Source organism: Aliiroseovarius salicola (assembly GCF_027891095.1).
GTDB lineage: Bacteria > Pseudomonadota > Alphaproteobacteria > Rhodobacterales > Rhodobacteraceae > Aliiroseovarius > Aliiroseovarius salicola.
In genome coordinates, this window is the sequence record NZ_JAQIIO010000005.1 from 56,599 (window position 1) to 114,269 (window position 57,671).

Sequence of the window (57,671 nt, forward strand, 5' to 3'; positions counted from 1 at the left end):
CCAAGTTGCGGCGATCTTTCTTACTTGGTCGCCCTTTGCCGTCAAATTTTGGTGCAGAGACTACATCCGGTGGAATTTCTTTCCGCTCTGGGGGCGGTGAAAGATCGTCATAAAGTGCCTGAGCTTCGTGAGCAGGGCCACGCCGGGTGGACAGCGCTATGATCTTGATAACCCGAACCAGTCGACCCTGAGGGAACGTCAGCACATCTCCGGGTGAGATCTGATGAGAGGGTTTCGCAACCTTGTCCCCATTCACCCGCACATGACCCGCAGCGATCTGCTTGGTGGCAAGGCCCCGCGTTTTGAAGAACCGGGCGTGCCAGAGCCATTTGTCGGCGCGCATTCGGGCGATACTACCGCCCGAAGCTGATGTGTCTTTTGGCCCTGCGGCCACTTAGCCCTTGTCCTTGAGCGCAAGAAGAGCGGCGAACGGGTTGTCCGGGTCCACTTTCTTTCCCTTGCTCGACGGGCCGGTGGAATAGGTCTTGGGCTTGTTGTCGCGCTGCGGCTTGCCGCCTTTGCCCCGACGATCGCCCTGACCTTTCCCGCGTGGTTTACCACCATCACGGTTGCCATCGCGGCGCTTGCCACCCTGCCCTTTTCGGTCGCCCTGGCGCTCGCCAGCTTCGCGACGCTGACCTTGACCACGCCCCCCCTGACGACGGTTGAACCCGCCCCAGGCAAAGGTGAAAAAGACTTCCATTTCCGGGGCTTCTGCAGTCGCCTCTGCGGCAACATCCTCAACCGGTGTTTCAACCGGTGTTTCTGAGGGGGCTTCCGCAGGAACTTCTGCCGGGGCCTCTGCCGGTGTCTCAACCGGGGCTTCGACTGGCGCTTCGACTGGAGTTTCAGGCGGGGTTTCTTTCGGAGCCTCTTGCGCGTCGGTGGAAACGGTTTCGGCTTTCACTTTCGCACGCTCACCTTTTTCAGCCTTGTAGCCCAGACCCTGCATAAGGTCGGCAAATTGCTCGAGCGTCATACCGGTGATCGACAGCATATCCGCCTTGGCCTCAAAACCGCCACGGCTGTCTTCCACGCGCAACTGATCCGCGAGACGTTCCAGCATGTCGATACGAATCGCGCGCTGGCCAGCGGGGCGATACCCTGACAGGAGATAAGCAGACGCATCCACGGCCTCGATCACCGGAATGGTCACAAGACCAGGAGGCGGAGCTTCTGGGAATTCCTGCAAATCCTGCCACAGCGAATGCAGCACAAGGCGCAGACGGGTCGGCGCAGGCTTCAGCAGGAGCGGCATGAAGATGGTGAACTGACCAAAACGAATGCCGTGCTTGCGCAGCGCGCCGCGGGCGTCCTGATCAAGATCCTTGACCTCACCGGCGACCTTGTCGCGCGCGATGATGCCCAGCTCTTCGACCATGCGGAAAGCAAAGCCACGCGCCAGCCCAGACAGAGTTTCGTCTTTTTGCATCGCCAGAAGAGGCTCAAACAGCGCCACCACCTTGCGGTCGATGAAATGCTGCAAGCGGCGCGTGACCTTTTCGGCCACGTCCGTCCCAGCTTCTTCGTCTACAAAAGCTTCGACGCGCGGTTTCATCACGTCGTCACCTTTGACCAGCTTGCCTACCGCATGCTCGCCCCACATCAGGCCACCCTGCTCGGTAAAATCAAGCTCGGTATCGGGCGCGTTATAAAAACGGTCCGCCCGCAGGTGGAACTCAGGGGCCATAGCCTGAAGGCTGGCGGCACGCAGGGTTTTTGCCTCTTCCGGGCTTTGCGAGCTGTCCTGGCTAAACCGGAACCCTTCCAGACGACCAACAAACTGGCCTTCCACTGTCACTTCACCCTTGTCATTCACGTCAGCCACGAGGCTCTCCTTCTGCTTCAACCGGCGCAGAAGCACAGACGTGCGCCGGTCAACAAATCTTTGGGTCAGTGCATTGTGCAATGCATCCGACAATCGGTCTTCTACAGCACGGGTGGCCCCGCGCCAATGGGCAACATCACGTAACCAGTCGCGGCGTTGCGCCACATAGGTCCATGTGCGAATAAAGGCCAACCGTTTCGACAATGTGTCGATATCACCATCTGTCCGGTCGATGCGTTTCACCTGTCGTGCAAACCAATCTTCGCGAATCTCTCCGTGCTGGTGCAAGTCCTTGAACAGGCTTGTAACAAGGTTCGCGTGTTCGCCGTGGCTGATCCCCCGGAAATCCGGCAGGCGACAGACCTCCCATAACAGTTGCGTCGAGGCCCCATCGGTAGCCCGCGCCGCCACTTCGTCATCCCGTGTCATCATCTTGAGCGCAATCAGGTCGTCAGCCTCCCGTGCGCGTGTCAGGTGTTCATTGCCACTGGGCGCTTCTAAGGAACGGATCAGAGCTTCGGGATTGCCAAATTGCAAATCCGCGTTGCGCCACATGAGTTTCTTTTGCGGGGTAAAACGGTGGTTGGTGATGGCCTCCACCACCTCTTCGGCAAAGGCGGGTGCCTCACCAGTTACCCCAAAGGACCCGTGGTTCATATGGCGCCCGGCACGCCCTGCAATCTGTGCAAGCTCATGGGGAAACAATGGGCGCATCCGTCGACCGTCAAATTTTTCAACGGCCGAAAACGCCACATGATCGATGTCGAGGTTGAGCCCCATCCCAATCGCATCCGTCGCCACGAGGTAATCCACATCCCCGTTCTGATACATCTCGACCTGAGCGTTTCTTGTGCGCGGAGACAGCGCCCCCATCACCACGGCAACACCACCCTTCTGGCGGCGCATCAGCTCTGCGATGGCATAGAGGTTGTCCACAGAGAACCCGACAATGGCAGATCGGCCCGGCATACGGCTGATTTTTTTTGATCCGCCATAGACCAGTTCGGAAAATCGTTCACGCCGGATGAACTCGACCTTGGGCACCAATGCCGCAATCACGCCCCGCATCGTGTCAGATCCCATTAACAGGGTCTCTTGGGTGCCACGCATATGCAACAGGCGGTCGGTGAAGACATGGCCTCGCTCGGGATCGCAGCTGAGTTGGATTTCATCAATCGCCACAAAATCCGCGCCCATACCAGGGGGCATCGCCTCGACCGTGCAGACCCAGTATTGCGCACGATCCGGCACAATCCGCTCTTCCCCGGTGACCAGCGCAACGACATTGGGACCACGCAAGCCCACCAGCTTGTCATAGACTTCACGCGCCAAAAGACGCAGCGGCAGGCCAATCACACCGGTGCGATAGCCCAGCATTCGCTCAAGCGCATAGTGGGTCTTGCCGGTGTTGGTCGGACCAAGAACCGCAGTGATACGATTGCCGGCGCGGGCCGTGTCGGAAACCATTTGAAAGCCTTTTCGCGGGCAGGTTACGGGTCAGATATTGGTGCCCAGCTGGAGGTTCAACCGCGCCACCGCCTCTTTTACGTCGGCATTTCGAGGATGTATAGCAAGGACTTGGCGGTAAAAACTTAGTGCCATTTCAGGCTCTCCAAGCATTTCCATGACAACAGCCACCCCTTCAAGTGCATCGAAATGGCGTGGTTCAAGCACCAAAACCCGACGTAAATCCTCAAGGGCAAGACCGAACCGCTCGGCCCGGAAAAATGCGGTCGCCCGCATATGCCAACCTTCGGCAAAGTCCGGCGCATGATCCGTCAGTGCCCCAAGGTGATCAAAAGCCGCCTCCAGATCCTCTCTTTCAATTGCCTCCCGACCACGTTGAGCCAAAAGGTCCATGGCATTTGATCCCGACCGCGCCCAACGGGATTGAATTGTTTGTTCCAACGCCAGCCAATTGCTGTCATCTGCTTCTTTCAATTGGGAAAAAAGCACATCCATGCTCACGTCCTGCTGATCCTGCGCGGTCGCTGGGAAAGTGGCACAGAGAGCAAGGCATATGGCGCAGATTATAAGCTTCATACCCAATCTTAGCGCGGCATTCCCGATCTGGGCAATGGCGACCACAACAAGTGAACGTGAATAGCTTCCCAGACGTCACACGCAGAAATAGGCGTTTACGCGGGCGTAAAGCATACGCTAGGCTCTAGGGTGAAAATATTCGCCTGCCCTCTTCGGGCCGGGCAAAACTGGAGGAATATACGTGAGTGACGTGATCACTGCGGCAGTAGCCGCCCTGAGTGAAAAGATTGAAGGCGGGTTTGATGCTGGCACCGCAAAGTTCGTGATCGAGGGCGAAGGCGCCATCATCGTGGATGGTGATGGTGTTCGTGCCAGCGACGACGAAGCAGACGTAACACTGACCGCTGATACAGAGGTGTTCGAAGACATGCTGTCAGGCAACCTGAACCCAACCACGGCATTTATGACCGGCAAATTGTCTGTTGAAGGCAATATGGGGCTGGCCATGCAATTGGGCAGTGTTCTGGGCTAAGCCCTCGCTGACAGATTGCTTCCAATGCTCCATATGCAAAAAGCGCCTCTCTTTGAAGATATAGCAAAGGGGCCCGAACGCGGTCAGGCCTACTGGTTGACCGCGTCTGACGGGGTGCGCATTCGAGTGGGGCATTGGCCTGCGACCGGGACTGAGAACAAGGGCAGTATTCTGCTTTTTCCCGGGCGCACTGAATACGTCGAGAAATATGGTCTCATAGCGTCCGAACTGACTGTCCAGGGCTATGACGTTCTGGCGATTGACTGGCGTGGTCAGGGTCTGGCTGATCGTTCTGATCCTGAGCGCGACCTTGGGCATGTCGGAACGTTTTCCGAGTACCAGATGGATGTGCAGGCCATGCTTGGTCAGGCAGAACTGCTCGAACTGCCCCGCCCTTGGTATTTGATCGGCCACTCAATGGGGGGCTGCATCGGCTTAAGAGCCCTGCAAGAAGGGCTGCCCGTCGACGGTGCGATATTTTCGGCTCCAATGTGGGGTATTGTCATGTCCGCCGCCATGCGCCCGGTCGCATGGGGTCTGAGCTGGGCGCTTCACAAAAGCCGGTTTAAAATGATGCTCACCCCCGGCACAACGCGCGAGACCTATCTTTCACTGGCACCGTTCGAGGACAATCTCCTGACCACAGATCTGGAGATGTTTGACTACATGCGCGATCAGGCATCAGTACATCCCGAACTGACACTTGGAGGTCCGACGACGGGCTGGCTCTATGCAGCGCTGATAGAGACGCGGGCGTTGATGGCATTGCCACCGCCACCGGTCAAAACAGTTACCTTTCTTGGCACGCAAGAGCGGATCGTGATGTCTGAACCGATCATCGCCTACATGGAAAACTGGGAACAAGGGCATCTCGTCATGGTAGACGGCGCTGAACATGAAATCATGATGGAGGCGGCCCCAATCCGCCAACAGGTCTATGACGCGCTCGCGCAGCTTTCCGAAAAACAGGAAGAGCCAGCCTGACACGCAGGCAAGGCTCATATAGAAATGCTTAGGTCAGGTGTTTCACCAGCTGCTGGGTGGACCCGTCCAGCCCATCAACGGACACATCTCCGGCCATAACCGGTTCCAGCGCCACGGCGAGTTCCTTGCCCAGTTCAACGCCCCATTGGTCATATGAATTGATCCCGAGCACCACACCTTCAACAAAAACCCGGTGTTCATAGAGCGCAACAATCTGTCCGAATATGCGCGGGGTGAGTTTGGGGTAGACCAGCGTGGTAGAGGGACGATTTCCGGGGAACACACAATGGGCAGCTTGGCGAGTTCGCTCTTCCCCTTCGAACCCTGCGGCCGCCATCCGCGCTTCGGCTTCTTCCATCGATCGACCCAGCATAAGGGCCTGAGATTGTGCAAGGCAATTGGCCACGAGCAAACGGTGCTGATGCGCAAGATCAGGTTCGTGACCCTCTTTGGCCACCATAAACTCACACGGCACAATCGCGGTGCCCTGATGGATCAGCTGATAAAACGCGTGCTGCCCGTTGGTGCCAGGTTCTCCCCAGACCACAGGACCGGAAACGGTCTCAAGCGCGGCGCCATCCATGCCAACGCGTTTGCCGTTCGATTCCATTTCGAGCTGTTGTAAATACGCAGGTAGTCGCGCCAGACGTTGCTCGTAAGGGAGCACGGCACGGGTCGCATAGCCGCAGATCTGGTGATGCCAGATCCCCACGAGGGCCAGCATCAGGGGCAGGTTCTCGCGCCCTTTGGCCGAGCGGAAATGCGTGTCCATTGCGCGGGCACCGTCCAGCATCTCGTCAAATCGATTTGCCCCGATGGCGATCATCAGCGAAAGCCCGATTGGTCCCCACATGGAATATCGACCACCAACCCAGTCTTCAAAACCGAACACCCGCTCCGGCGAAACTCCCCATTCCGTAGTTTTCTCTTCGTTTGAGGACAGCGCCACCAACTGATGCCCTGCGGCCTCTTCACCGACCTCGCGCGCGATCCAATCCCGTGCGAATTTCGCATTTGTCATCGTCTCGATTGTTGTGAACGTCTTTGAGGCCACAATCACCAGTGTATTCGCTGGATTGAGCCCCTTGAGCGTGTCGTGAATATGCGCCCCATCCACATTCGAAACGAAATGCACTTTGGGGCCATCATGATATGGCGCAAGCGCCTGAACAGCCATTGCCGGTCCAAGGTCCGAGCCCCCGATACCGATATTGACCACATCAGTATAACGCCCACCAGTCGGGGTGCGGATTTGCCCGGACCGCAGACGAGAAGAAAAATCCCTCATACGTTTCAAAGTCTTGTGAACTTCGGGGATCACATCCTCACCATCCACGAAAACTTTCCGGGCGGTCGAAGCTCGCAGGGCGGTGTGCAACACAGCACGCCCTTCGGTCTCATTGATCTTCTCGCCTGAAAACATCGCTTCGCGGCGATCCTCCAATCCAGCGTCTTTTGCCAGAGCCAGCAGGAGGTCCACCGCCTTGTCATCAAGCGCGGTCTTGGACCAGTCAAACAGCATTTCGGCGGCGGAAGTTGAAAATCGATCGGCACGATCCGGGTCTTCAAACAGGTCAGAAATTCGTCGCGCCTGTACCTCAGCCCAATGGCCAGCCAAACTGTTAAAAGTCATCTATTTACCTCTGAAAAGTCAAAGTCACGCGGCCCAGTGGACCGTCATGGCTCCAAGAACGATTTTGACCGGCGCTTCCATCGCATCTTCTGCATTCATCGCGCGCGCCAAGGCGTCGCGTTTAAGCCGTCCAGTGATCACCAGATGTTTGTTCACTGCCGAGTTCAACACACGGGCCGACAGGGTCATTCGCGGTTCCACCGCCCCAGGTGCACGCATCGGCAACAAGGCGGGCGCATGTGGGGCAAGCGCCTCTTCAAGGCGATCTGCCCCCGGAAACAGGCTTGCGGTGTGCATATCTTCGCCCATCCCCAACAAAACAACTGACAAGGGCAAACACCCTTCAATCCTGTCAGCCAGCGCTTCCACGCTTTCTTCAGGGGTTTCTGTGGGGTGATACAGAGGGATCAGGTTGGCCTTGGCGGCGCGGCTTGTCAGCAGACGGTCGCGCAACAAGGCCGTATTTGATCGGGGGTGCGTTTCCGGCACCCAGCGTTCGTCGGTCAGCATCACGTCCACCCGTGACCAATCAAGATCAGCGGCACAAAGGGCGTCAAATATTGGACCAGGTGTGCTCCCACCGGGTACGGCAAGGCTGGCGCGTTCCCCATGCTCCAAAGCCATCACCAGTTCAGAAGCAATCTGATCTGCCAGATCCAGCATCATCATATCTTGGTCAGGATAATCAATCAGGTTCATTCGCGCAGCTCCCTCCAGCGTCGTCCGTCTTTATGCAGCAACATCAACGCCTCTTCTGGACCGGACGAGAAAGCATCGTAGCTATGTGGAACGTCACGCCGTTCTTGCCAGGCTTCGATGATCGGGTCGGTCCAGGCCCAGGCGGCTTCCACTTCATCCCCACGCATGAAGAGCGTCTGGTTGCCGCGGATCACGTCCATGATCAGACGTTCATAGGCGTCTGGCACATCTGCCACCTCTTCCCCAAGTGCTTCGGCAAAGGTCATGTCGAGCGGCACGTCGATCAGGCGCATCCCCCCCGGCCCCGGCTCTTTGATCGTCACTTTCAGATCCATGCCCTCATTCGGTTGCAAACGGATCGAAAGTTCGTTGGCGGACTGACCGGTATCCTCTTCAAAGATCGAATGGGGCGGTTCCTTGAAACGCACCACGATTTCGGACATGCGCGCACGCAAGCGCTTGCCCGTGCGCAGGTAGAACGGAGTGCCGTTCCAGCGCCAGTTCGATACATGCAGTTTCATCGCCACAAAGCTTTCGGTGCGACTGTCTTCTGCTTCGGCATCCTGCGTATAAGGGGCCACATCATCATCACCGAGATATTGCCCACGCACCAGATCTTCGGGTTCAACCGGATCAAGCGCTCGGATTACTTTGAGTTTTTCATCACGCACCGCATCGGGATCAAATTTCGACGGCGGTTCCATTGCGGTCAGGCACAGAAGTTGCATCAGGTGGTTCTGCACCATGTCACGCATTGCACCAGAGCGGTCATAATAGGCCCCTCGCCCTTCGACCCCTACGGTTTCGGCAACGGTGATTTGAATGTGATCGACATATTGCGCGTTCCAAAGAGGCTCAAACAGCATGTTCCCGAACCTGAGCGCCATCAAGTTTTGTACCGTTTCCTTGCCGAGGTAGTGGTCAATACGATAGATCTGCCTTTCCTCGAAATGCTGCGCCATCGTTGCATTGAGCGCCCGAGCGGTCTCAAGATCATGCCCAAACGGTTTCTCGACAACAATGCGGGCGTCGGGACCGGCGATTGCGTGGGATTTCAGGCGTTCGGCAATTGGCTCAAACAGGCGAGGTCCGACAGAGAAATAAAACGCGTGGACCACGTCATCGCGCATTTCTTTTGCGAGTTCCGACCATCCCATGTCCCCCAAAGCATCAACGGTTACATAGGAAAAACAGCCAAGGAATGCTTTCAACACCTCGGGATCACATTTCTTTTTTGAAACGAACTCAAGCACAGCACTTTCGACGAACTGTCGGTACTTAGCAGTGTCGATATCTGATCGCGCAGCGCCAATGATTCGTGCGCCGTCTGGCATCTGCCCATCACGAAAACGCCGATACAGCCCTGGCAAGATCTTGCGGCGAGCCAGATCACCGGTTCCTCCAAAGATCACCAAGTCAAAAGGATCTACGGGGATTACGCGCGAAACCATAGTGTTCTCCGTATTGATGTTAGCGCTAACGAGCTTTCATTCCGCGTACTTAACCCAGTGCGCCAGCAAAGTCTAGCACGACGTTTAATGGGCTCAAACCAACTAACTGGTTCGCCCCCTTATTGCTCTTGCCGGAACATGACACAAAGCAGCTCGAACATGATCGAAGCCCCGAGATAGGCCGTGGCGCCGGTTGGGTCAAACGGGGGTGAAACTTCAACAAGATCAGCGCCAATAATATTCACCACTTCAAGCTCTCTGACAACCTGAATAGCCTGATAGGAGTTTGGTCCGCCCACTTCGGGTGTACCGGTTCCCGGAGCAAAGGCGGGGTCCACAAAATCGATATCGTAACTGACATATGTATCCCGATCCCCCACGATGTCGCGCGCTTCGGCCATCACCTCTTCAACCCCTCGTGCATGGAATTCCTCAATTGGAATAACGCGTATGCCAACACTATCGGCAAAGTCCCGATCTTCGTTGTCATAGGCAGTACCCCGGATACCAATCATCACCACACGTCTCGGATCCAGAAGCTCCTCTTCCACCGCACGACGGAACGGCGTTCCATGGGTGTACATGGTGCCATCGAAATAAGAGTGAAACAGATCCGTATGGCTATCAAAATGTACCATGCCGAGCGGATCATCCCCCGACAATGCCCGCAAGATTGGTAGAGTGCAAAGGTGATCCCCCCCACCAGTCATGGGCCGGATCCCTGCCTTTTTCACGCGCGCGTAAAACGCCTGCATCCGTTCAAGACTGTCAATGATATCCGCTGGGTTTGGGGCCACATCCCCCAGATCTGCGCAATTCATCGCCTCAAATGGGCGTTTGCCAGTGGCCCCGTTCTGCGCCCGTATCATCGTGGACATATCGCGCAACTGGCGCGGGCCATGTCGGGGCCCTGGCCTGTTGGTGGTGCCACCGTCCCACGGTGCACCGATCAACCCAATGTCCACGTCGCCAATACGCGGGTGATCCAGATCCACATGCGGCAGCCGCATAAATGTGGGCACGCCCGCAAATCGGGGCAGATCAAATCCGGATACAGGGGTGAAAAAACTGTCAGACGGTTTGTTGGTCATTTAGGCCTCCCTTTCAAACAGGCTAGCCTGCCCGCCGTTTGAGGTCTTGCCTTTTTTGGCCTCGATTGTTGTAAATCAGGCGTCGAGTTCAGCATCCCAATAAAGAAAATCCATCCAACTGTCGTGCAGGTGATTTGGAGGAAATTTTCGCCCGGCATTGCGCAACTCTTCCGCTGTGGGCTGTCGGGCTGGTTTGCGCAGCGACAGGCCCGAATTCCGCAACGGTTTGCACCCTTTTCTCAGATTGCACCTTTGACAGGCCGCAACCACATTTTCCCAGCTGGTCACGCCACCGGCAGCCCTAGGCACCACATGATCAAAGGTCAAATCACCCCTTGATCCGCAATACTGGCAACAAAACTCATCCCTCAGAAATAAATTAAAGCGCGTGAAGGCCACGCGCTTTTGAGGTTTTACATAGTCTTTGAGGACAACCACCGAAGGTATCCGCATTTCCATACTCGGGGAATGAACCAACTCATCATATTCCGCGAGGATATTGACCCGATCCAGAAATACCGCCTTGATTGCTTCCTGCCAGGGCCACAGCGAAAGCGGATAATAGGATAAAGGCCTGAAATCCGCATTCAGGACCAGCGCCGGATGTTGCTTTATCCGCCCCGGCTCCCGAGTAAACTCTGTTCTGAAATCGCCATCCATTTGGGACTCCCCTACCGCCCGGTGTACAACCTCTTGTGGTTCACGGGGCGGGAGCTCCGCCCCTGCGCTTAATTTAACTATATATAGGATAGAGAACCAAGCAACCCCCAAGATAGAGGGCCACTCAAGTTATAGCAGCAAGGGATGACAGCAATGTGTCGGAATATTTTGACCCGGTGCGTGAGGCTTTATTGTGCCTCTGCCTCACCCATCTGCATTTTCTGGATGCCCAGTTTGTCGAGCATGAATTGCAGCGCCACTGACAATCCTTCCATGGCAATCCCATGCCCGGTACCTTTCATGATGAACCCATAGGTCTCAAACCCATTGACCTCAAGAATGGTTCCGCTTTCACTGAAATGCTGTGGCGGCACCATGTCATCCTGATCCCCATGGACCAAAAGCACCGGAGGTTTGCTCACGATGTGATTTGCAAACTCATCGGGCTCCAGCATCCGACCGGAAAACGCGACAATCCCAGCCACAGGGTCCGCACGTTTTGGCAACACGCGAAGGCTCATCATTGTGCCTTGTGAAAATCCGAAAACAATGAGTTGTGAGGGGGTTATCCCCTCTTCCTCAAGTACACCGTCGAGAAAGGCATTGATGTCTGCTTCGGCCATTTCCGCCCCACGCATCGCATCTTCTTCGGCTGATCCGTCAAGCCATGGGATCGGGAACCACTGATATCCCATAGGGTTACCAGCGCATTTTTCCGGCGCATCCGGTGCGATAAACACGGTGTCGGGCAGGTGTTCCGACAATGGATCCGCCAGCCCCAGAAGGTCCGCCCCATCCGCGCCATAGCCATGCAGAAACACCACCACGGATTTGGTTGTGCCTGATGCCGCGGGGCGGCGTTTTGCATCCAGAATGCGAGTCATCAGCGGATCCCTTCCCTTTGTTTGACCACCCGGTAATAGGCCCAGAGCAGCCGGGCTGCAACGCCCCGCCAGGGGGACCACGCTTCAGCCATCACTTTCAGTTCACGATCTTTTGGTCTTTCCGGGAGATCAAACAGTTCTTTTGCCGCCTCCTGCAGCGCCAGATCCTTGGCAGGAAAGATGTCCGCGCGTCCCAACGAGAACAGTGCGTAAATCTCTGCGGTCCATTCCCCGATACCAATCACCGAAGTCAACTCGGCGATCACATCGTCTGAAGGCGTGGTGCGTAAGGCATTGTAATCTATACCTGCTTGCGCAAGCGCATGGGCATAACGGATTTTGGGGCGGGACAGGCCCAGATTTGCCAGATCATCTTGACTGGCCGCAGCGACGCGCTCTGGCGTCATCATCCCTGCCTCTTCGATCCTCGACCAGATTGCAGCCGCAGACGCGGTAGACACCTGCTGGCTGATGATCGCGGAAAACAGGGCCTTAAACCCATCAGGCCGTAGGCGCAGTGGGATCTCTTCGATCTGGTCGAGCACCAGCGCAAACCGTGGCTCGCGTGTGACCAGCCAATCGGCCCCTTCGCGCAAGCACTCGGGGCCTTGGATAATACGCTCATCCATCGCGGGCGCCTTCATGAGCTCGAACCCACACCAACACCTCTTCGACGCTTTGGACCGTCGGAGCATGTACTGCGGGTGGGCGTGAAATCATAGCAACCGAAATCCCAAGATCCCGCGCGGCCGCGAGCTTTGCCCGCGCCGCACCACCAGCGTTTTTGGCGACAAGCCAAGTCACGCCAAGTTCTTGAAACAACGCGATTTCCTCCTCTTTGGTATACGGAGGGCGTCCGGCAATCCAGCCACCAGACAAAGCAAAGGGTTCCGAGCCCCCATCCACTTTACGGCAAAACAAAACCCGATACGGGAGCGCCTCTGCAATCGCTTCGCTTTGCTTTCCGGTCGCCAGAAAAACCCGCGCAGAAGGCGGAATTACCGTGGCGAGCATTTTGATATCATTCACCTCATGCCAATGCTCCCCGGCCTCAGGTTCCCATGCCGGACGGGAAAAGCGCAGATACGGAATGCTCAGTTCCCGGCAGATATCGGCAGTTCGATCAGAGATCGTGGTCGCGAAGGGATGGGTGGCGTCTATGACAAGGGATATCTTCTCATCTCGCATGACCGAGTTCTGCCCATCACGCCCGCCAAACCCGCCGTGTCGCGTCTGGACGGGCAACCTGCGTGGAGATTTGGTCACCCCTGCCAGCGAGGCCAGAACATCATATCCTTGCTCGGCAAGCCGTGCGGCCAACTCGTGTGCTTCTGTTGTTCCAGCAAGGAGAAGGATACGCCCTATCATTGATCCTTCACCCGGCGCGGGCAATGATGTTGCCGGTGCGATCAATGATCACGATATCGGGAGTACAGGCAGCATCGCGCAATAGAGTGCGCACGTTTGACAGTGCGCGATCTGCGATCATTTCAGACATTTTTCCACGATGCTTTTCAAAGACTTGCAGAGCAGTATTCATGTCCCTCACCTCATCATCACCCAGCCAATCTGCCAATAGGTCGAAATCCACCTGACTGCGTCGCGAATGCAAATCGCGCGCGCCCTGCGCCAGCTTGGTGATCTTTCCGATACCTCCACCGACCGTGACACGGTCTACCGGATTTCGGGCCAGGTATTTCAACATGCCGCCCGCAAAATCACCCATATCGATCATCGCGCCGGTGGAAAGGCCGTAGAGTGATTTCACCGTAGTCTCAGAGGTCGCTCCGGTGCATCCCGCCACATGAGGCAACCCCGTAGCCCGCGCCACATCCACCCCGCGGTGGATCGACGCAATCCATGCCGAACAGGAAAACGGGCGCACAACACCTGTGGTGCCGAGAATCGACAGCCCCCCGACAATGCCAAGACGCGGGTTCCAGGTCTTCTCTGCCAGTGCCGCACCGTTTCGGACTGAGATCGTCACATCGAGATCTGTGGATTTGCCGTATTTGCGCGCGGCGGAATGAATCACGTCCGTTATCATCTGGCGCGGCACGGGGTTGATCGCCGGTTCTCCGGGCGGGATTGGAAGGCCGGGTTTTGTGACCGTGCCCACGCCGTCCCCCGCCAGAAACCGGATCCCCTGCCCTTCGTGACCCATCTGCACGCGCGCCATGATCAGCGCACCATGGGTCACGTCCGGGTCGTCGCCAGCATCCTTGATCACGCCCGCCATGGCCCAATCGGGGCCAGCCTCGGTGATTTCCAACGCAAATTCAGGCATTTCCCCTTTCGGAAGGGTGATTGAGACACGCTCGGGAAAGGCCCCTCCCCACAGCTTTTCGACCGCTGCGCAGGTGGCGGCTGTGGCGCAGGCACCTGTGGTCCATCCACGGCGCAATTGGGGAGTATCTTCATGTGTCATCGGCGCGACCATAGCAGCGACATTCTGCATGGCCAATCGTCGTTTCACCGTTGCAAACCATCGCGATCACAATTTCAATTCGTTCTTCCGCTATTGAATGTCGTAACATGGCTTTCCCACCACCCACACGCAGCCTATAAGGCCCCCATGCAAGAGACAGTTTCCTTCCCTGCTTCCCTTGGCGGAAGTGAATGGCCCGAATTGAAACCCGGTTGGGTTTGGCTCGTGGGCGCAGGTCCGGGCGATCCGGGGCTTCTGACGCTGCACGCATTGAATGCCATCCGTCAGGCCGACGTGATCGTCTATGATGCGTTGGTGCAGAAAGTGATTCTCGACTGGGCACGACCTGATGCCGAAGTGATTTACGCGGGCAAACGCGGCGGGAAACCTTCGGCCAAGCAACGCGATATCTCTCTGCAATTGGTGGACCATGCCCGCGCTGGCAAGCGTGTGTTGCGCCTGAAAGGGGGCGATCCCTTTGTCTTCGGGCGCGGTGGCGAAGAGGGGCAGACGCTGGTTCAGCATGACGTCCCAATCCGCATCATTCCCGGCATCTCGGCCGGAATCGGTGGGTTGGCCTATGCAGGCATTCCGGTAACTCACCGCGACGTGAACCAGTCAGTCACTTTTGTCACCGGTCATGATCAGTCCGGCGACACGCCCAGCTCGCTTGATTGGGAAGCGATCTCTAAAGGGTCGCAGGTGATCGTCATCTACATGGGCATGAAACATCTGGATCGGATTCGCACCGCTCTGATTAACGCCGGTCGCCCTGAAGATGAGCCGGTCGCAATTGTGACCAATGCCACCACACCAGAGCAGCGCGTTCTGGAAACCAATTTGTCGACTTGCGTAGAAGACGCGGATGCACAAGGGTTTGGTGCGCCTGCCATCATTTGCGTGGGCCGCGCGACCCTGATGCGTCAGGCATTGGACTGGCAGGCGATTGCGCAAGGGATTGCGCCACGTAATACCGATCCGATGGGGCGTGGCCGCCCGGCTGAAGACCGGTGATGGCAAAGCGGGACCATAACCGGGATCATCCTCGCGGATTGATCATCGCGGCCCCCTCCTCCGGGTCAGGCAAGACCACGCTGACATTGGGAATTTTGCGCGCCTTGACCCGTCAGGGCCATGCGGTGACCGGGGCAAAATCCGGGCCTGACTATATCGACCCGCGCTTTCATGCGGCGGCTTGTGGACGGGAGTGCATGAACCTCGACGCCTGGGCCATGTCACCTGATCGGATTAAAACATTGGCCGCTGATGGCAGCGAGCTGTTGATCATCGAAGGCGCAATGGGGCTGTTCGACGGAGCCCCGCCTGAAGGCAAAGGTGCCACGGCGGATCTCGCCCGAATTCTGAACCTTCCTGTGGTGCTGGTTGTGGATTGTGCCCGGATGGCACAATCCCTCGCCCCGCTGATCGCGGGCTTTGCAGGCCATGATCCGGATGTACATGTGGCCGGTGTGATCCTCAATCAGGTGGGCAGTGCGCGGCACGAAGCAATGCTACGCACATCAATGGCGCGCGCCGGTCTGCCAGTGCTTGGTGCAGTTTACCGCCAAGACCAAATGGCCCATCCATCGCGCCATCTTGGGCTGGTACAAGCAGGAGAGCATCCGGACCTGCAAGCCTATCTGGACAGGGTTGGCGATGCCGTTGAAGTGGCCGTTGATCTAGAGGCCCTTACGTCGCTGGCAACCGGGCTTCCCTCGGCGCCGAAGGCACCGCGCCTGACCCCGCCGGGGTCTCGCATCGCTGTGGCACATGATCGCGCCTTTGCCTTTGCCTATCCGCATATTCTGGCGGACTGGAGACAGGCTGGCGCAGAAATTCTGCCCTTCTCGCCACTCGCGGATGACATCCCGGACAAGGATGCAGATTTCATCTTTCTGCCCGGCGGCTACCCGGAACTTCACGCAGCCCAACTGGCCGCCGCTTCCACTTTCAAAACGGCCATGCGGTCGGCCACCTGCCCAATCTATGGGGAATGCGGTGGATATATGACTCTCGGCCAAGTGATTGTGGACAAAGAGGGAAACAGCCACGAGATGCTCGGCCTGCTTGGGCTTGAGACGAGTTTTGCCACACGCAAGTTGCATCTGGGTTATCGCCATCTTGTCGCCAGTTCCGGGCCATTCATCGGGCGCTGGAACGCACATGAATTCCACTATGCAACGACGCTGAAAGCGGACGGAGAACCCCTTTTTGACGCGACAGATGCCGAAGGGCAAACGCTTGTGCCTATGGGGCTGACCCACGAAAACGTGTCCGGCAGCTTTGCGCATCTCATCGACAAAGCGGATTGATTTTCATCATGCAATTTGATTGGTGCATAGGGTTAGTACCGGATACATATGCGCCATGACGAATATAAATACCCTACCCTCAGATGACAGTCGTGCCCGGCGCAATGTGACCATCCTTGTATTGGCTCAGGCCATTCTCGGATCACAGATGCCGATGATCTTCACCATGGCAGGGTTGGCCGGACAATCACTGGCCTCGAACCCCTGTTGGGCAACCCTGCCAATCTCACTGATGGTGGGGGGGTCCATGGTCTTTGCCAACCCGGTAAGCTGGGTGATGCAGACCTATGGCCGTAAAGTCGGGTTTTGGCTGGGGACAACCGGTGGCTCAGTGGGCGCGGCGATCAGCGCCTATGCGTTGATGCAGGCGGATTTCACCCTGTTCCTGCTTGGGTCGTTCCTGATGGGGCTTTATCAATCTGCACAGGGTTTCTATCGCTTTGCCGCTGCTGATACCGCGTCACCTGAATTCCGCCCCAAGGCAATTTCATACGTCATGGCCGGGGGGCTCGCAGCTGCGGTGATCGGCCCGCAACTTTTCAACCTGACCAATGACATGATGGTCGTGCCGTTCCTTGGGGCCTATCTGTCAATCATTGCGATCAACCTCATCGGGTCGCTGCTGTTCTTTGGTCTCGACATCCCGAAACCAGAAAAGCCGCATCAAGACGCTCCGAAAGGGCGCTCGCGAAAAGAGTTGTTACAGGATCCCGTCATTGCGGTGGCGATCATCTGTGGCATGGTGTCCTATGCGCTGATGAACCTTGTGATGACCTCGACCCCGCTTGCCGTGGTGGGCTGCGGGTTTGAAACCGACATGGCGGGTAACATTGTGACCGCCCACGTTCTGGCCATGTTCATCCCGAGCTTTTTCACCGGCCACCTGATTGCCCGCTTTGGGGTGCGTTCCGTGATCGCAACCGGGTTGTTCATTCTGGGCATGGCCGGGATCGTGGCGCTTCAGGGAGTCGAGATTGAGAACTTTTTCATCGCGCTTGTGCTGTTGGGATTCGGTTGGAATTTTGGGTTCATTGGCGCGACATCCATGTTGGCCGGTGCCCATACGCCGGAAGAGCGCGGCCGGGTGCAGGGTATGAACGATATGATCGTCTTTGGCTGCGTGACCATCGCCTCGCTGGCCTCAGGCGGTTTGATGAATTGTTCCGGCGGTACAGCGGTTGAGGGCTGGAGCGCGGTGAACCTCGCCATGGTGCCATTTCTTGCGCTGGCTGGAGCATCCCTGATCTGGCTGATGCTGCGCCCGAAGGAAGAGTTCTGAGCTATTAAGGGGCGCTGCCTCTTGCCGCTTTGCGGCTCACCCCGGGATATTTCTGGTCAGAAGAAGTAGGAAGAGCCAAGCCTAGCTGTTCTTTACCCGACCGTTGCGCCCGCCGCGGCGGCCCGAAGCCTGAGCGGGCTTGAGAGCGTCTTGCATAACCGTCGTCATCGGGTGGTCGGGCGCGCTGGAGCCAAAGGCATCGAGCAGCAGCTTGATCCGCTCGGGCTGGGGCATTTCATGTTCGTCAAACAGCGCCCAGTCGAGGAAGATCGAGCGGCATTCCTCCGCTCGGATCCCGTCGATCTTGTAGCTCTCACGGATCAAGCCGCGCTTATCAATGGCTGCGATCAATTCGTTCATGTTGTCCCCCTCAGCCATCACTTACCCCAGTTTGGGGTGGATGGGCCAAAACATCTTCAATGGCCTCAGCGGCACGGGCGGCACGGGTTTGCAACTCGGCCACCAGTTCGGCCTCATTCTCAACCCCCGTTTCGCGCAACAGAAGATCCTGGCCGCCCTGCCCCTGTGTCTCAAGGTCCAGAGGCCCTTCGCTGAGCAGTTTGGATGCCGCCTGCAAGCGCCACATTAGGTCGTGACTGTCCGCCATCGCTTGCCCTTGCGCGTCAGTGAACCATCCAATTGCGACCCCTTGAGCGATCTGGTCGCGTGGCGTGCGGGCGGTATCCGGGGCGATCAGCGCCGCGGCCTGCGCCACCAGCTCTACGTCCTGCAAATGGCCCACCCCAAGTTTGGCCTCAAGCGCCCCTCCGCCATCGCCTTTGGCAGCCGCAATCCGCGCGCGCATGTCGATCACGTCCTGCACCACTTTCGCGTGGTCACGGTCAAACTCAAACACCTCTTGCCGGGCCGCCATGTAAGCGGCGGACAGATCTTCAGGGCCCGTCACCACACGCGCGCGGGTCAGCGCGAGGTGCTCCCATGTCCAGGCCTCGTCCCTTTGATAGGCCCGGAAACTGTCGATTGAGGTCGCCACCGGCCCTTGTCGGCCTGACGGGCGCAGGCGCATGTCGATCTCATAAAGCTTGCCTTCGGCCATTGGCGCGGACACAGCTGTGACAAAGGCCTGCGTGAGCCGCGCATAATAGGGTTTGGTGGCCAGCGGGCGACGCCCCTCGGACCCTTCAGCCCCTTCCGCGTCATAGATCACGATAAGATCAAGGTCGGAGGTTGCGGACAAGGAGCGCGCGCCCAGACTACCCATTCCAACGATCACCGCGCCCTTGCCCGGCGGGGGGCCGTGTTTGACCGAGAAGTTCTCGACCACCACCGGCCAGAGCGCCTGGATCACCGCATCCGCCAGATCCGTGTATTGGTTCCCAGCCTCGCGTGCATGAACAAGCCCGCGCAGGAAATGCACACCAATGCGGAAATGCCATTCCTTCATCCAACGCCGAGTGGTGTCGAGCTTGGTTTCATAGTCGGGCGCTTTGGCAAGACGGTCCGTAAGAGCCGCGGTCAGAGTGTCCCGACCGGGCCAGGGTTCAAAGAACCCACCGCCAATCACGGCATCCAGAACCTGCGCATTGTTCCCCAGATAGGCTGCAAGTGCGGGGGCCGTAGCCGCGATGTCAACGATCAGATCCACCAATGTCGGGTTGGCTTCAAACAGCGAGAAAAGCTGTACACCCGCAGGCAGGCGCTTCAAAAACCCATCGAACTGGATCAACGCATCATGCGGGCGCGGCGCATCCGCGAGCCGTGCCAGAAGGTCAGGTTTCAGGCGTTTGAAAATCTCAACCGCCCGAGAGGAGCGCAAGCAGGAGTAGGTTTCCCAACGGGCCACGATCTCGGCATCGTTCGTATCCAGTTGCGGGGCGGATTTCGATCCATCCTCCGGTGCAAAAAACCCTTCTGTCACCTCATGCACTTCGGTGAGAGCGTCATGGATACGGGTTTTCAACGCCTCAGTATCCCCCTCGCCCATCATCCGGGCCAGACGGTCAAACTCTTCTGGGCTGGTGGGCAACTTGTGGGTTTGCGCATCCCTAAACATCTGGACACGATGCTCTACATCTCGATGGAACCGATAGTGGCGAGACAGCACTTCGGCAGTCTCATCCGGAATCCATCCCGCATTTGCAAGCGAGGCCAATCCCGGTACGGTCTGACGCGAGCGCAGGTTTTCGTCACGACCGCCCGCAATGATCTGTCGGGTCTGGGTGAAAAACTCGATCTCACGAATGCCACCGCGCCCCAGCTTCATGTCATGCCCCGCCAGAGTGATGTCTCCGTGCAGACCTTTATGAGCGCGGATGCGCAGACGCATGTCATGGGCATCCTGAATGGCGGCAAAGTCCAGATGCTTGCGCCAGATGAATGGACTGAGACGTTTGAGATAGGCCTCGCCGGCCGCAATGTCGCCGGCGCATGGGCGCGCCTTGATATGGGCGGCGCGTTCCCAAGTGCGACCAAGGCTTTCGTAATACCGTTCGGCGGCTTCCATCGCCACGCAAACCGGCGTCACCGCGGGATCCGGGCGCAGACGCAGATCGGTGCGGAACACATAACCATCGGCGGTGAGTTCCGACAACATCGCGCTCATTTTTCGCGTGGAACGAATATGGCTCGCACGGGCGTCATGAAAATCCAGACCGTCAAAGCGGCTGTCATCAAACAGCATGATCAGGTCGATATCCGAGGAATAGTTGAGCTCATGCCCACCCATCTTGCCCATCGCCAGCGCCACCATGCCGCCTGAGGTGGCAATGTCATCCTCTGTCATCCCCGGCAATTTCTTGCGTCGGATTTCCTGCCCGACCTGAAACTGCATCGCCAGATCGGTCGCGTGACCCGCAAAGTCAGTCAAGGCCCCGGTCACATCTTCAAGCTGCCACACGCCTGCAAGATCGGCGAGACCGGTCAAAAGTGCGATCCGTTGTTTGGCCACGCGAAGAGAGGTGCGAAGTGCTGCGTCACTGTCCCCGGAAATGTCCTCCATCGCCTGGGCAAACGCGGCCTCGGGGCTTTGCGATAGCGCCTCGCGCAACCAGCTTTCCTGCCGTTCCATCAGGCCACGCAGATAGGGAGAGCACCCTGCCGTTCCAGACAGAACAGCGCGAAGCTCTGGCGCCAAATCAGAAAATCGTTCGGCAATGTCGTTTGCCGGGTCGGCCTCGAAAGCGATTGGGGTTCGGGTGATGCGGGCGGCAAAGGGCTGTGTCGTCATGAGGCAAACCTGCCTTTCACCCGTCGTGGGGTCAACCGCTCTTCGCCCCCTGCGACAATCCGGTTGATGTCCACTGGGCCCCACCGTTAGGGTCCGTTCTTGATGAACGGGCTATAGGGCGCAAACAATGTCAAAATCACTGAAACGCGTGCGCAGGGCATTGGACGAACACGGCATTGATGCTGAAATACTGGAAATGAGCGATGTCACGCGCACGGCTGCGGATGCCGCCCGCGCGGCGGGTTGCGAGATTGACCAGATCATCAAGTCGATCATCTTTCGTGGTGAGGAAAGTGGCGAGGCGCTGTTGTTCCTGACCGCAGGCGGCAATCAGGTGGATGCAGGCAAAGCCGCAGCACTGGCAGGTGAGCCGTTGGGCAAAGCTGATGCGGGCCTTATCCGGGCGCAAACCGGCTTCGCCATCGGTGGGGTCTCTCCTGTGGGTCATGTGAACCCGATCCGCGCCTTTTATGATGCGCGCCTGTTGGAATTTGACCAAGTCTGGGCGGCCGCGGGCACCCCCCGCCATGTCTTTGCCGCCAGTCCGCAAGATCTGATCGCCGCAAGCGGGGCAAAGGCGGGTAATTTCACCGAGTGAGGAACCTCTCGAGTTATTTCCTCGATCTATAAGTTTTTCGGAAACAATTCAGGGCATCCTGTCAGGACAATATGCCCCAATCGTCCAGCACATCTGCCCCAAGGGCGGATAAGCAGGACAGAGTTGCCGTAATCCTCAAAAATCAGGGTTCCGCGTGATGACTAGGTTCAAAAGAACCACGCGTTGGAAAACCAGCTATAACTATACAATGAGTTTTCCCCTGCCTGGACCCAACCCTCGTCAGGGGAGTGTCCGTCGAAAGTACTACGCGCCTTCGATTTGACGTTCAGAACCAGCACGGGCGACTTTACCCGCCAGATCCAATGAGATCATCGCGTCCAACGCAAGACGAAATCTTGGATCTCTGCTAGCCCTCTGCTTCAACTCGGCGACATCCCATTCCAGTACTTCGCTGTCGCGTGATAAATATGTAGAAGCGGACGCGCGATTGCCGGTCAGATAGGCTACTTCACCAATAAAGATTCCGTCAGGAATTGAAAATCTACTGCCAAATTTTTCGACCTCAACGGAGCCATTGATGACATAGTAGATGGTGTGGACCTGACTTCCTTCTTCAGTAAGTTGGTGCCCAGCCTTTCTGATTAAGCGCTTAGACGCACCCATAAGTTTTCGAAAGTCACCCGGCGGCAAAGCGTCAAATTGCGAGTAGATATCCCTAAATTTTTTTGGGATGGCCCATCTAGACCGGCGATAGAACAGACTCAACAGACCAATCAGATTGGCGATCCCTGTTGCGGTGCTGGCCCAAACGGCTGACCAAAGCGGAGTATCTTCAACTATGGCGTAGTACCAAATGTATAAAACCGTCCCCAGCAACAGCATTAATCGAAGGCCAATTTGATTGATGACTAGATACCCAAGTACAAATAGCCCTGCGGCCATGAGTACGAGAACATCAGACCAGACGAATTCTTCATACATGGAAAGAATATAAACAAAGTATCCTCGTCTTTTCCAACTCCGAATTTTGGGGGCAACACATCAGTCGCACTTGGAACGGTGTTCCTACCCATCATTTTCAACGTAGAACTTACAGACGGGTGACGCTCAACACCGTGGAACAAGGCCATTTTGCCGCTTCATGCGTAAAATGGCGGCAGATTACGGATAATGGCCAAAGATAGGTCGATATATTTACCCCCGATTTACTCATTACTTATCAACTAGATAGTCAATTAATGTAAAAAACATTCACATAAACCCTTGCACAGGCGCGCGCGCCACCCCACATGCTTCAATGTGAAAGGCCTTCACATCAACTTGAAACAAGAAACTGGAGACCCACCATGTCCACTGCCGCCCATCCGCATATGACCAACACGCCGCAGGGTTGGTTCTCGCGTGCCGAGAGCTGGCTGGACCAACGTGGCAAAGGCGCTTGGATCGCCGCCATGGTTGTGTCCTTTATCCTGTTCTGGCCGATCGGTCTGGCCCTTCTTGCCTATATGATCTGGAGCAAACGCATGTTTTCGAAATCCTGTTCCCATCGCCGTCACAGCATGACCGGCGACCAGCACTATGCCCGTCGTCACGGGTTCCGCAGCTCGGGCAACACCGCCTTTGACTCGTATAAGGCTGAAACCCTGCGCCGCCTGATGGATGAACAGGAAGCCTTTGAGAACTTCCTTGAGCGCCTGCGTGCCGCCAAAGACAAATCAGAGTTCGACCAGTTTATGGAAGAACGCGCTGACGCCACCCGCGAGGCCGCCGTGAAAGCCGCCGAAGACATGGTGGAAGATGCCGAAACTCTGGATGACCCTGAAAAAGACAAGAAGTAGTCCCTTCCCTTTCCCTTCTTGTCTCCAGCGCCCCGTTCCCTGACTTGACGGGGCGCTTTCAATTCAGCAAAGCAAAGACCATGACACAGACACAAGACGCCCTTTGGGGTCTGCCCGACCCCGCCTATCAACCCGAGTTTTATGACAGCGTGGCATTAAAGCGCCTGATGGCCTGGGGCGTGGATGTGGTATTGATCTTTGCCCTCTCCGTGCTGGCCAGCCTGATGAGCTTTGGGATCGGCTTTTTCCTGTTTGGTCTGGTGTTCTTTGCGATCGGCTTCACCTATCGGGTGATCACCATCTCAAGCCGCTCCGCCACTTTAGGCATGCGCCTGATGGCAATTGAATTGCGCAACCACCGCGGTGAACGGTTTGATGGAATGACCGCGATGTTCCATACGCTGGGCTATTACCTGTCGATGGCGACCTTCATACTTCAGTTGATCTCACTGACGATGATGTTCACCACGCCTCGCGGGCAAGGTTTGATCGATATGGTGCTGGGCACCACCGCGATCAATCGCCTGACCCGAAGCTAACGCAAACTCTCACCTAAAAAGAGAAAAACGGCGGCATCAAGCGGCCGTTTACCCTTTTTATGCTAGGGGGTTGAAGAGAACCCCATGCCCGCGTTACCTTTTTGGAAACCATAATTATCGCCCAAACTCAGTCGGATCGAAAAAACTTACGATGCGCCATTCTCTACCTCTTGCGCCACAGTTCTATGTGACTGCACCGCAGACCTGCCCCTACCTTGAGGACCGGCAGGAGCGGAAACTGTTCACAGCACTGCAAGGGGAACATGCCGCTGAATTGAATGATGCGCTGTCAAAACAAGGGTTTCGACGGTCGCAGAATGTGCTCTACCGCCCGTCATGTGCCGAGTGTAACGCCTGTTTGTCAGCCCGGATCCGGGTCGCCGATTTCAATCCGACACGAAGCCAGAAACGCACCATACGCAAGAACGACCACCTGACCCGTCGGGCACGCGCACCCTGGGCCACCGAGGATCAGTTTGATCTCTTCCGCACATATCTTGATAGCCGTCACGCTGATGGTGGCATGGCAGATATGGATGTATTCGAATTCGCCGCCATGATCGAAGAAACGCCGATCAAGACGCGGGTGATTGAATATCGACCGAGCGATGGTCCAGAGAAAGATGACCTTTCGGCGGTTTGCCTGACCGATGTGCTCGATGATGGGCTGTCGATGGTGTATTCCTTCTTCGACCCCGCCCTGCGCGACTTTTCCCTTGGCACATACATGATCCTTGATCACATCGAATTGGCGCGGGAAGTCGGGTTGCCATATGTTTATCTGGGCTATTGGGTGCCGGGCAGTCCAAAGATGAGTTACAAAGCCAAATTCTCGTCACTTGAAGTCTATCGCGGTGGGGAATGGGTCGATTTGCACCAACTCGAAGATCTCGACGTGAACAAACATCCCCTCTCCACCGATCCGATTGCGGAACAAGTGGCCGGGATACAGTTGCCCGATATCGATATCTTCAAAAGCTAACCGGGCCGCATGGCATCCGGTTTCAGATAATTTCGTCTCCATAACGATTTGACCTCCGGCTTGGGCCGGGACCTTGCTCTTCAGGCGGCTCTGCTGCGCCGCAGAATAAATTTCCACTTATTACCCAAAAGACGTATTATTTTTGCATATAATTCAAATAATGCGATCCCACGACATATTATTCGTTATTTTCGCTGTTGACGCCCCCTTTTCCCCCTCATAATGTCGCGCTTGAAGTCATCCCCGATTAGGGGCGCTGAAAGAAAGCAAGGGAACAGGTCGGATGAGCATTCTTCTGGTCGTCGTAGGAACATCGCGCATGGGCCGGTAACGGAACCTGAAAGATCCCCCATGCGCCCCCGAAAAGATCGGGGGCTTTTTTTTAGCACTTCATGAAATTTGAATGCGTGTAGACGGAGAGTAAGATGACACGTCAAATGACCGGAGCGAAAATGGTGGTTCAAGCCCTGAAGGATCAGGGTGTGGACACGGTATTCGGATATCCGGGAGGGGCCGTCCTACCGATTTATGACGAAATCTTCCAGCAAAACGACATTCGCCACATTCTGGTGCGTCACGAACAAGGTGCCGTACATGCGGCGGAAGGTTATGCGCGGGCAACCGGCAAACCCGGTGTTGTTCTGGTAACTTCAGGACCGGGTGCAACCAATGCGGTGACCGGTCTGACCGATGCGCTTTTGGACTCGATCCCTCTGGTGGTTCTGACCGGCCAGGTGCCGACCTTCATGATCGGCACAGACGGTTTCCAGGAAGCTGATACTGTTGGCATCACCCGCCCCTGCACCAAGCATAACTGGCTGGTGAAGGAAACAGACAAGCTTGCTGAGACAATCCATCAGGCATTTCATGTGGCCAATTCGGGCCGCCCGGGACCGACATTGGTCGACATCCCGAAAGACGTGCAGTTTGCCACCGGCGAGTACACTCCGCCGGCCAAGTCGGACAATTCCCATTATCAACCCCAGGTGCGCGGTGACATCGAAGCAATCACCCAGCTTGTGGAAATGATGGAAACCGCAAAACGGCCTATCTTCTATACCGGCGGCGGCGTGATCAACTCGGGCAAAGCGGCAAGTCAATTGCTGCGCGAACTGGTAGAAGCCACTGGCTTCCCGATCACCTCAACCCTGATGGGGCTTGGGGCCTATCCCGCGTCTGGCGAGAAATGGGTGGGTATGCTCGGTATGCACGGCCTTTACGAGGCCAACATGGCCATGCACGACTGTGATTTGATGATCAATATCGGTGCCCGTTTCGACGATCGGATCACTGGCCGCGTTGACGCCTTTTCGCCAGACTCGAAGAAAGCGCATATCGATATTGACCCCAGCTCGATCAACAAGGTGATCCATGTGGACCTGCCGATTATCGGTGATGTGGGGCATGTGCTTGAAGACCTGCTGAAGGTCTGGAAAGCGCGCGGTCGCAAGACCGATGGTGATGCCTTGGCAGGCTGGTGGACGCAGATTAATGAATGGCGCGCCCGTAAATGCCTGACCTACACCAACACCGCTGACATCATCCAACCGCAATTTGCGCTGGAACGTCTTGAGGCACTGACCAAGGACAAAGATCGTTATGTGGCCACCGAAGTGGGCCAGCACCAGATGTGGGCCGCGCAATTCCTTGGCTTTGAAGATCCGAACCGCTGGTTGACCTCGGGCGGTCTGGGCACGATGGGCTATGGCCTACCTGCTACCGTGGGCGCGCAGATTGCGCATCCCGACAGCCTCGTGATCAACGTGGCCGGGGATGCATCCTGGCTGATGAACATGCAGGAAATGGGCACCGCCGTTCAATTCCGCCTGCCAATCAAACAGTTCATCCTGAACAACGAACGTCTGGGCATGGTGCGCCAGTGGCAGGAATTGCTGCACGGCGAGCGGTATTCCCACAGCTGGTCCGATAGCCTGCCGGACTTTGTGAAACTGGCAGAAGCCTTTGGTTGCAAAGGTCGTCAGGTGTCTGATCCGGCTGAGTTGGATGACGCCATTCAGGAGATGCTGGATTATGACGGGCCGTTCATTCTGGATGTGCTGGTGGAAAAACACGCGAACTGTTTCCCGATGATCCCGTCGGGGGCCCCCCACAATAACATGTTGATGGGTGAAGCGGAAACCCAGGGTGTGATCGGCTCTGCCGGCGCAACTCTGGTTTAAGGAGGCTGAGCAAATGTCTGCATTAAAAATCAAAAAAGGCTCGTCACGCAAATCGGCCTATGACCTGCGCGACCCGCATTCGGAAGTGATCGAACGCCATACAATCGCCTGCGTGGTGGACAATGAAGCCGGTGTTCTGGCCCGTGTGATCGGGTTGTTTGCTGGGCGTGGCTACAACATTGAAAGCTTGACCGTGGCCGAAGTGGATCACGAAGGGCACCTGTCACGCATTACAATCGTCACCACCGGGACGCCCGCTGTGATCGAACAGATCAAAGCCCAGCTTGGCCGGATTGTTCCCGTTCATGACGTGCATGACCTGACGGTGGAAGGTCCGGCTGTGGAACGGGAATTGGCATTGTTTAAAGTGTCTGGCACAGGCGACAAGCGGGTTGAGGCCCTTCGCCTTGCCGATATCTTCCGCGCCAATGTCGTGGACAGCACGCTGGATAGCTTTATCTTTGAAATCACCGGAACCACCGAAAAGATCGATGCTTTTGCCGATCTCATGCGCCCGCTTGGCCTGCAGGAAGTGGCCCGAACCGGTGTGGCTGCGCTGTCGCGCGGCGAGGTTTAGGACCAACAGAACCAGTTACGGCTGCCCTCGCAAGGGGTGGCCGTAAGAATTTTCCTATGGATGGAAACCAATTGATCAGGCGACAACCCTAAGATGCCCGCCGGGTTGGGCTGATGCGCCAGTCTGTTCCGCACCCTTTGATGAGATCCGCTCAACCTCTTCTGCCAGCAACGCCTGTACATCGAGATTACCAGAACCGCGACGCACGCTCAGAACCTTGCGGATTTCTCGCATCTCGCCGGCCTTATGCGTTTTGAAGACAATCTGATCCCCCGCCTCCAGGTTCTCATACTTCTCTTCCAATTCTGTGTTGGAAGTTATGAAGGCCAGTGGTCCTTGATCTTCGCACCAGACAAGCCCGGTTTTCTTGTCAACCTTGTACCAAAGTACAATACCATTCATGCTCTGCTCCATCCTTACGGGAATAATTCTATTCATAGCTGAACGATGCCGCCAGTCTAGATTCACTCCGAGCGCAGAAGATTTTGGCGTCACTTGACACCAACCTGACGCTGATCAGCGTCAAATCAACAAGATGCGCGCCGATCTGGCAGATTTTTGGGCAGCTATCCGTAACCCGGGGAAATACAGTCGCCTCTCTGCTGCCCTTCCGAAAAAAGAAAGGGCACCCGAAGGTGCCCAGTTTCGCTTATAAGGATCATCATTCACTGCCCGTTGTTTATTTGCCTGCGTCCTTATCCGCGTCAGAGGCGAGCGCACCCGCCCCGTGTGAGGATGGGGGGCAAAACCGCCCACCCTATTTCTGCGCCCCCTGCCCCTTGGGACAGAAAGCAAGAGGCGCAAAACTTGTCAGCTACAGCCCGAGGTTCCCCCGCAGGTGTTGCATTTCATGCAGGTGCCATTGCGCACCAATGTATAGTTGCCGCACTCGCCACAGGGATCGCCTTCATAGCCCTGCATCTTGGCCTTGGTGCGTTCATCCATTGTGGTGACTGTTCCCGTCGCGCTTGCGGTCTCGGTCACGGTCACGGTTGCGGTCGCCGTTTCCGGCACCAAGGTTTCGAGAGCGGCAACAGGATCAGTCCCGATCATGCTCGCGTCCTGACCGCCTTGCAGAACCACCAGTTCTTGGGGCAACCGCTTTCGCAGATAGCCGGTCGAGCTGATTTGTTTCAGAACTTCCAAGGACTTGGTAGCGGTTGTTTCGCTCATCTCCTGAACGTTTGACACGCCCTCTTCCTGCCCGCGGCCAAGGTCGTCAAAACTGGCGCCCTCGGGTTTCACATGGGCCAGGTCGGTACGATCAAGGTAGGACACCGCCAGTTCGCGGAAGATGTAATCAAGGATCGAAGTGGCGTTCTTGATCGAGTCGTTGCCCTGCACCATTCCCGCCGGTTCGAACTTGGTGAAGGTAAAGGCGTCAACGAACTCCTCCAGCGGCACGCCATATTGCAGGCCCACGGACACGGCGATCGCAAAGTTATTCATCATCGCCCGGAAGCCAGCGCCTTCCTTGTGCATGTCGATGAAGATCTCGCCCAGATCACCGTCTTCATACTCCCCCGTGCGCAGATAGACCTTGTGACCACCAACGATGGCTTTCTGGGTATAGCCCTTGCGGCGTTGAGGCAGTTTCTCGCGGCCCCGTGCGACCTCTTTGATCACCACTTTCTCGATGATCTTTTCGGCTAGAACCGCAGCTTTTTCCTGCGGCGTGCCAATGGCAAGAACCTCTTCCGCCTCTTCATCATCCTCAACCAGAGACGCAGCAAGCGGTTGCGACAGTTTCGAGCCATCGCGGTAAAGCGCATTGGCCTTGATGCCCAGCGACCACGACAGCTCATACGCCTTTTGGCAGTCTTCGATCGTTGCGTCATTCGGCATATTGATCGTTTTCGAAATCGCACCTGAAATGAACGACTGCGCTGCGGCCATCATGTAGATATGGCTGTCAACATTCAGGAAACGCTTGCCTTTTTTGCCGCATGGGTTGGCGCAATCAAAGATCGAATAATGCTCTTCCTTGAGGAACGGTGCCTCTTCCAGCGTCATTGTCCCGCAAACATGGTCGTTTGCCGTGTCAATATCCTGACGGGTAAAGCCGAGATGGGACAGCAGGCTGAAATCGGGATCATTCAGCTTTTCTTCCGGGATGCCCAGCACATTGGTGCAGAACTCTTCACCGAGGGTCCATTGGTTGAACACAAAGCGGATGTCGAAAGCAGACGGAAGTGCCGCTTCGATCTTGGCAATCTCGTTCTGACCAAACCCATGGCCAATCAGCGTGGTGTGATTGATGCCCGGACAATTACCGATGGTCCCATGGCCGACGGCATAGGACACGATCTCTTCGATCTGGGCCGAGCTGTAACCAAGCTTCTCAAGCGCTGCGGGCACCGACCGGTTGATGATCTTGAAATACCCGCCACCGGCCAGTTTCTTGAATTTCACCAGAGCGAAATCCGGCTCGATCCCGGTGGTGTCGCAATCCATCACCAGACCAATGGTGCCGGTCGGGGCAATCACCGAGACCTGCGCGTTGCGATAGCCGTTCTTTTCACCCAGCAGCAGCGCTTCATCCCACGCACCCATGGCCAGATCCACAAGTTTCTTGTCCGGGCAATTGGCATGATCCAGCGCCACCGGCTTCACGTCGAGCTTTTCATAGCCCTCAGACGCGCCATACGCTGCCGTGCGGTGGTTGCGGATCACCTTAAGCATATGGTCGGCGTTGCGCGCATAGCCATCAAAGGCGCCCAACTCTCCTGAAATTTCTGCCGAGGTCGCATAAGCCACACCGGTCAGGATCGCGGTCAGCGCACCACATAGCGCGCGCCCCTCAGCCGAGTCATAGCCATACCCCATGTTCATGAGCAGCCCGCCAATATTGGCGTAGCCCAGACCCAGCGTACGGAAGTCATAGCTGAGTTGCGCGATTTCCTTTGACGGGAACTGCGCCATCATCACCGAGATTTCCAGCGTCACAGTCCACAGGCGGGTCGCGTGCATGTAATCCTCGGCCTGGAACTCACCGTCTTTCAGGAAAGTCAGAAGGTTCATCGAGGCGAGGTTACAGGCGGTGTCATCAAGGAACATGTACTCGGAGCATGGGTTCGATCCGCGGATCTCGCCATCTTCCGGGCAGGTATGCCAGGCATTGACCGTATCGTGATACTGAATGCCGGGATCGGCACAGGACCATGCCGCATGACCGATCTGTTCCCACAGATCACGGGCGCTGATGGTTTTGGCAACGGAACCGTCTGTACGGCGGATGAGCTCCCAATCAGTGTCGTTTTCAACAGCCTTCAGGAAAGCATCGGTCACACGCACCGAGTTGTTCGAGTTCTGGCCTGAAACGGTTGCATAAGCCTCTGAATCCCAATCTGTATCGTAGGTCGGGAATTCGATCGACCCAAACCCCTGCTTGGCATAATCCAGCACGCGCTTGACGTAGGCCTCGGGGATGGCAACCTTTTTAGCGGCGCGCACTGCGCCTTTCAGGCCCTCGTTCACCTTGGGATCAAAGGCGTCATCTTCTGCCCCATCCCAAGCACGGATCGCCGCGAAAATATCATTCAGATGCGTTTCGTGCATCTTCGAGCCCGCGACCAGCGAGGCCACTTTCTGCTCTTCCTTGACCTTCCAGTTGATGTATTCCTCGATATCCGGGTGGTCCGCATCGACAATCACCATCTTGGCAGCGCGGCGCGTGGTGCCACCGGATTTGATCGCACCCGCAGCCCGGTCGCCGATCTTGAGGAAGCCCATCAGGCCCGAGCTTTTCCCCCCGCCCGACAGCGCCTCGTTCTCGGCACGCAGGCTGGAAAAGTTGGTGCCAGTGCCAGAGCCATATTTGAACAGGCGCGCTTCACGCACCCAAAGATCCATGATGCCACCGTCGCCGACAAGATCGTCGCCGACGGACTGGATAAAGCAAGCATGCGGTTGCGGATGTTCATAGGCGCTTGAGGAACGGGTCAGCTTTTTGGTGGCATGATCCACGTAGTAATGACCCTGGCTCGGCCCATCGATTCCATAGGCCCAATGCAGGCCAGTGTTGAACCACTGCGGGCTGTTCGGGGCCGCGCGCTGGCTGGCCAGCATGTGGCGCATTTCATCGTAATAGGCACGCGCGTCTTCTTCGGTCGAAAAATATCCACCCTTCCAACCCCAGTAGGCCCAAGCCCCGGCAAGGCGATCAAACACCTGCTTGGCCGAGGTTTCACCACCGAACCGTTCCTCTTCGGGCAGGGCGGCTATCGCCTTTTCATCGGGAACCGAGCGCCACAGGAATTCAGGGACGCCCTTTTCCTTCACCTTTTTCAAAACCGCCGGAACACCCGCCTTACGGAAGTATTTTTGGGCGATCACATCAGACGCCACCTGGCTCCAGCTGGACGGAATTTCGCAATCATTCAACTGGAACACAATTGTTCCATCCGGGTTACGAATTTCTGACGAGGTTGTGGTAAATTCGAGATCGGCATAGGCGCCGGCCCCGGCCTTGGTGAATTTGCGCTCAATCTTCATTGTGCCCGTGTCCTCATGCAATATGGCCCCGCCCCGCGGCCAGCCCGTCCCTAATAGCTGCAAGATCACAATTATCGGCATGGAACAAAAACACCCTGCCGGTCGCAGCAAACAAAGTCGCCCGGTGATGCCCCTTTTGACAGGGGAAATAGATGTGCTTCAGTCCCGCCCGCTTTTATCCACTATATCTTGTGGCTGCGTGATCGGCCCCCACAAAGTGGCGTAGAGACCCATAAGAGGTCAATAAATTTTTAGGAACTATCCACAACTCTTTTTTGTTGACCATGCTGATCATTTTTGCGCCGTAGAGTGAGGTATATGATTCCCAGACAATCAACCCTCACGTGTGCCCATGTTTTCCTAGCGACTTGGCAGGTTTAAGGCATACGGCTCATAAATTACGCGAATATAATCTTCTGAAAGCTTCGGATTTCTAACCTGTGGAAAACTCTGTGCATGATCACTTCACTGTGCTTCTCGTAACACTCTGGGCTTTATGTAATTGCATTTTACAACTCGCAATCTCCGCAGAATCTATGCTTCCGACCCTGCACCTGAGTCTTTACCAATTGCGGCGCTGTTTTGCCCTGAAACAGGATTTCTGCTAAATTCGTACAATTCCGACCACGCAAATTCGAAAACGAGGTAGAATATGAACGTTATATCAAAGTCACTAACCATCATGACACTGACAGCGATGACCGCCTCTGCCGGTCTTGCTGATCCCAATCCAAGCACCAAAGATTGGGGAAAACTCACCAAAGAAGCAATCGAAGACGGCTTTGAACAAGGTGGCCATTCTTCTGATCCATCAGGAGATGGCCACGGACCTGGCACTGCTGACGAGCCTCGTGCTGGGCTGGCAAATGTTGTGGAACGGGGCAATCTGGGGGCCACAGTAGATCTGATTAGCGGTTTATAAGCTGACCCACTGACGGATTTCTCCTGCACACAAATAGCGCAGTCTGCTCGACACCTGTAATCACAAGTTCATACGGTGGCGTAAGTTCGTTGAATTTTCGTTAAATGGTCGGGACGGCAAGATTCGAACTTGCGACCCCCTGTACCCAAAACAGGTGCGCTACCAGACTGCGCTACGTCCCGACTGGGCATTGCATAACGTCACAAGCGGGACGAGGAAAGCCCAAAAAGCACGAATTAAGAGAAAATTTCTCTTCTTTATTCTGGGGCAACCATTGGGGCGCAGGGCCAGACTGCAATCTGCTGCTGAACATAGGGAGACCGGAGCTCGCTACCGACAGAAATTCCGATCCTTTTCGCCAAACCACCGTTGATTTCAAGAACATAGCGGACCTCGTCTCCACCACTGACCGGTGTCAGATCACCAGGCTGCGCATTTTTATAAATATAGGACACGCGCCCATCGGATGTCAGATAGATGATATCAAGCGGGATCAGGGTGTTTTTCATCCAGAACGAAGGTTCATGGGCCATGGGATAGACAAACAACATCCCCTGCCCCAGTGGCAGATCTTCACGAAACATGAGCCCCTTGGCACGCGCGCGATGCGTTACGGCCACTTCAACAGAAAATCCAGCCTGCCCCCATGGTCCACGCAGATCAACACGGTCATCGCGGCAGTCTGTCAGGGATGAGCTGGCTGACTGGGACGGGCTGGCCATCATAGCAATCAAGGCTGCTAATATGAACCGCATGACGAGACTTTGACCTCACCTTTCAACTGATCGGTTAAGCCCATGAAGACGGATTGATGTGCAAAGATCAATCGGTTCCGGTATTTGCGGCATCCCAAGCCGAAACGACCAGCGCAAGTTTTCCACGTTTGCCTTGCACAGTGCGTAGGCAAATCGCTTCGCCCGGCTGCAAGTCTGCAAGTCCTGACCGGCGCAAAACTTCAATATGGATAAAAATGTCCTCGGAAGATCCAAATATATTGGCAAAGCCAAATCCCTTGCCCTTGTCGAACCATTTGACCCTCGCCGGTTCCACAGGACCCGCACTGTCGAGGTCAATATCGCCGTCTTGCTCTTCGACGAGCCCATGGGGTTCTGGGCCTTCAGGGGGGGTAATCGAACGCACAAGTACAGCCTGACGACCGCGCTGGGTATCCTGAACCTCAATCTCGATCCCTGCACCATCAGCAACCGAGCTCTGTCCGAAATTCCGCAGCACATTTGCATGCAGAAGAATATCTGTACCGCCCTCTTCTGCGATCACAAAACCAAATCCTTTGGAAGGATCAAACCACTTTACATGTCCACGCAGGATAAATGTATCCTGCACCTCAGACTCTTCGGTCATCTGGTAATCCTTAACGTTCACATCCCCGTGTATAGTTGTGAAACAATCGGCAAGTCCTCGCAAGCCTAAACTACCTGTCCTTTTAGTCAGGTTTCGCTTTGTAAACCTGCGCAATCAACGAAAATTTTTTAAATACAATCATGGATTAAGTCGCACCACTACCCATTCAACTTTACCCTTTTGGCGAACCCAGCGATAGCGATCATGCAACCGGAAGGCTCCGTCTGCCCAGAACTCGATCTCAGTTGGACAAATACGATATCCGCCCCAGAATGGCGGGCGTGCGGGATTGGGACCATGAACAGCGGTGACTTTTGCCACTTCGGCCATCAAAGCAGCGCGAGAGGCAAGCGGCTGGCTTTGATGGGATGCCCATGCGCCCAGCCGGCTTTTCAGGGATCGGGAATGGTAATAAGCGTTTGCTTTTGATCCCTCTTCTCGCGTGACCGTGCCGCGCACCCGAATCTGACGGCGCAGGGATTTCCAGTGCATGACAAAAGATGCCTTGCCAGTGGCTTCGATCTCTTCCGCCTTTACAGACCCATAATTCGTATAAAATACGAAAGCATCGTCTTCGATCTCTTTCAAAAGAACCATACGGGTGTTTGGCATACCGTCAGCATCGACCGTGGACAGGGCAATGGCATTGGGATCATTGGGTTCAGAGACCTCAGCCTCAGTCAACCAGCTGCGCGCCAGCTCAAACGGATTTTCTCCCGTAAAGATCCCACTCCGATCCGACATGTGCCTTCTCTCCTGATCATTTAGCAAAATCAATTTGCCCACAGTTTGCAATTGCGTGCCTATTGCATCTGGCGCACAGGCGCAGGCTTGCGGTAAAAGGGGCAATCGCCTAAACGGGCTTAAACCAGAATAGTGGGACGGGGAACAGAGAATGTCGACCGGTTTGATGAACGGCAAGCGCGGCCTGATTATGGGTCTTGCAAATGATAAATCCATTGCATGGGGGATTGCCAAAGCCTGTGCTGATCAGGGTGCAGAGCTTGCGTTCTCGTATCAGGGGGACGCGCTGAAAAAGCGGGTGGCTCCGCTGGCGGAACAGCTGGGTTCGGATATCGTCGAACCTTGCGACGTGTCAGATCAAGCGTCGATTGACTCGCTGTTTTCTACGCTGGAAGAGAAATGGGGCAAGCTTGACTTCATCGTGCATGCCATTGGTTTCTCAGATAAAACCGAACTTCGCGGTCGGTACATCGACACCAGCCCCGAAAACTTCCGCATGACCATGGATATCTCGGTCTACAGCTTCACCGCCGTGGCCAAACGCGCCGCTGCGATAATGCCGGATGGTGGCTCGATGTTGACCCTGACCTACTACGGTGCAGAGCAGGTGATGCCGCATTACAATGTGATGGGTGTGGCCAAGGCCGCTCTTGAAGCCTCAGTGCGTTACATGGCCGAAGATCTGGGCAAGGATGGCATCCGCGTGAATTCGATTTCCGCTGGTCCGATCAAGACACTGGCCGCCTCAGGGATCGGTGATTTCCGCTATATTCTGAAATGGAACGAGCTGAATTCACCGCTGCGCCGCAATGTTACCATCCAGGATGTTGGCAATTCAGCGCTGTATCTTCTGTCGGATCTGGGTTCAGGCGTCACTGGCGAAACACATCACGTGGATGCAGGCTATCACGTCGTTGGCATGAAAGCCGTGGACGCACCTGACATCGACGTCACCACCGGTCGTAAGTAAGCGAGGGACATGAGATGAGCGAACGCCTGCCCCACGAAAAAGGTTTCCACATCAGCTGGGACCAAATTCACCGCGACAGCCGCGCACTGGCATGGCGCCTGGATGGTCAGGGCCCTGACGATGGCGCCTGGCGTGCCGTTGTCGCGATCACCCGTGGCGGCATGGCCCCCGCTATGATTGTCAGCCGTGAGCTGGACATCCGCACTGTGGATACCATCAGTGTGAAATCCTACCACTCAGGCGGCGGTCAAGCGGATCAGCGACGCGATGCGCAGGTGCTCAAATCCCCAGACGCAGAACTGATGGGAGATGGGACCGGCGTCCTGATTATCGACGATCTGGTAGACAGCGGCAAAACGCTGGAACTGGTGCGTAAACTTTACCCCAACGCCCATTTCGCAACGGTCTATGCCAAACCGAAAGGCCGTCCGATGGTTGATACCTTCATCACTGAGGTAAGCCAGGACACCTGGATCTTTTTCCCGTGGGATATGGCGCTGCAATATGTTCAGCCCTATCGCGGTACGGACTGAGCATTGCATTCAAGACCCAACCCCACTCGTTGGGGATGACGTCAAACACTTAGCAAATTCCCCATACTTTGCTTCGACCGTATTCAGCATGCGGTCGAAGCAGAAGCTGCGCAGCAACAGCTCACAGATGAACCGGCCATGCCTCCCTATTTGCGGTCAGCAGGCCGGAAGGCCTGATCCATTGCAGATAGGTCATGTTCACCCAGACCTTGATTGAGCGCTTTTTCAAACATCGCTCTGATCCCATCGTGAAAAAGCGTCTCAACTCCGAGAGTTTCGCTTAGCGTCAGCAACGCGGCGTGCCCCTCTCCCCACACGGCCAATGAAGCCTGTGTTTCCTGCGTGTTTCCAGCGGCTATCGCATCGATCAGGCGAAGGGGCTCTCTTTGCATCAGCCCTGCATTCCTCGCCACTTGATCGCGAAATGCGGAAAGAGGCACGCCCCCTACGTCGCACATGGTTGCACCATTGATGGTTCCCATCAGAAACCCAAGCATACTGGAGATCGCTGCGCGACTGAGCACCACAGGCGCTGAATAATTGTCTCCCAGATAGGTGATACTTGGCGACATCGTTTTCAAAACCGCGTCATGGCCTGTCACGATATGTTCGGGGCCGGCCACGACAATTGATGCATCATCGGTACCAATCTGTTCGGGCAAGCAAAGGATTGCCCCTTTTATTAAATGTGCCCCGCAAGTTGACATCAATTCGGCATCTTGCTGCACCTCTGCCACGGTCGCTCCGGTCAACTGGATCACGGTGACACCGGAAAGTTTTTCCCGCACCGTTTCATTTTCCGTGATCTGCTTCCAGGCGGCATAGTTCGAAAGGCAGACCACAATGGCGCTGCACCCGTTAATGACTTCAGAGGCGGATTTCGCAACGATTGCCCCCTCTTGCTGCAAAGCCACAGCTTTTTCCGGGCTTCGATTCCAAACGCGAATGTTCGCCTTGGTCGCTAATAAGGATCGCGCAAGCGCACTCCCCATGTTGCCCAGACCGATGAATGCAATATTGGTGTTCGAAAGGTGCATTAGTTCATCCTGTTCTGCATCGTATTCAGTCACGAGACCCTAAGGTAACACACCTGTCTATAATTAAATAAATTGGCGCCATGCGTGAACAGGTCAATCTATCGGCACGCTATTGGGACATCAGCTGGGATCTGCGTAGCTGTCGAAGTCGCATAAAAAAAACGCCCGACCAATCTGGTGGGCGTTTCTTGTAATTCTGTGCAAATGTTTGGCAGAGCCTGCCTTATTCCGCTGCTTCGGGCGCATCCGGAGCGTCCGGCTTTGGCTGCTCTTTTGCGGCCTCAGGATTGTCCTCGGTTCTCGGCTTTGCAGGCTTGCGTGGCTTGCGACCACGCGCGGGGGCTTTTCTCGGTTTGCTTTCCGGTGTCTCTACCAATCCGCTATCAGAGGGAGCCTCGATTAAATCAGGTTGTTCCGCACCTTCCGCGGACACGTCGGAAACGGGCTCGGCGGCCTCGGCTGCTTCTGCCGCTTCGGCCTTACGCTCGCGCTCTTCTTTTTCGCGCTGCTGGCGTTCCCGGTTCTGCTGATCAGCCTGTTGCCGCCGCGTTTCCACCTCGCGCTGCGCTTCGCTCAGCAAGCGGGTGTAATGCTCGGCGTGCTGCTGGAAATTCTCCCCTGCAACACGGTCATTGGACAGAAAGGCATCACGTGCCAACTGGCTGTATTTATCGATGATTTGCTGCGGTGTCCCGCGCACTTTTCCCTCGGGCCCCGAGCTGTCAAAGACACGGTTGATGATATTGCCCGGGTTGTTCCGGTTACGGTTCGACTTATTGCGCGAACGGGACTTAGAAGATCTCATAAGCTTTAATTTCCAGCCTTGGCAGATGCAAGCGGCCAATTCCGGCCTGTTGTTTTCTCGGACTGGGCGCAAAGGCGCAACCTTGTGTCCGATTTTTGGGCTTAAGTGCGGCGGCGTCCAAATGGACTGCGCGACCTACTTTTCCTTCGTAACCACCGCAAGCTGGGTAAACAAGCCCAAACTGCCCGTTTCACCATGAATTTCGCGATAAATTGCCGAACCTCTGCAAGTTAGCAACGGTATTGAGTAGAAAATACGAGGTAATCACCGCATATTAGCACAGACAACCCGATCGCGCCCATCGATATCCCGCCGGACATTCACATCACGCAAACCGGCCGCGGAAAACATGGCAGCCACCTGCGCGCCCTGTGTGGGGCCGATTTCGACCAGAAGGCGCCCGCCCGGCATCATGAACTTTGACGCTTTATCGGCAATTTCGCGATATGGATCCAACCCGTCTCCGCCTGGCGTCAGCGCCAAGTGGGGTTCCCAATTCAGCACATCTTGCGACAGGCCGGGCATCTCATCTGCGGCAATGTAAGGCGGGTTGGAAACCACCAGATCAAACTCCCCGACAACCGGATCAAACCAGCTGCCCTGACAAAGATTCACGCGGTCCGACACCCCCAACGCCCCTGCATTCTGGCGGGCGACGGATAAGGCATCGCCGGACAGATCCACTCCAACACCCGTAGCCCCGCCCTGCTCGGCCAAGAGCGTCAGAAGGATACAGCCGGACCCAGTGCCAAGATCAAGCACCCGCTCAAACGGAGCTTGTAGTGCGGCCGCAACAAGCTCTTCCGTCTCGGGGCGCGGATCCAGCACGTCGCCGGTCACAATGAAATCACGTCCGTAGAAATGGCGCTTGCCGATGATTTGCGCAACGGGCTGGCGGTTGACCCGGGCCTCGATGACCCGGTCAAACGCAGTTTGCTGTTCGTGGGAGACGGGATCCGGCAAGATCAGCGTCAACCGTCCACGCTCCACACCCAGCACATGGGCCAGCAGCGCGCGGGCATCCCCGGCGGCCCCCTCAACGCCTGCGTCATTCAGGCGACGGGTGGCCTGCACCAGCAAAACCTGCGCGGTGATCATCCGTCCATCTCGGCCAGCTGTGCGGCCTGCGCCTCAGCGATCAGCGCTTCGATAACTTCATCCAGATCACCGTTCACGATCTGATCGAGCTTGTAGAGCGTGAGGTTGATCCGGTGATCGGTCATCCGTCCCTGTGGGAAATTATAAGTACGGATCCGTTCAGAGCGATCCCCCGACCCGACCTGTGATTTCCGATCAGCCGAGCGTTCGCTGTCAATCCGTTGCCGCTCCAGATCATAAAGCCGGGTTTTCAGTACCTGCATCGCGATCTCGCGGTTGCGGTGCTGGGATTTCTCCGAGCTGGTCACCACAATCCCTGATGGCAAATGGGTGATGCGCACTGCGGAATCGGTGGTGTTGACGTGCTGCCCGCCTGCCCCGGAGGAACGCATCGTGTCGATCCGCAGGTCATTTGCGTCGATCTGGATATCCACATCTTCAGCTTCGGGCAGCACCGCCACCGTCGCTGCAGACGTATGGATCCGCCCTCCGCTTTCGGTTTCTGGCACACGCTGCACTCGGTGTACGCCACTTTCAAACTTGAGCCGCGCAAAAACGCCATCGCCCTTCACATGGGCGGTGACCTCTTTCACCCCTCCCAGTTCCGAGAGCGTCTGCTCCATGATCTCGAACTTCCAGCCCCGCGCCTCGGCATACCGCTGATACATCCGCAGAAGGTCGCCGGCAAACAGCGCTGCTTCATCCCCGCCAGTGCCGGGGCGAATCTCGATCATCGCCGCGCGACTGTCCGCTGCATCTTTGGGCAGCAGAGCCAGTCGCATTCCCTGTTCTGCTTCAGGAAGACGCGCCCTAAGGACTGGCAGCTCTTCCTCTGCCAGTTCCCGCATATCGGGATCATCCATCATCAGCTCGGCTTCTTCGATGTCGGCCAAGAGCTGATTATACGCGGCAATCTCCTCCACCACCGGTTTCAGCTCGGCATATTCCCGCCCGACAGCGGCGATTTCGTCGCCCGACAGACCTTGAGACATCCGTGCTTCGAGATACTCGAACCGTTCGGTGATTGCGTTGAGTTTTTCCAAAGGGACCATGGGGTTCGGTCTGTCCTATTGCGTGGTTTTGGTCAAGAGGCCGCGCTGTGCTAGACTAGGATCATGCGCAAATTCATTGGCATAATCACGCTTGTCAGCGCGATGAACGGTTCTGCACTGGCGGATGTCACCACGCCCGGCGGCAAAGTCATTGATTGCTATTGCACAGATACGCAGGGCAGCCGTGTGGAACTGGGACAGGAAATCTGTCTTTTCGTCAATGGTCGCGCCTTTATGGCGCTATGCGACATGAGTCTGAATGTCCCGATCTGGCGTGACACAGGCCGGGCTTGCCTCAGCTCCAATCTCCGATCTCGACTGCTGGAACAGTTGCGTAATCCAGCCTTCGAGCCGACGGGCATTGACCCCAAGGTCTGAGCGGCCAATCACCAAGCTCGAATAAATATGCAGGTGACCGTCTGCAATCCAGATCCGCGTGATGTCCGGGAATCCGAACAGCTTTGAGCGCGTCACAAAACTATGCCCCTGCGGGGTGTCGAAAACCTCTTTGGTTCGCTCGGTCCTTCGGATGATCTGCAAGAGCATCTCATGGCCGTCTTCAGGCAGTTGTCCCAGGGGAAGAACACATTTTGCACCACCTTTCATGTGGTGAAATCCTCGCGCCTCCGGCCCCGGTTGCGCCCGCAATTGAACCGTCGGAAGGGGTTTGCTGCGAGCATAGATTGCCAAAGCAGAAGCCAGAATGGCAATCATCGCCAGCAGGCCGATGAGGCCCCAGAAAAAGTTATTCATCACTCGAAATCCCGTGGTGCAACGCGCAGGGGCCATAACATGGTGGGAATCAAAGCACGAGCGTTCCCATACGGAAACATTACGGTCCGGGCAGAAACGCAGAACCCACCGTCTCCAGGTGGGCTTCTATCATATGATCAAATCAGATCAGCGGCGCGTGTAAGCCCAAAGGTTCAGGATCTCCATCGCCACATGTGCCCCTGCAATTGCAGTGGCACCCGTGGTGTCAAACGGCGGTGAAACTTCCACAATGTCGCCCCCAACCAAATTCACCCCGGCAATGTCACGTAGGATGATCGATGCCTGCGCAGAAGTCAGCCCACCCCAGACCGGCGTTCCGGTGCCCGGCGCAAAGGCCGGGTCCAGCGCATCGATGTCAAACGTCAGATAGGCCTGGTTGTCCCCAAGAATGGATTTGATCTTTTCTGCCACAGCCTGTGGACCTGTTTCATGCACCTCGCGCGCATCGATGATATTCACACCCAGAGTGTCTTCATTGGTGGTACGAATACCGACCTGAACCGAACGTTTCGGGTCGATCAGACCTTCTTTCACCGCTTTGTAAAACATCGTGCCGTGATCCACCCGTGTCAGGTCATCATCGGGCCAGGTATCGGTGTGAGCATCAAATTGCAACAGGCTTAACGGCCCGTATTTCTTGGCATATGCCCGCAGGATCGGGAAAGTGATATAGTGATCCCCCCCCAAAGTCAGGCTAGCGCAGTCCTGCGCAAGAATACCCGCAATATGCGCCTCAAGCGTGGCTGGAAACTGGTCAATATGGGCATAGTCGAACGCCAGATCGCCGTAATCGGCAATCGCAAATTCGCTCAGCACGTCAAAGCCCCAACCATATGCCGGATCTGGGGATTGAAGCGCTGACGCCTCGCGAATTGCCCGTGGCCCAAGACGCGTGCCGGGCCGGTTCGTCACCGCCTGATCAAAAGGCACGCCGGTCACAGCGATGTCCACATTCGTCAAATCTTTGCTGTAGGTACGTCGCAGGAACGAGGTTACACCGCCGAAAGTATTTTCAAAGGACAAGCCCTTGAATCCATCCCGCGTAACCGCGGTGTCAACCTGCTTGCTGGCGTCTTCAAGTGCCATGGAATTCTCCCGTCAAAGATCTCGTGGTATCGGGTGACTATCATGTTCCCAGCCCTACTTCCAGCAATTTGATCAAATCACCTACCTACTGAATTGAGCCGCTCCACCAGCTTGGCAAAAAAACTCGCTCCGTAGGGGGCTGCCTCATCGTTGAAATCATATTGTGGGTGATGCACGTAAGGTCCGTCCCCCTGTCCCAGAAACAGATAGGCTCCCGGTCGTTCTTCCAGCATATAGGAGAAATCTTCGGCGCCCATGGAGACACCGCCTTGGCCATCGACTCGGTCTTCACCAGACAACTCACGAGCCACTTCAAGGGCAATTTCAGTCTGTTTGGAATGATTGACTGTCGCCGGGTAGCCGCGCTCATAGATCACCTCGGCCTCAACGTCGAAGGCGGCGGCTAGGCCGGAAATGATTTCACCCGCCCGCTTTTCCGCCATATTGCGGACCTCAGGCGTGAAGCTTCGGATGGTCGCCTCCAGCCACGCGGTTTCCGGGACCACATTATCGACGGTCCCCCCATGCACCTGTGTGACGGAAATCACCAACTGCTCCATCGGCGGCAGGTTGCGACTGACAATGCTCTGCAACGCCTGCGCCATGCTGACCAAAGCCATGATCGGATCGCGGCATTCCTCGGGATAAGCCGCATGACCACCAAGCCCTGTCACATTGACGCGCAGCGTATCCACCGCTGCCATCAATGGGCCGGGAGAGGTGATGAAGGCGCCCAACTCCTCGCCCGGCAAATTGTGCAGCGCATAGACCTCTTTAATGTCAAAGCGGTCCATCATGCCCTCGTCACACATATGTTTCGCACCGCCGGAATTTTCCTCGGCCGGCTGAAAAATCAAAGCCACCCGACCGGCGAAATTGCGGGTTTCCGCCAGATATCGTGCAGCCCCGAGCAGCATTGTCGTATGCCCGTCATGGCCACAGGCATGCATCAAACCTTCAGTTTGCGAAGCATGGTCGAGCCCGGTCATTTCCTGCATGGGCAGCGCATCCATATCCGCGCGCAACCCAATGGTCGGACCCACCCCCTGACCGTTGATGATCGCCACCACCCCAGAGACACCAATTTTCTCGTGAACCTCGTCCACACCAAATTCACGCAAACGCGCGACAACATACGCGGCCGTCTGATGACACTCCAATCCCAGCTCGGGATGGGCATGCATCCAGCGCCTCCAGGTCTTCATATCTTCGGAAAAATCGGCAATACGGTTGATAACGGGCATGGGAAGCTCCTAACTGACCTCCGAGGCTTTCCCGAAACGAAGGGCAATTGCAATGTCAAAAACTTCAAATGAGATCGTACACGACCCCAATGGGGGTATGGACCGTCTGCGTGAAATCATGCGGCGGCTGCGCGACCCGAAAAGCGGGTGCCCCTGGGACATCGAGCAGGATTTCGGTACCATTGCACCATATACGATCGAAGAAGCCTATGAGGTGGCCGACGCGATTGAACGCGAAGCGTGGGAAGAACTGAAAGGTGAGCTGGGCGATTTATTGTTCCAGTCGGTCTTCCACGCCCAGATGGCGGAAGAACGGGGCCTGTTCAGCTTTGATGATGTGGCCGACGGCATGTCAGATAAGATGGTCGCTCGGCACCCCCATGTATTTGGCAGCGAGTCCCGGGATAAATCCGCCGAACAGCAGACGCGAGATTGGGAAACCATCAAGGCCGCTGAACGCGCTGCCAAAGCCCAACAAGGGGTGCTGGACGGGGTGGCGATTGGACTGCCTGCTTTATTGCGCGCCGTAAAACTGCAAAAACGTGCAGCGCGTGTTGGTTTTGACTGGCCGGAAACAGCCCAGGTTCTGGATAAGATCCAAGAAGAAGCACGAGAGTTGGTTGAGGCGAAAGATACGCTTTCTCACGACGAAATCCGCGAAGAGATGGGGGATCTGCTATTTGTAATGGCAAATCTCGCCCGCCATCTGGATGTGGAGCCAGAAGAGGCTCTTCGCAAGGCCAATGCCAAATTCGAACGCCGCTTTTCCTATGTGGAACAACGACTTGCTGATCATGATCGCAAACCCGAAGAGTCGACGCTAGAAGAAATGGACGCCTTTTGGAATGAAATCCGCACCCGAGACAAGCTGTCGCAGGGAGCGGAATAATTACCCGATTTTTTTTATCGGGTATTGACCCTAGTAATTTAGTCAGGTTTAACGCGAGCAACAAAATTGATGCTCCAAGGAGTCGCAGCATGAAACTCGCCCACACCCTGTCCGCAGCCCTCGCGCTGACCACCGCTTTGCCCGTGATGGCCTCGGCAGATGAGGTGAACGTCTATTCCTACCGCCAGCCCGAGCTGATCCAGCCGCTTGTTGACGCTTTCACGGCTGACACTGGGATCGACGTCAATATTGCGTTCCTCAAGAAAGGCGTCATCGAACGTCTGGAAGCGGAAGGCAAACGCAGCCCCGCTGATGTGATCCTCACCACTGACATCTCGCGCCTGAATGGTGTGGTTGAGGCTGGTCTGACGCAGGCTGTGCAATCCGATGTTCTGGAAAAAAACATTCCGAGTGAGTATCGCGACCCAGAGGATCAATGGTTCGGCATCACCTCCCGCGCCCGGATCATCTATGCCTCGAAAGATCGCGTGGCAGATGGCGAGGTGACCACCTATGAAGACCTTGCCGATCCGAAATGGAAGGACCGTATCTGTACCCGCTCAGGCACCCACGCCTATACGCTGGCACTGGTTGCAGCCCACCTCAAGCACCACGGACCAGAGGCAACCACAGCTTGGCTCGATGGTGTGAAATCAAACCTTGCCCGCAAACCGCAGGGCAACGACCGCGCGCAGGTCAAGGCGATCTGGGCTGGTGAATGCGACATCTCGATCGGCAACACCTATTACATGGGAAAAATGCTGAGCGACGAAGAACAGCAAGACTGGGCGGACAGTGTGAATGTCGTGTTCCCTGTGTTTGAAGGGGACGGCACCCATGTGAACGTGTCAGGCATGGCCCTGACCAAACACGCCCCAAACAAGGATGGCGCCATCAAACTGATGGAATTCCTGTCGTCCCCCAAAGCGCAGGAAATCTATGCAGCGCAGAACTTTGAATACCCCATTGCCCCCGGCACGGAAGCCACCGATCTGGTCAAAAGCTGGGGCAACTTTAACGCCGATAGCCTGAACCTGATGGACGTGGCCAAAGAACGCCCTGCCGCATTGAAGCTGGTGGAAAAGGTTGATTTCGACGGCTGAGCCGGGATCAAATCTAACCGGTATTGATCGCAACCCGCTCGGAGCAATCCGGGCGGGTTTCTTTATGGTTTCAATGCTTTGCGAAGCAGATCTCCGACGCGTTCGCACAGCGGGAGCCGCGCATTGAATACGGTATCGAATGGGACAAAACATGCATCCAGCGCGTCGTCATCAGCAACGGGTTCACCATATTGATACTGGCACAGGATGCCTGCCAATACATAGTGGAATGCGGGTAGATCCTGCCCTGGCAAAGGTGGCTTGATCACCTCTTGCAACTCAAGAAACCGAGCGGCCGTTGCCGTGATCCCGGTTTCCTCCAGCAACTCACGGCAAGCGCCATCTTCCACTGTCTCTCCATATTCCAGCCGCCCGCCGGGAAAGCCCCAAAGCCCTGCATCTGGTTCGTTCCTACGCTGTACCAACAGCACCTCACCCCCGCGGACCACAACGGCGAGCACAGCGAGAGTGGGGGTCGCGCTCACAACATATCCTTCAGGTAGCGCCCGGTATGGCTGGCCTCTACCTTCGCCACTTTCTCTGGCGTGCCCTTGGCGACAATCATTCCGCCGCCATCGCCACCTTCGGGGCCAATATCAATGATGTGATCCGCTGTTTTCACCACATCCAGATTGTGTTCAATCACCACAACTGTATTGCCCTGATCGACCAATTCATGAAGCACTTCCAATAGCTTGCGCACATCTTCGAAATGCAGACCGGTGGTGGGTTCATCAAGGATATAAAGCGTGCGACCGGTGGAACGTTTGGAAAGTTCCTTTGACAGTTTCACCCTCTGCGCTTCGCCACCTGACAGCGTCGTCGCCTGCTGACCGACCTTGATATACCCAAGGCCAACCCGCATCAGCGCATCCATCTTCTCGCGGATCGACGGCACCGCCTGAAAGAACTCCTGTGCATCCTCGACGGTCATATCAAGCACATCAGCGATGCTCTTGCCCTTGAACGTCACCTCCAGCGTTTCACGGTTATAGCGCGCGCCCTTGCAGGTTTCGCAGGTGACATAAACATCCGGTAGGAAATGCATTTCGATTTTGATAACACCGTCACCCTGACAGGCCTCACAACGCCCACCTTTGACGTTGAAGCTGAAACGGCCCGGTTTATAGCCGCGGGTCTTGGATTCAGGCAGACCGGCAAACCATTCCCGGATCGGCGTAAACGCCCCAGTATAGGTCGCCGGGTTCGAGCGCGGGGTGCGACCAATAGGGCGCTGGTCAATGTCGATCACCTTATCGAGATGTTCAAGCCCCTTGATCGTTTCGCAAGGTGCCGGCGTTTGGCGCGCACCATTGAGACGCATGGAAGCGGTCTTGAACAGGGTCTCGATGGTGAGCGTGGATTTCCCGCCCCCCGACACGCCGGTCACACAGACAAACTGGCCCAGTGGAAAATCGGCTGTTACCTTCCGAAGGTTGTTACCTGTCGCCTTCACGACCTGAATTTTTTTGCCATTCCCTTTGCGTCGCTCAACAGGAACCGAAATTTCCCGCGTTCCGGTAAGGTATTGCCCAGTCACAGAGTTTTCACAGGCGGCAATGTCGGCAGGGGTTCCTTTGGCAATGATCTCTCCGCCATGCACACCAGCCCCCGGTCCGATATCAAGCACATAATCAGCCTCGCGAATGGCCTCTTCGTCATGCTCAACAACAATCACGGTATTGCCTTGGTCACGCAGGTTCTTGAGTGTCTCCAAGAGCCGCCCATTGTCGCGCTGATGCAGGCCAATCGACGGTTCATCCAACACGTAAAGCACCCCGGTCAGACCCGACCCGATCTGACTGGCCAGTCGGATCCGCTGGCTTTCGCCACCAGACAGCGTGCCGGAATTGCGGCTGAGGGACAGGTATTCCAGCCCGACATTGTTGAGAAAGCCCAGCCGTTCGCGGATCTCTTTCACAATCGCCCGCGCGATCTCGTTCTTCTGCGCACTCAGATGGTTGGGCACGTCTTCAATCCACGCCAGTGCTTCGCGGATCGACTTTTCAACCACCTGCCCCACATGCAGCAGGTGATCACCCGATCCGATTTTCACCGCCAAAGCTTCATCCTTCAGACGGTATCCACCACAGGCGCCGCAAGGGCGATTGTTCTGATACCGCTCGAATTCTTCGCGCACCCAATTTGAATCCGTTTCGCGATAGCGGCGCTCCATATTCGGGATCACGCCCTCGAACGGTCGCGTGACCTCATATACCCGCCCGCCTTCGTCAAACCGGAACCTGATCTCTTCCTCCCCCGAGCCGTAAAGAAACACCTGCTGCACATGTTTCGGCAGATCTTTCCACGAGGTGCTTTTGTCGAATTCGTAATGTTTGGCAATTGATTCAATCGTTTGCAGGAAGTATGGAGACTTGCCCTTACGCCAGGGTGCCAACGCCCCATCGTAGATCTGCAGCGTCACATCCGGCACCACGAGACGTTCGTCGAAAAAGAGCTCTTTGCCCAGACCATCACATTCCGGGCAGGCCCCAAATGGGGCGTTGAAGGAAAACAGGCGCGGTTCGATTTCCGGGATGGTAAAACCGGAAGTCGGGCAGGCGAAGTTTTCCGAAAAGGTAAAACTCTCTGGCTCTCCCTCGCGCGGCGCAGTTTCCAGAACCGCAATCCCGTCGGCCAGATCCAACGCGGTGCGGAAACTGTCAGCCAACCGCTGCTCCATCCCTTCACGCACCACAATCCGATCCACCACCACGTCGATATTGTGGCGGAATTTCTTATCCAGTGTGGGCGGTGCATCCAGCTCATACATCTCGCCATTCACTTTGACGCGCTGGAAGCCCTTCTTCTGAAGGTCCTGAAATTCCTTGCGATATTCACCTTTGCGGTCGCGCACCATTGGGGCCAGAAGATAGGCGCGAGTCCCCTCCTTCATCTGCATCACCCGATCCACCATATCCTGCACCTGCTGTGCTTCAATCGGCAGGCCGGTGGCCGGGGAATAGGGCGTGCCCGCGCGGGCAAAGAGCAAACGAAGGTAGTCGTAGATCTCGGTGACAGTGCCCACGGTCGAGCGCGGGTTTTTCGAGGTGGTCTTCTGTTCAATGGAAATCGCAGGTGACAACCCGGCAATATGATCCACGTCAGGTTTTTCCATCATATCAAGGAATTGCCGCGCGTAAGCCGACAGGCTTTCCACGTACCGCCTCTGCCCTTCCGCATAGATGGTATCAAAGGCGAGCGAGGATTTTCCCGAGCCGGACAGCCCGGTGATCACCACAAGCTCATCGCGCGGAATGTCCACGTCAATCGACTTGAGGTTATGCTCGCGCGCCCCGCGTACCTGAATTTCCTTAAGCTCGGCCATGATGCCCCCTCATGCGGCGCGCAAACCAGACCGCGCCCACCAATTCACATTGCATTAACCGATAGGACAAACAAGGCGGCGGGACAATCGAAAAATGAGAACATTAGTGGAACATATCGCCAGCTAGCAAGGAAATTTGCATTTATATTCCAATTTTCGAATATTTAATCAGAGCTCGTATTGACCACGACTGACCGCACACTATATGCCCAACAGAAAGTAACTGAGAGGCCACAGATGTTCGGGTTTATGATGGGGGGGGCAAAAATGTCGCCGCAAGATGCAATCAACAAAGCCAAGTCTGGCGAAATCACCGTGATCGACGTGCGCGACCATGGCGAGGTGAAGACGACCGGCAAAGCCAAAGGCGCCATTGTGGTGCCGCTTTCCGTGATACAATTTCAGTGCGATCCGAAAGGACCAGATTTCAACAAGGACATCGACCCGTCGAAACCGGTTGCCCTCTATTGCGCCTCCGGCGCACGTTCAGCCATGGGCGCGCGGATCCTGAAAAAGCTCGGATATGGTGAAGTTTTCAACATCGGTGGGCTTGGGCACTGGCATCAGGCGGGGGGCGAACTCACCCGCTAACTCCCCTTCAGAAACGCAAAAACCCGCGCCTTATAGCGCGGGTTTTCTTTTTAATATCTTAACATTGCCTTAGATATGAATAGCCCGATCATAGGCGTCAAGCACCGCCTCGTGCATCGATTCACTGATCGTCGGATGCGGGAAAACCGTGTGCATCAGCTCTTCCTCGGTGGTTTCAAGCGTCTTGCCCACCACATAGCCCTGGATCATTTCAGTCACTTCCGGACCAACCATATGGGCGCCGAGCAGCTCGCCGGTCTTGGCGTCGAAGACGGTTTTGATCATCCCGTCGGCATCACCCATGGCGATGGCCTTGCCGTTGCCGATGAAGGGGAAACGACCGACCTTGATCTCATACCCCTGCTCTTTCGCCTTGGCTTCTGACAGACCAACCGAAGCCACTTGTGGGTGACAATAGGTGCAGCCCGGAATGCTTTCCGGTTTCACCGGATGGGCATGCAGACCGTTGATCAGTTCCGCCACCATGACACCTTCATGGCTGGCTTTGTGGGCAAGCCACGGCGCACCGGCGATGTCGCCAATCGCATAAAGCCCGTCCACACCAGTCCGGCAATAGGCATCGGTCACAACATGGGTGCGGTCGATTTTTACACCGAGCGCTTCCAGCCCCAGCCCTTCGACATTGCCGACAATGCCAACGGCGGAAATTACGGTGTCGAATTCCTGTTTCTCGACCTTGCCGCCCACTTCGATATGCGCGGTCACTTTTCCCTTGGCACGATCGAGTTGCTTGACCATGGCTTTTTCCATGATCTTGAGGCCCTGCTTCACAAAGCTTTTCTTGGCAAAGGCCGAGATTTCAGCATCTTCCACCGGAAGCACGCGATCCATCACCTCTACCACGGTGGTGTCTGCCCCCAGAGTGTTGAAGAAGCTCGCAAACTCAATGCCAATGGCACCAGATCCAATCACCAGCAGCTTTTTCGGCATACGCGGCGGGTTCAGAGCGTGTTTGTAGGTCCAGACCAGATCGCCATCCGCCTCAAGACCCGGCAGTTCGCGGGCGCGGGCACCGGTGGCGAGGATAATGTTCGGTGCAGTGAGCTCTTCGACGCCCTTGTCGGTTTTCACTGACACCTTGCCCTTAGCCGGGATCGTCGCCTCGCCCATCACCACGGTGACTTTGTTCTTCTTCATCAGGTGACCAATGCCGGAAGACAGCTGTTTTGCCACGCCGCGCGAGCGCTTGACGATGGCAGGCAGATCATAATCGATCTTTCCCGCGGACAGTCCGAACTCTTTGGCGCGGTGCATCAGATGGAACACTTCTGCTGAACGCAACAGCGCCTTGGTTGGAATACAGCCCCAGTTCAGGCAGATCCCACCGAGATGTTCACGTTCAATAATGGCCACATTCTGACCAAGCTGAGCAGCCCGAATGGCGGCGACATAGCCCCCCGGTCCTGCTCCGACGACGATTGTATCAAAACCTTTTGCGGCCATGGATTCCTCCTGGGTTATGCACCGGGCAATAAAGATAGTTTGCCATTAAACTATTTTGTTCAACGGATCAATGAAATTGCAAAATACCCATTTTTTATGGGTATCACCCTGAAATTTCACCCCTATTCCAGCATATCTTTTCCAATTCTGGCGATATCCGTCGCGATCAGCAAATAAAAAAAGGCCGCGCCGGATGGCACAGCCTCGGTTTACCGGGTTTTTCATGGCTGATCAGTTGGCGAACTGGTCCAGCACGGCGCCATAGCCGCCTTCTGCTTCAAACGCCACTTCTGGTTCAGTGGGGGTGCGTTCCAACGCGTCATTTCGGTATGGGAAGCGGCCAAACCGACGGATCACTTCGCGATGCACACGGGCATGGAGCATATTGCTGCCCGCGGCTTCCCCTTCCATGCGCGTCATCACAAGGCGGACACAACGTTCCTGATCCGGCAAGTTTTCACTGTGCATAAGGGGCAGATAGAAGAATTGTCGATGCGGTTCCGGGATACGTTTGTCCCACCCTTGCGAAATTGCGCGTTTCGCGGCCGCACGCGCCAGATGATCGGTGGCAAAGGCATTTGCGCTGCCACGGAACATATTGCGCGGGAACTGGTCCATGAGAATGATATAGGCCAACGCACATTCGGCGTCTTTCATCCAAATGTCATAGGCTCCTGCTCGGGCAGCCTCCCATTCAGCCTCAAATCGATCCCGGATGGTCTGGTCCAACTCTTCCGAACCTTGATACCATCCTTCGGGTCCTACCTCATTCACCCAGAATTCGATGATCTCACTTGGCGCGCACATGGTTTTTCCTCCTTACGCGTTCTCTTTGAGATCAAGGTTTGCAAAATCTTAACGCTCACGCAACGTCAATTCGCAATCGGGTAACATTTTGAAATGTTATTACGAATTCGTTGCAGTTTCGTCATCACTGGCCTCTTCCGCCCAGACTTCTTGCGCCATATCCATAGCCATCGGAGAACCAGTGGGGGCCATGGTCACATAAGAACCAACATCTTCAGGCAGCGGAGCAGTACGACGGGTCGAGCGCCACAGGCCATAAGCCAGAAGCGACAGCAAAAGAATTCCCATGTAGGCAAAAAACCCAAGTGGCCCCATTGCGCCCATGATCCAGCCAGTCACCACCGGCCCCATAATAGCTCCAATCCCGTTGATGAACACCAGACCGGCCGACGCGGCAGCCATGTTATCGCTTTCAAGAAAATCATTCACATAAGCGAGCAGCAACGCGTATAGCGGGTTGGTCATCCCACCAACAAAGAAGGCCGAGACAAGATAAGAATAGTAGTTGGCGCCGGTGAAAATGGGCAGAAACGCCGCGACCCCGGCGATGCCGGATACAATCAGCACAAGATATCGACGATCAAACCGATCCGAAATCCAACCAATTGGATACTGCAAAACCAGCCCGCCAATATAGAACATTGATACGAAGAATGAGATCTCGCCGACTGACATTCCGATTTCACTGCCGAATACGGCGGCCATACCAAACATGGCCGAGAACACCCCGCCCACGACCATGATCCCAACAAAGCCCAGAGGGGAAAGATGGAATAGCTCCCGCAAGCTCATCCCCTTGGTGTTTTCAAACGCCGGTGTTGGGCTGATCGACAACAGGATCGGTGCAAAGGCAATAGAAACCAGCACCGATGGGAGGATGAACAGCAGGAAGCCCCCCGGATCACCGAGAACCAGCAAATACTGTGCTGCAATAATGCCCACCATCTGAACAATCAGGTAAAGCGACAGCGCCTTTCCACGGTTCTCGTTATCGGCGGCATTGTTGAGCCAGCTTTCTGCGGTGATATAAACCCCCGAAAAGCAAAATCCGATTACAACCCGCAGCACAGTCCAGGAAATCGGATTGGCCCAGGCCGGATAGAGGATCAGCACCGCCGATACCAGCGACCCAAGTGCCGCGAAGACGCGGACATGCCCCACGCGGCGGATCATCGTGGGTGTCAGTCGCGAGCCAAACAGGAACCCGGCAAAATAGCCCGACATGACAATCGACATCTGGAAGGTCGAAAACCCTTCGATCCCGCCCCGGATCCCCAACAGCGTGCCCTGCACACCATTACCAACCATCAACAGCATGATCCCCAGAAGTAGGGCCCACGAGCTAGACAACACCTGGATCATGACGGTTCCTCAACCTTGCATAAAACGAAATCAGACCCCCGAGCATAAGGGGAAATCATATCAGGTATCCAACAATCACGACGCGAGAAGGTCGCGTTTCGTCAATTTTGCAACGAGATCATCCCTGAGGAAGCAAAAGGGAGCTGTCGCCATAGGAAAAGAACCGGTAACGATGATCGATCGCATGGGCATAGATATCCCGCATCCGCTCAACGCCCATCAGAGCAGAGACCAGCATCATCAACGTGGATTTGGGCAGGTGAAAGTTTGTCATCAGCCCATCAGCCAGTTTAAATCTATAGCCAGGCTTGATGAAGATATCGGTTTCTCCGACCCACGGCGACATCTGTCCCGGACCCTCGGCTGCACTTTCAACCAGACGCAGCGCGGTGGTGCCCACCGGGATGATCCGCCCGCCAGCCTCTTTGGTGGTATTGATTTCAGCCGCGGCTTCTGCCGAGATCTGCCCCCATTCGGAATGCATCTTGTGATCGCGAACGTCATCCACCTTGACCGGAAGAAAGGTACCTGCCCCGACATGGAGGGTCACTTCGGTGATGCCGACGCCCATCGCCCGCACCTTCTCCAACAGGTCATCATCAAAATGCAGAGACGCGGTTGGGGCTGCCACGGCACCTGTTTTCTTGGCAAAAACCGTTTGGTAATCCTCATTGTCCTGCGCGTCAGCGGCGCGTTTTGCGGCGATATATGGTGGCAGTGGCATCTGGCCAGCCTCTTGCAAGGCGGCGTCGAAATCTGCCCCAGACATATTGAAGGCCAGCACCCCCTGCCCGTCTTCCTTGGATAGAAGCTCGGCAGACAACCCCGCGGCAAACGCGATCACCTCGCCCTCTCGGATCTTGCGGAGGGGTTTGACCATGGCGCGCCAATGCCCGTCGGCAGTCGGAGACAGCAATGTCACTTCGATCTTCGACACCCCTTCGCCCGGCGCCTGCCCGGGGCGGGTGCGCGTGCCGGACAGCCGTCCGGGGATGACTTTTGTGTTGTTCAACACCAATCGATCGCCCGGACGCAGCCAGTCACACAGGTCATGCACATGGGCGTCGACCATCCCATCCGGATTGGCCACCAACATGCGGCTCGCGGGGCGGGGGCGCACAGGGCGGGTCGCAATCAGCTTTTCCGGCAGGTCGAAATCGAAATCACTCAGCTTCATCAGGTCGTCTTTTGTCAGGTCATAGCCCGGCGGGTCGGGCAAATGATCATTGCGGTTTGGGTGGCGGTTTGCGCCGGAAAATGTCTCTAAAGATACCGGGCGTGAAAAGCGAGAGCGGATTTACCCCGACATCCGGGTTTTCTGGTGTGCCGGACAAAGTATAGTTAAACCCAATCAGCCCTTCCCCTTTCCGCGCCAAAGCACGACCGGCAGAATTGACAATATAGAAAGGGGAAATCACCCCCTGCATCTCCATTTCACTGGAGCCAAGATGGTAATACCCATCCATCGAAACACCGAGGGAATGCCCCACCGCCGAGCTGCGATAGATCGTCACTTTCTCCGGGTCGAGCCTGAACCGGGCAGTGACTTCACCAAAAGGAATGCCCTGCCCACCCAATTGCTGCAGCAGCCCGACAACCGAGACCGCAGACAGCAGCTCGGCCATGGCCGGGGCGTCACGAACAGAAACATCTCCGACCTTCAGCTCCCCTTCATAGGTCCCCTTGGAGCCCCCTGGGGCGAGCACAAGTTCCAGATCGCCGCCATAGGCATTCTTGAAAACGCCCGCATCGCGCATCACACCACCGGCATCGTCGGATTTGATCCGAATGGCCATTCCATTGGCCTGCGGCGCCACAGCACCCGTGATCCCGGCCCCTCCGCCGACACGCGCCTGAAAGGTGCCCTTGGTGCCATTGTGCTGCTGAAACTTACCATCAAACTGGGTCAGGGTGATGCCGCTGGAGACGATCAACCGGTCCAGCACCAGATCAATTGGAACGGCCCCCGGAACACTGCCGCCTTTCCCGGACCCCAACGTCGCATTGCGCATATCAACAGTGCCCCCGTTGACGGAAATGGCAGGCGGGAGACCTTCGCCGCGCCCCGTCAAGGTCACCGGAGCATCAAGCCAGCCCGCCAGCTGAACACTGCCAAACTGCGCAATATCAAGCCCCCCCTGCTCATGAAGACGGATCTGCCCCACTGCCGACAGCCCCGCCGCGGTCAAGGTGATTTTGGGAACATGTACCGGCTTTCCAAGCACCGCTTCAATCTCCAGAGACCCTTTGCGATTAGCAGGCTTTGCCCAGCCCAGCGGATTGAATGACATAGCCAAACCAGACAGATCTGATTGCGCCACAAGCGTCGTCGGCTCTCCGGGGGTGATGGTCATATCAAACTGCGCTTGGCTTTCGCCACTGACACTTCCTTTGGGCAAATCAATCGACAACTCATCCAGCAATCTCTGATCGAGAACCGCGCGACCGGACACCGTCGACTTGCCGCCATTTGCCTTGACCCCAAGCGGAAGGTTCCAAGTTGCGGACAGCGGCATCTGGCCAAGCCCCCCCTGCCCCGTCAGCTCCAACCCATCGTGACGCACGTGCAACTTGCCGCTGCTCAACCGCAGTGTTTTCCCTTCGATCAGCTTGGTGCTTTCGCCATTCCAGACATCAGCCAAAAGATTGAAACGCAGCTCTTCTTTCGGAATTTTTTTCATCAACCGCAGATCAATTTGACCCGAAAGCTCAAATTGCCCCTTGTCGACAATATCCGCCCCAATCCGCCCGGATTTTCGGAAGATCCGATAAGGCGGTTCGGCCAGCAATGCGAGCGCCGCAGGCACCTGGCCTCGCAGCGACAAATCCACCCGCGCCGGGCTGGGCTTGGTTTTCATATCAAGGATCACAAACCGCGTGCCCGAAACATCGATCGGCGCCTGCCCCTCGGGGCGCACGAACCCGCTATCTGCCGAGACAATCATCTGGTTTTGCTCAATCGAGAACCGGCCCGACACATTGCGCACCGGTATCATGCCCTTCACAACTTCGGCCCGCATCCCAACAAGGTTTGAGCTGAGTGAAATCTTGGGGTCTTCGCCCGGCAGAACCCGCAACGCCGCAGTGACATTCTCAAGATGCCCCTCATAAAGCTTGGTCTTGGTCCATTTGCGAGATTTCGCGCCTTTCTCGGTCAGTGGCCAAAACGCCAGCACCTGTTCTTTCGTCACTTTATCGGCCGACAGGTCCAGCGCCAGATCCCAGCCATTGCTGCGCGCAATAGCCCGACCGTATCCCGTCACATGCCCCGCCCCTTGCGACAGGTTGACCGCCCCCAATTCCAGCGTAAAGGGGGACAGACGCAAACGAAAATCGGCACCCCCACCGGTCAGTTCCAGCGGAGCTTCAAACATGTCTGGCGGAGTTATCCGTGCCGAGGTCAAGCTAAGCTGACCGATCAGCTCTGCGGGCCAGCCCTGCTCCCACCCGCGCAGATAAGAATGGCCCTCCACCTGGGCCTCCCCCCAATCGGTGAGAATGGAAACCTCGGCAAAGTCGATGCGTTCCCGCTCCGGATCATAATCCATATAGACCTTGCCGCCATCAAAGCGGATCGGCGCAACCCCGGCACCGGGCGTCACGGCACCCTCTCCGAATTCAAGCGTGCCAGCCATATCCTGGATCAATCCGGCGTCGCTGATCACAGTGTGCAGTGCTCCCGAAATCGGGGCGTCAACCACACCAAGGAACGCCATCACCGGCGATTGCGCCGCAATATCCCGCGCCAGCGCATTCTTGAATGTGGCCGTCATGGTCGCCCCGGACCGCCCCTTGAAGGCGCGGAACCCGAGAACGGTTTCAGCCAGAACCTCGGTCTGATTGAACACATCAAACGAAACGGTGATGTCCACCGCCTCTTCATTATGTGTCAGTGTCATCTGCCCGTCTGTGACCTGCCAAAGCCGCCCTGAACGGGCATCCTCAAGCGTGATGGTCAGGGCTTCGGTCGAGATTTCCTCGAGGTCTGCCAATGTGCCATCGGTAAACTCGCTGTCGATCACATCAAGGATCGACGCCAGATCGCCGCTCGCCCCGCCGCTCGTGCCAAAACTGAGGTCAAAATCACCGTTGGCCCGTCGGCGCAATGTGACCTGAGCGCCAGATAGGCGCAGCCAAGCGGGTTTGATATCGCCGCGCAAGACGTCACCGATGCGCACGCCCCCTTCGACCGCATTCAAACGCGCCACTTCCAGCCCGGTCTGGTCCTTCACCCCTACATCCACAAAGCGCAGATTGGGAATGCCTTTGGGGCTGATCCCCAACTCGACTCGATGCAGCGACAGGTCTGCACGGTCAGTTTGTGCATTAATCACGGTTTCAATCCGTGTGGTGACCCAATCCGGTATGCCAACGACACGC

The 57,671-nt window shown here is 56.2% G+C and carries 51 protein-coding genes and 1 tRNA gene (2 of these 52 only partly in view); 17 read left to right on the plus strand and 35 right to left on the minus strand.

Annotated elements, in window-relative coordinates:
* The 3 genes in view from O2N63_RS10740 to O2N63_RS10750 are tightly spaced (at most 51 nt apart) and all read right to left on the minus strand, a layout consistent with a single transcriptional unit that may run on beyond the window.
* A protein-coding gene (locus tag O2N63_RS10740; RefSeq protein WP_271054271.1) for an RNA-binding S4 domain-containing protein crosses the window boundary here: on the minus strand, window positions 1-343 show its 5' portion. The gene continues 29 nt to the left of window position 1, outside the view; only the first 343 of its 372 coding nucleotides appear in the window; it begins with the start codon at window positions 341-343; its stop codon lies beyond the left edge, outside the window.
* A gap of 51 nt (window positions 344-394) precedes the next feature.
* Window positions 395-3,295 (minus strand): helicase-related protein, encoded by a 2,901-nt coding sequence (locus tag O2N63_RS10745; protein WP_271054272.1) that lies wholly within the window; start codon window positions 3,293-3,295, stop codon window positions 395-397.
* Window positions 3,296-3,325: 30 nt separating this feature from the next.
* Window positions 3,326-3,871, minus strand: coding sequence for a tetratricopeptide repeat protein (locus O2N63_RS10750; RefSeq protein WP_271054273.1), 546 nt, complete (start codon window positions 3,869-3,871; stop codon window positions 3,326-3,328).
* A 181-nt stretch (window positions 3,872-4,052) separates the two neighbouring features.
* Between O2N63_RS10750 and O2N63_RS10755 the strand changes: the two genes are divergently transcribed.
* Together O2N63_RS10755 and O2N63_RS10760 are read left to right on the plus strand one after the other, a co-directional pair.
* Window positions 4,053-4,343, plus strand: a complete 291-nt coding sequence (locus O2N63_RS10755; RefSeq protein ID WP_271054274.1) for an SCP2 sterol-binding domain-containing protein — start codon at window positions 4,053-4,055, stop codon at window positions 4,341-4,343.
* 24 nt (window positions 4,344-4,367) lie between these two features.
* Window positions 4,368-5,327, plus strand: coding sequence for an alpha/beta hydrolase (locus tag O2N63_RS10760; protein WP_271054275.1), 960 nt, complete (start codon window positions 4,368-4,370; stop codon window positions 5,325-5,327).
* A 28-nt stretch (window positions 5,328-5,355) separates the two neighbouring features.
* On the opposite strand, the gene pgi is transcribed toward O2N63_RS10760, so the two are convergent.
* The 9 genes from pgi to O2N63_RS10805 all read right to left on the minus strand — a co-directional run bounded on the left by pgi (window position 5,356) and on the right by O2N63_RS10805 (window position 14,173).
* Entirely contained in the window at window positions 5,356-6,960 is a 1,605-nt protein-coding gene (gene pgi, locus O2N63_RS10765; protein ID WP_271054276.1) for a glucose-6-phosphate isomerase, read from the minus strand.
* A gap of 24 nt (window positions 6,961-6,984) precedes the next feature.
* A complete protein-coding gene (gene pgl / locus O2N63_RS10770; protein ID WP_271054277.1) occupies window positions 6,985-7,659 on the minus strand; it encodes a 6-phosphogluconolactonase in 675 nt (224 codons plus the stop codon).
* Window positions 7,656-9,110, minus strand: coding sequence for a glucose-6-phosphate dehydrogenase (gene zwf / locus O2N63_RS10775; RefSeq protein ID WP_271054278.1), 1,455 nt, complete (start codon window positions 9,108-9,110; stop codon window positions 7,656-7,658). The genes pgl and zwf overlap by 4 nt, the downstream gene beginning before the upstream one ends.
* Window positions 9,111-9,229: 119 nt before the next feature.
* Window positions 9,230-10,201 (minus strand): agmatinase, encoded by a 972-nt coding sequence (speB, locus tag O2N63_RS10780; protein WP_271054279.1) that lies wholly within the window; start codon window positions 10,199-10,201, stop codon window positions 9,230-9,232.
* A 75-nt stretch (window positions 10,202-10,276) separates the two neighbouring features.
* Window positions 10,277-10,861, minus strand: coding sequence for an HNH endonuclease (locus O2N63_RS10785; RefSeq protein WP_271054280.1), 585 nt, complete (start codon window positions 10,859-10,861; stop codon window positions 10,277-10,279).
* Window positions 10,862-11,049: 188 nt separating this feature from the next.
* Window positions 11,050-11,745, minus strand: coding sequence for an alpha/beta hydrolase (locus tag O2N63_RS10790; protein WP_271054281.1), 696 nt, complete (start codon window positions 11,743-11,745; stop codon window positions 11,050-11,052).
* On the minus strand, window positions 11,745-12,374 hold the full coding sequence (locus tag O2N63_RS10795; RefSeq protein ID WP_271054282.1) for a DNA-3-methyladenine glycosylase family protein: 630 nt from the start codon (window positions 12,372-12,374) through the stop codon (window positions 11,745-11,747). The genes O2N63_RS10790 and O2N63_RS10795 overlap by 1 nt, the downstream gene beginning before the upstream one ends.
* Window positions 12,367-13,113, minus strand: coding sequence for a cobalt-precorrin-6A reductase (locus tag O2N63_RS10800; protein WP_271054283.1), 747 nt, complete (start codon window positions 13,111-13,113; stop codon window positions 12,367-12,369). Before O2N63_RS10800 ends, O2N63_RS10795 begins: the two co-directional genes overlap by 8 nt.
* 7 nt (window positions 13,114-13,120) lie before the next feature.
* Window positions 13,121-14,173 carry a cobalt-precorrin-5B (C(1))-methyltransferase gene (locus O2N63_RS10805; protein ID WP_271054455.1) on the minus strand — a complete coding sequence of 351 codons (1,053 nt, stop codon included), beginning with the start codon at window positions 14,171-14,173 and terminating at the stop codon, window positions 13,121-13,123.
* A gap of 147 nt (window positions 14,174-14,320) precedes the next feature.
* Here O2N63_RS10805 and cobA point away from each other — a divergent pair, with 147 nt between their 5' ends.
* The 3 genes from cobA to O2N63_RS10820 are packed head-to-tail and all read left to right on the plus strand — an operon-like array spanning window position 14,321 to window position 17,764.
* The gene (cobA, locus tag O2N63_RS10810; RefSeq protein ID WP_271054284.1) at window positions 14,321-15,187 is read left to right on the plus strand and encodes a uroporphyrinogen-III C-methyltransferase; all 867 of its coding nucleotides are present in this window, start codon (window positions 14,321-14,323) and stop codon (window positions 15,185-15,187) included.
* Window positions 15,187-16,485 carry a cobyrinate a,c-diamide synthase gene (locus O2N63_RS10815; RefSeq protein ID WP_271054285.1) on the plus strand — a complete coding sequence of 433 codons (1,299 nt, stop codon included), beginning with the start codon at window positions 15,187-15,189 and terminating at the stop codon, window positions 16,483-16,485. The genes cobA and O2N63_RS10815 overlap by 1 nt, the downstream gene beginning before the upstream one ends.
* Window positions 16,486-16,540: 55 nt before the next feature.
* A complete protein-coding gene (locus tag O2N63_RS10820) occupies window positions 16,541-17,764 on the plus strand; it encodes an MFS transporter (protein ID WP_271054286.1) in 1,224 nt (407 codons plus the stop codon).
* An 81-nt stretch (window positions 17,765-17,845) separates the two neighbouring features.
* Here the strand turns inward: O2N63_RS10820 and O2N63_RS10825 are convergent, their stop codons facing one another.
* Window positions 17,846-18,124 carry a hypothetical protein gene (locus O2N63_RS10825; RefSeq protein WP_271054287.1) on the minus strand — a complete coding sequence of 93 codons (279 nt, stop codon included), beginning with the start codon at window positions 18,122-18,124 and terminating at the stop codon, window positions 17,846-17,848.
* A 10-nt stretch (window positions 18,125-18,134) separates the two neighbouring features.
* Window positions 18,135-20,951 carry a [protein-PII] uridylyltransferase family protein gene (locus O2N63_RS10830; RefSeq protein ID WP_271054288.1) on the minus strand — a complete coding sequence of 939 codons (2,817 nt, stop codon included), beginning with the start codon at window positions 20,949-20,951 and terminating at the stop codon, window positions 18,135-18,137.
* 127 nt (window positions 20,952-21,078) lie between these two features.
* Here O2N63_RS10830 and O2N63_RS10835 point away from each other — a divergent pair, with 127 nt between their 5' ends.
* Window positions 21,079-21,549: a YbaK/EbsC family protein gene (locus tag O2N63_RS10835; protein WP_271054289.1), complete on the plus strand. Its 471-nt coding sequence runs from the start codon at window positions 21,079-21,081 to the stop codon at window positions 21,547-21,549.
* A gap of 264 nt (window positions 21,550-21,813) precedes the next feature.
* On the opposite strand, the gene O2N63_RS10840 is transcribed toward O2N63_RS10835, so the two are convergent.
* Window positions 21,814-22,491, minus strand: coding sequence for a cyclic nucleotide-binding domain-containing protein (locus O2N63_RS10840; RefSeq protein ID WP_271054290.1), 678 nt, complete (start codon window positions 22,489-22,491; stop codon window positions 21,814-21,816).
* Window positions 22,492-22,856: 365 nt separating this feature from the next.
* On the opposite strand from O2N63_RS10840, the gene O2N63_RS10845 reads away from it, so the two are divergent.
* From O2N63_RS10845 to ilvN, 5 genes are all read left to right on the plus strand, one after another.
* Window positions 22,857-23,348, plus strand: coding sequence for a DUF2852 domain-containing protein (locus O2N63_RS10845; protein ID WP_271054291.1), 492 nt, complete (start codon window positions 22,857-22,859; stop codon window positions 23,346-23,348).
* An 80-nt stretch (window positions 23,349-23,428) separates the two neighbouring features.
* Window positions 23,429-23,887, plus strand: a complete 459-nt coding sequence (locus O2N63_RS10850) for an RDD family protein (RefSeq protein ID WP_271054292.1) — start codon at window positions 23,429-23,431, stop codon at window positions 23,885-23,887.
* 151 nt (window positions 23,888-24,038) lie between these two features.
* Window positions 24,039-24,869, plus strand: a complete 831-nt coding sequence (locus O2N63_RS10855) for an arginyltransferase (RefSeq protein WP_271054293.1) — start codon at window positions 24,039-24,041, stop codon at window positions 24,867-24,869.
* A 425-nt stretch (window positions 24,870-25,294) separates the two neighbouring features.
* Window positions 25,295-27,049 carry an acetolactate synthase 3 large subunit gene (locus O2N63_RS10860; RefSeq protein ID WP_271054294.1) on the plus strand — a complete coding sequence of 585 codons (1,755 nt, stop codon included), beginning with the start codon at window positions 25,295-25,297 and terminating at the stop codon, window positions 27,047-27,049.
* A 13-nt stretch (window positions 27,050-27,062) separates the two neighbouring features.
* Window positions 27,063-27,626, plus strand: coding sequence for an acetolactate synthase small subunit (ilvN, locus tag O2N63_RS10865; protein ID WP_271054295.1), 564 nt, complete (start codon window positions 27,063-27,065; stop codon window positions 27,624-27,626).
* Between the two features lie 75 nt (window positions 27,627-27,701).
* Here ilvN and O2N63_RS10870 read toward each other — a convergent pair whose 3' ends face one another.
* Together O2N63_RS10870 and O2N63_RS10875 are read right to left on the minus strand one after the other, a co-directional pair.
* Window positions 27,702-28,028 carry a hypothetical protein gene (locus tag O2N63_RS10870; RefSeq protein WP_271054296.1) on the minus strand — a complete coding sequence of 109 codons (327 nt, stop codon included), beginning with the start codon at window positions 28,026-28,028 and terminating at the stop codon, window positions 27,702-27,704.
* A 408-nt stretch (window positions 28,029-28,436) separates the two neighbouring features.
* A complete protein-coding gene (locus O2N63_RS10875; RefSeq protein ID WP_271054297.1) occupies window positions 28,437-32,120 on the minus strand; it encodes a vitamin B12-dependent ribonucleotide reductase in 3,684 nt (1,227 codons plus the stop codon).
* 682 nt (window positions 32,121-32,802) lie between these two features.
* On the opposite strand from O2N63_RS10875, the gene O2N63_RS10880 reads away from it, so the two are divergent.
* Entirely contained in the window at window positions 32,803-33,042 is a 240-nt protein-coding gene (locus O2N63_RS10880) for a hypothetical protein (protein ID WP_271054298.1), read from the plus strand.
* A 105-nt stretch (window positions 33,043-33,147) separates the two neighbouring features.
* Here O2N63_RS10880 and O2N63_RS10885 read toward each other — a convergent pair.
* From O2N63_RS10885 to pdxH, 4 genes are all read right to left on the minus strand, one after another.
* Window positions 33,148-33,224, minus strand: a tRNA-Pro gene (locus O2N63_RS10885).
* Window positions 33,225-33,299: 75 nt separating this feature from the next.
* Window positions 33,300-33,797 carry a DUF192 domain-containing protein gene (locus O2N63_RS10890; RefSeq protein ID WP_271054299.1) on the minus strand — a complete coding sequence of 166 codons (498 nt, stop codon included), beginning with the start codon at window positions 33,795-33,797 and terminating at the stop codon, window positions 33,300-33,302.
* 67 nt (window positions 33,798-33,864) lie between these two features.
* Window positions 33,865-34,404 (minus strand): cold-shock protein, encoded by a 540-nt coding sequence (locus O2N63_RS10895; protein ID WP_271054300.1) that lies wholly within the window; start codon window positions 34,402-34,404, stop codon window positions 33,865-33,867.
* A 138-nt stretch (window positions 34,405-34,542) separates the two neighbouring features.
* Window positions 34,543-35,148, minus strand: coding sequence for a pyridoxamine 5'-phosphate oxidase (gene pdxH / locus O2N63_RS10900; protein ID WP_271054301.1), 606 nt, complete (start codon window positions 35,146-35,148; stop codon window positions 34,543-34,545).
* 151 nt (window positions 35,149-35,299) lie between these two features.
* On the opposite strand from pdxH, the gene fabI reads away from it, so the two are divergent.
* Window positions 35,300-36,118, plus strand: coding sequence for an enoyl-ACP reductase FabI (fabI, locus tag O2N63_RS10905; protein ID WP_271054302.1), 819 nt, complete (start codon window positions 35,300-35,302; stop codon window positions 36,116-36,118).
* A 14-nt stretch (window positions 36,119-36,132) separates the two neighbouring features.
* Complete coding sequence (gpt, locus tag O2N63_RS10910; RefSeq protein ID WP_271054303.1) at window positions 36,133-36,651, plus strand: xanthine phosphoribosyltransferase; 519 nt, start codon at window positions 36,133-36,135, stop codon at window positions 36,649-36,651.
* Between the two features lie 146 nt (window positions 36,652-36,797).
* Here the strand turns inward: gpt and O2N63_RS10915 are convergent, their stop codons facing one another.
* From O2N63_RS10915 to O2N63_RS10950, 7 genes are all read right to left on the minus strand, one after another.
* Window positions 36,798-37,721, minus strand: coding sequence for an NAD(P)-dependent oxidoreductase (locus O2N63_RS10915; RefSeq protein WP_271054304.1), 924 nt, complete (start codon window positions 37,719-37,721; stop codon window positions 36,798-36,800).
* 190 nt (window positions 37,722-37,911) lie between these two features.
* Complete coding sequence (locus tag O2N63_RS10920) at window positions 37,912-38,493, minus strand: DUF4167 domain-containing protein (protein WP_271054305.1); 582 nt, start codon at window positions 38,491-38,493, stop codon at window positions 37,912-37,914.
* Window positions 38,494-38,757: 264 nt separating this feature from the next.
* The gene (gene prmC, locus O2N63_RS10925; RefSeq protein ID WP_271054306.1) at window positions 38,758-39,591 is read right to left on the minus strand and encodes a peptide chain release factor N(5)-glutamine methyltransferase; all 834 of its coding nucleotides are present in this window, start codon (window positions 39,589-39,591) and stop codon (window positions 38,758-38,760) included.
* Entirely contained in the window at window positions 39,588-40,643 is a 1,056-nt protein-coding gene (prfA, locus tag O2N63_RS10930) for a peptide chain release factor 1 (protein ID WP_271054307.1), read from the minus strand. The genes prmC and prfA overlap by 4 nt, the downstream gene beginning before the upstream one ends.
* Window positions 40,644-40,883: 240 nt before the next feature.
* Window positions 40,884-41,396, minus strand: a complete 513-nt coding sequence (locus O2N63_RS17525) for a DUF1499 domain-containing protein (RefSeq protein ID WP_408629811.1) — start codon at window positions 41,394-41,396, stop codon at window positions 40,884-40,886.
* Window positions 41,397-41,543: 147 nt separating this feature from the next.
* A complete protein-coding gene (gene speB / locus O2N63_RS10945; RefSeq protein WP_271054308.1) occupies window positions 41,544-42,503 on the minus strand; it encodes an agmatinase in 960 nt (319 codons plus the stop codon).
* 77 nt (window positions 42,504-42,580) lie between these two features.
* Entirely contained in the window at window positions 42,581-43,747 is a 1,167-nt protein-coding gene (locus tag O2N63_RS10950; RefSeq protein ID WP_271054309.1) for a M20 aminoacylase family protein, read from the minus strand.
* 52 nt (window positions 43,748-43,799) lie between these two features.
* Here O2N63_RS10950 and mazG point away from each other — a divergent pair, with 52 nt between their 5' ends.
* On the plus strand, window positions 43,800-44,636 hold the full coding sequence (gene mazG, locus O2N63_RS10955; RefSeq protein ID WP_271054310.1) for a nucleoside triphosphate pyrophosphohydrolase: 837 nt from the start codon (window positions 43,800-43,802) through the stop codon (window positions 44,634-44,636).
* 89 nt (window positions 44,637-44,725) lie between these two features.
* Window positions 44,726-45,739, plus strand: coding sequence for a Fe(3+) ABC transporter substrate-binding protein (locus O2N63_RS10960; protein ID WP_271054311.1), 1,014 nt, complete (start codon window positions 44,726-44,728; stop codon window positions 45,737-45,739).
* Window positions 45,740-45,801: 62 nt separating this feature from the next.
* Here the strand turns inward: O2N63_RS10960 and O2N63_RS10965 are convergent, their stop codons facing one another.
* Window positions 45,802-46,224, minus strand: a complete 423-nt coding sequence (locus O2N63_RS10965; protein WP_271054312.1) for an NUDIX hydrolase — start codon at window positions 46,222-46,224, stop codon at window positions 45,802-45,804.
* Window positions 46,221-49,067 (minus strand): excinuclease ABC subunit UvrA, encoded by a 2,847-nt coding sequence (gene uvrA, locus O2N63_RS10970; RefSeq protein WP_271054313.1) that lies wholly within the window; start codon window positions 49,065-49,067, stop codon window positions 46,221-46,223. The genes O2N63_RS10965 and uvrA overlap by 4 nt, the downstream gene beginning before the upstream one ends.
* A 267-nt stretch (window positions 49,068-49,334) precedes the next feature.
* Between uvrA and O2N63_RS10975 the strand changes: the two genes are divergently transcribed.
* Entirely contained in the window at window positions 49,335-49,658 is a 324-nt protein-coding gene (locus tag O2N63_RS10975) for a rhodanese-like domain-containing protein (RefSeq protein WP_271054314.1), read from the plus strand.
* 69 nt (window positions 49,659-49,727) lie between these two features.
* On the opposite strand, the gene lpdA is transcribed toward O2N63_RS10975, so the two are convergent.
* From lpdA to O2N63_RS11000, 5 genes are all read right to left on the minus strand, one after another.
* Entirely contained in the window at window positions 49,728-51,122 is a 1,395-nt protein-coding gene (gene lpdA / locus O2N63_RS10980; protein WP_271054315.1) for a dihydrolipoyl dehydrogenase, read from the minus strand.
* 231 nt (window positions 51,123-51,353) lie between these two features.
* Entirely contained in the window at window positions 51,354-51,929 is a 576-nt protein-coding gene (locus O2N63_RS10985; protein ID WP_271054316.1) for a DUF924 family protein, read from the minus strand.
* A 99-nt stretch (window positions 51,930-52,028) separates the two neighbouring features.
* Complete coding sequence (locus O2N63_RS10990) at window positions 52,029-53,291, minus strand: MFS transporter (RefSeq protein ID WP_271054317.1); 1,263 nt, start codon at window positions 53,289-53,291, stop codon at window positions 52,029-52,031.
* A 118-nt stretch (window positions 53,292-53,409) separates the two neighbouring features.
* Window positions 53,410-54,468 (minus strand): tRNA preQ1(34) S-adenosylmethionine ribosyltransferase-isomerase QueA, encoded by a 1,059-nt coding sequence (gene queA / locus O2N63_RS10995; protein ID WP_271054457.1) that lies wholly within the window; start codon window positions 54,466-54,468, stop codon window positions 53,410-53,412.
* 46 nt (window positions 54,469-54,514) lie between these two features.
* Window positions 54,515-57,671, minus strand: partial view of an AsmA-like C-terminal region-containing protein gene (locus O2N63_RS11000; RefSeq protein WP_271054318.1) — the 3' portion only. The gene runs 263 nt beyond the window's last position; the window shows 3,157 of its 3,420 coding nt (coding positions 264-3,420); the start codon falls outside the window, past its right edge; the stop codon is at window positions 54,515-54,517.

Coding starts and splice junctions, on each gene's coding strand:
- O2N63_RS10745 (WP_271054272.1), bottom strand. CDS start 3,295: ATGGTTTCCGACACGGCCCGCGCCGGCAATCGTATCACTGCGGTTCTT.
- O2N63_RS10750 (WP_271054273.1), bottom strand. CDS start 3,871: ATGAAGCTTATAATCTGCGCCATATGCCTTGCTCTCTGTGCCACTTTC.
- O2N63_RS10760 (WP_271054275.1), top strand. CDS start 4,368: ATGCTCCATATGCAAAAAGCGCCTCTCTTTGAAGATATAGCAAAGGGG.
- pgi (WP_271054276.1), bottom strand. CDS start 6,960: ATGACTTTTAACAGTTTGGCTGGCCATTGGGCTGAGGTACAGGCGCGA.
- pgl (WP_271054277.1), bottom strand. CDS start 7,659: ATGAACCTGATTGATTATCCTGACCAAGATATGATGATGCTGGATCTG.
- zwf (WP_271054278.1), bottom strand. CDS start 9,110: ATGGTTTCGCGCGTAATCCCCGTAGATCCTTTTGACTTGGTGATCTTT.
- speB (WP_271054279.1), bottom strand. CDS start 10,201: ATGACCAACAAACCGTCTGACAGTTTTTTCACCCCTGTATCCGGATTT.
- O2N63_RS10785 (WP_271054280.1), bottom strand. CDS start 10,861: ATGGATGGCGATTTCAGAACAGAGTTTACTCGGGAGCCGGGGCGGATA.
- O2N63_RS10790 (WP_271054281.1), bottom strand. CDS start 11,745: ATGACTCGCATTCTGGATGCAAAACGCCGCCCCGCGGCATCAGGCACA.
- O2N63_RS10795 (WP_271054282.1), bottom strand. CDS start 12,374: ATGGATGAGCGTATTATCCAAGGCCCCGAGTGCTTGCGCGAAGGGGCC.
- O2N63_RS10800 (WP_271054283.1), bottom strand. CDS start 13,113: ATGATAGGGCGTATCCTTCTCCTTGCTGGAACAACAGAAGCACACGAG.
- O2N63_RS10805 (WP_271054455.1), bottom strand. CDS start 14,173: ATGACACATGAAGATACTCCCCAATTGCGCCGTGGATGGACCACAGGT.
- cobA (WP_271054284.1), top strand. CDS start 14,321: ATGCAAGAGACAGTTTCCTTCCCTGCTTCCCTTGGCGGAAGTGAATGG.
- O2N63_RS10815 (WP_271054285.1), top strand. CDS start 15,187: ATGGCAAAGCGGGACCATAACCGGGATCATCCTCGCGGATTGATCATC.
- O2N63_RS10820 (WP_271054286.1), top strand. CDS start 16,541: ATGACGAATATAAATACCCTACCCTCAGATGACAGTCGTGCCCGGCGC.
- O2N63_RS10825 (WP_271054287.1), bottom strand. CDS start 18,124: ATGAACGAATTGATCGCAGCCATTGATAAGCGCGGCTTGATCCGTGAG.
- O2N63_RS10830 (WP_271054288.1), bottom strand. CDS start 20,951: ATGACGACACAGCCCTTTGCCGCCCGCATCACCCGAACCCCAATCGCT.
- O2N63_RS10835 (WP_271054289.1), top strand. CDS start 21,079: ATGTCAAAATCACTGAAACGCGTGCGCAGGGCATTGGACGAACACGGC.
- O2N63_RS10840 (WP_271054290.1), bottom strand. CDS start 22,491: ATGTATGAAGAATTCGTCTGGTCTGATGTTCTCGTACTCATGGCCGCA.
- O2N63_RS10845 (WP_271054291.1), top strand. CDS start 22,857: ATGTCCACTGCCGCCCATCCGCATATGACCAACACGCCGCAGGGTTGG.
- O2N63_RS10850 (WP_271054292.1), top strand. CDS start 23,429: ATGACACAGACACAAGACGCCCTTTGGGGTCTGCCCGACCCCGCCTAT.
- O2N63_RS10855 (WP_271054293.1), top strand. CDS start 24,039: ATGCGCCATTCTCTACCTCTTGCGCCACAGTTCTATGTGACTGCACCG.
- O2N63_RS10860 (WP_271054294.1), top strand. CDS start 25,295: ATGACACGTCAAATGACCGGAGCGAAAATGGTGGTTCAAGCCCTGAAG.
- ilvN (WP_271054295.1), top strand. CDS start 27,063: ATGTCTGCATTAAAAATCAAAAAAGGCTCGTCACGCAAATCGGCCTAT.
- O2N63_RS10870 (WP_271054296.1), bottom strand. CDS start 28,028: ATGAATGGTATTGTACTTTGGTACAAGGTTGACAAGAAAACCGGGCTT.
- O2N63_RS10875 (WP_271054297.1), bottom strand. CDS start 32,120: ATGAAGATTGAGCGCAAATTCACCAAGGCCGGGGCCGGCGCCTATGCC.
- O2N63_RS10880 (WP_271054298.1), top strand. CDS start 32,803: ATGACACTGACAGCGATGACCGCCTCTGCCGGTCTTGCTGATCCCAAT.
- O2N63_RS10890 (WP_271054299.1), bottom strand. CDS start 33,797: ATGCGGTTCATATTAGCAGCCTTGATTGCTATGATGGCCAGCCCGTCC.
- O2N63_RS10895 (WP_271054300.1), bottom strand. CDS start 34,404: ATGACCGAAGAGTCTGAGGTGCAGGATACATTTATCCTGCGTGGACAT.
- pdxH (WP_271054301.1), bottom strand. CDS start 35,148: ATGTCGGATCGGAGTGGGATCTTTACGGGAGAAAATCCGTTTGAGCTG.
- fabI (WP_271054302.1), top strand. CDS start 35,300: ATGTCGACCGGTTTGATGAACGGCAAGCGCGGCCTGATTATGGGTCTT.
- gpt (WP_271054303.1), top strand. CDS start 36,133: ATGAGCGAACGCCTGCCCCACGAAAAAGGTTTCCACATCAGCTGGGAC.
- O2N63_RS10920 (WP_271054305.1), bottom strand. CDS start 38,493: ATGAGATCTTCTAAGTCCCGTTCGCGCAATAAGTCGAACCGTAACCGG.
- prmC (WP_271054306.1), bottom strand. CDS start 39,591: ATGATCACCGCGCAGGTTTTGCTGGTGCAGGCCACCCGTCGCCTGAAT.
- prfA (WP_271054307.1), bottom strand. CDS start 40,643: ATGGTCCCTTTGGAAAAACTCAACGCAATCACCGAACGGTTCGAGTAT.
- O2N63_RS17525 (WP_408629811.1), bottom strand. CDS start 41,396: ATGAATAACTTTTTCTGGGGCCTCATCGGCCTGCTGGCGATGATTGCC.
- speB (WP_271054308.1), bottom strand. CDS start 42,503: ATGGCACTTGAAGACGCCAGCAAGCAGGTTGACACCGCGGTTACGCGG.
- O2N63_RS10950 (WP_271054309.1), bottom strand. CDS start 43,747: ATGCCCGTTATCAACCGTATTGCCGATTTTTCCGAAGATATGAAGACC.
- mazG (WP_271054310.1), top strand. CDS start 43,800: ATGTCAAAAACTTCAAATGAGATCGTACACGACCCCAATGGGGGTATG.
- O2N63_RS10960 (WP_271054311.1), top strand. CDS start 44,726: ATGAAACTCGCCCACACCCTGTCCGCAGCCCTCGCGCTGACCACCGCT.
- uvrA (WP_271054313.1), bottom strand. CDS start 49,067: ATGGCCGAGCTTAAGGAAATTCAGGTACGCGGGGCGCGCGAGCATAAC.
- O2N63_RS10975 (WP_271054314.1), top strand. CDS start 49,335: ATGTCGCCGCAAGATGCAATCAACAAAGCCAAGTCTGGCGAAATCACC.
- lpdA (WP_271054315.1), bottom strand. CDS start 51,122: ATGGCCGCAAAAGGTTTTGATACAATCGTCGTCGGAGCAGGACCGGGG.
- O2N63_RS10985 (WP_271054316.1), bottom strand. CDS start 51,929: ATGTGCGCGCCAAGTGAGATCATCGAATTCTGGGTGAATGAGGTAGGA.
- O2N63_RS10990 (WP_271054317.1), bottom strand. CDS start 53,291: ATGATCCAGGTGTTGTCTAGCTCGTGGGCCCTACTTCTGGGGATCATG.
- queA (WP_271054457.1), bottom strand. CDS start 54,468: ATGAAGCTGAGTGATTTCGATTTCGACCTGCCGGAAAAGCTGATTGCG.